General features: G+C 67.8%; 26 protein-coding genes and 2 pseudogenes. 19 read left to right on the forward strand and 9 right to left on the reverse strand.

The features are described 5' to 3' along the window. Positions 1 to 306: acyl-CoA dehydrogenase family protein (locus AB0M88_RS36630; RefSeq protein WP_364110423.1), on the forward strand; the 306-nt coding region annotated here is incomplete at its 5' end. A 72-nt stretch (positions 307 to 378) separates the two neighbouring features. On the opposite strand, the gene AB0M88_RS36635 is transcribed toward AB0M88_RS36630, so the two are convergent. Next, the gene (locus AB0M88_RS36635) at positions 379 to 5394 is read right to left on the reverse strand and encodes a LamG-like jellyroll fold domain-containing protein (protein ID WP_364110424.1); all 5016 of its coding nucleotides are present in this window, start codon (positions 5392 to 5394) and stop codon (positions 379 to 381) included. Positions 5395 to 5799: 405 nt separating this feature from the next. Between AB0M88_RS36635 and AB0M88_RS36640 the strand changes: the two genes are divergently transcribed. Then, the gene (locus AB0M88_RS36640; RefSeq protein ID WP_364110425.1) at positions 5800 to 12582 is read left to right on the forward strand and encodes a polymorphic toxin-type HINT domain-containing protein; all 6783 of its coding nucleotides are present in this window, start codon (positions 5800 to 5802) and stop codon (positions 12580 to 12582) included. Between the two features lie 958 nt (positions 12583 to 13540). Here the strand turns inward: AB0M88_RS36640 and AB0M88_RS36645 are convergent. Beyond that, entirely contained in the window at positions 13541 to 13906 is a 366-nt protein-coding gene (locus tag AB0M88_RS36645; RefSeq protein ID WP_364110426.1) for a DUF2255 family protein, read from the reverse strand. 41 nt (positions 13907 to 13947) lie between these two features. Further along, positions 13948 to 14823: a helix-turn-helix transcriptional regulator gene (locus AB0M88_RS36650; protein ID WP_364110427.1), complete on the reverse strand. Its 876-nt coding sequence runs from the start codon at positions 14821 to 14823 to the stop codon at positions 13948 to 13950. 174 nt (positions 14824 to 14997) lie between these two features. Here AB0M88_RS36650 and AB0M88_RS36655 point away from each other — a divergent pair, with 174 nt between their 5' ends. From AB0M88_RS36655 to AB0M88_RS36695, 9 genes and pseudogenes are all read left to right on the forward strand, one after another. Continuing rightward, entirely contained in the window at positions 14998 to 15252 is a 255-nt protein-coding gene (locus tag AB0M88_RS36655) for a hypothetical protein (RefSeq protein ID WP_364110448.1), read from the forward strand. Next, complete coding sequence (locus tag AB0M88_RS36660) at positions 15231 to 15926, forward strand: MFS transporter (RefSeq protein ID WP_364110447.1); 696 nt, start codon at positions 15231 to 15233, stop codon at positions 15924 to 15926. Before AB0M88_RS36655 ends, AB0M88_RS36660 begins: the two co-directional genes overlap by 22 nt. After that, a complete protein-coding gene (locus tag AB0M88_RS36665) occupies positions 15905 to 16207 on the forward strand; it encodes a hypothetical protein (RefSeq protein ID WP_364110428.1) in 303 nt (100 codons plus the stop codon). Before AB0M88_RS36660 ends, AB0M88_RS36665 begins: the two co-directional genes overlap by 22 nt. 52 nt (positions 16208 to 16259) lie before the next feature. Beyond that, the gene (locus tag AB0M88_RS36670; protein ID WP_364110429.1) at positions 16260 to 16667 is read left to right on the forward strand and encodes a cupin domain-containing protein; all 408 of its coding nucleotides are present in this window, start codon (positions 16260 to 16262) and stop codon (positions 16665 to 16667) included. Between the two features lie 9 nt (positions 16668 to 16676). Then, positions 16677 to 17699: a zinc-dependent alcohol dehydrogenase family protein gene (locus AB0M88_RS36675; protein ID WP_364110430.1), complete on the forward strand. Its 1023-nt coding sequence runs from the start codon at positions 16677 to 16679 to the stop codon at positions 17697 to 17699. 14 nt (positions 17700 to 17713) lie between these two features. Then, positions 17714 to 18247 carry a carboxymuconolactone decarboxylase family protein gene (locus tag AB0M88_RS36680; protein ID WP_364110431.1) on the forward strand — a complete coding sequence of 178 codons (534 nt, stop codon included), beginning with the start codon at positions 17714 to 17716 and terminating at the stop codon, positions 18245 to 18247. A gap of 388 nt (positions 18248 to 18635) precedes the next feature. Continuing rightward, positions 18636 to 19622 carry an aldo/keto reductase gene (locus AB0M88_RS36685; protein WP_364110432.1) on the forward strand — a complete coding sequence of 329 codons (987 nt, stop codon included), beginning with the start codon at positions 18636 to 18638 and terminating at the stop codon, positions 19620 to 19622. Between the two features lie 315 nt (positions 19623 to 19937). Then, the gene (locus AB0M88_RS36690; RefSeq protein ID WP_364110433.1) at positions 19938 to 20156 is read left to right on the forward strand and encodes a MazG-like family protein; all 219 of its coding nucleotides are present in this window, start codon (positions 19938 to 19940) and stop codon (positions 20154 to 20156) included. Positions 20157 to 20535: 379 nt separating this feature from the next. Beyond that, positions 20536 to 20724, forward strand: a pseudogene (locus tag AB0M88_RS36695) (IS30 family transposase); the annotation flags it as partial. A gap of 171 nt (positions 20725 to 20895) precedes the next feature. Here AB0M88_RS36695 and AB0M88_RS36700 read toward each other — a convergent pair. Further along, positions 20896 to 21096 (reverse strand): annotated as a pseudogene (locus AB0M88_RS36700) (DUF4440 domain-containing protein); the annotation flags it as partial. Between the two features lie 296 nt (positions 21097 to 21392). Next, a complete protein-coding gene (locus tag AB0M88_RS36705; protein WP_364110434.1) occupies positions 21393 to 22058 on the reverse strand; it encodes a glycoside hydrolase family 75 protein in 666 nt (221 codons plus the stop codon). 794 nt (positions 22059 to 22852) lie between these two features. Here AB0M88_RS36705 and AB0M88_RS36710 point away from each other — a divergent pair. Next, positions 22853 to 23212: a hypothetical protein gene (locus AB0M88_RS36710; protein ID WP_364110435.1), complete on the forward strand. Its 360-nt coding sequence runs from the start codon at positions 22853 to 22855 to the stop codon at positions 23210 to 23212. Here AB0M88_RS36710 and AB0M88_RS36715 read toward each other — a convergent pair. Together AB0M88_RS36715 and AB0M88_RS36720 are read right to left on the reverse strand one after the other, a co-directional pair. Then, positions 23197 to 23916, reverse strand: coding sequence for a FadR/GntR family transcriptional regulator (locus AB0M88_RS36715; RefSeq protein WP_364110436.1), 720 nt, complete (start codon positions 23914 to 23916; stop codon positions 23197 to 23199). The two genes, AB0M88_RS36710 and AB0M88_RS36715, sit on opposite strands and share 16 nt — an antisense overlap. Positions 23917 to 24029: 113 nt before the next feature. Then, positions 24030 to 25994 carry a glycosyl hydrolase family 28 protein gene (locus AB0M88_RS36720; RefSeq protein WP_364110437.1) on the reverse strand — a complete coding sequence of 655 codons (1965 nt, stop codon included), beginning with the start codon at positions 25992 to 25994 and terminating at the stop codon, positions 24030 to 24032. Between the two features lie 144 nt (positions 25995 to 26138). Between AB0M88_RS36720 and AB0M88_RS36725 the strand changes: the two genes are divergently transcribed. Beyond that, the gene (locus AB0M88_RS36725) at positions 26139 to 27263 is read left to right on the forward strand and encodes a glycoside hydrolase family 88 protein (RefSeq protein ID WP_364110438.1); all 1125 of its coding nucleotides are present in this window, start codon (positions 26139 to 26141) and stop codon (positions 27261 to 27263) included. On the opposite strand, the gene AB0M88_RS36730 is transcribed toward AB0M88_RS36725, so the two are convergent. Together AB0M88_RS36730 and AB0M88_RS36735 are read right to left on the reverse strand one after the other, a co-directional pair. Then, positions 27241 to 29346 (reverse strand): alpha-galactosidase, encoded by a 2106-nt coding sequence (locus AB0M88_RS36730; protein WP_364110439.1) that lies wholly within the window; start codon positions 29344 to 29346, stop codon positions 27241 to 27243. The two genes, AB0M88_RS36725 and AB0M88_RS36730, sit on opposite strands and share 23 nt — an antisense overlap. Positions 29347 to 29358: 12 nt before the next feature. Next, positions 29359 to 30420: a LacI family DNA-binding transcriptional regulator gene (locus AB0M88_RS36735; protein WP_364110440.1), complete on the reverse strand. Its 1062-nt coding sequence runs from the start codon at positions 30418 to 30420 to the stop codon at positions 29359 to 29361. 217 nt (positions 30421 to 30637) lie between these two features. On the opposite strand from AB0M88_RS36735, the gene AB0M88_RS36740 reads away from it, so the two are divergent. The 6 genes from AB0M88_RS36740 to AB0M88_RS36765 are packed head-to-tail and all read left to right on the forward strand — an operon-like array spanning position 30638 to position 39704. Further along, positions 30638 to 31933, forward strand: coding sequence for an extracellular solute-binding protein (locus AB0M88_RS36740; protein ID WP_364110441.1), 1296 nt, complete (start codon positions 30638 to 30640; stop codon positions 31931 to 31933). Positions 31934 to 31936: 3 nt separating this feature from the next. Next, positions 31937 to 32881: a sugar ABC transporter permease gene (locus tag AB0M88_RS36745; protein ID WP_364110442.1), complete on the forward strand. Its 945-nt coding sequence runs from the start codon at positions 31937 to 31939 to the stop codon at positions 32879 to 32881. After that, on the forward strand, positions 32878 to 33705 hold the full coding sequence (locus AB0M88_RS36750; RefSeq protein WP_364110443.1) for a carbohydrate ABC transporter permease: 828 nt from the start codon (positions 32878 to 32880) through the stop codon (positions 33703 to 33705). Before AB0M88_RS36745 ends, AB0M88_RS36750 begins: the two co-directional genes overlap by 4 nt. Positions 33706 to 33713: 8 nt before the next feature. Then, a complete protein-coding gene (locus AB0M88_RS36755) occupies positions 33714 to 35438 on the forward strand; it encodes an alpha-galactosidase (protein ID WP_364110444.1) in 1725 nt (574 codons plus the stop codon). Positions 35439 to 35460: 22 nt separating this feature from the next. After that, entirely contained in the window at positions 35461 to 37608 is a 2148-nt protein-coding gene (locus AB0M88_RS36760) for a discoidin domain-containing protein (RefSeq protein ID WP_364110445.1), read from the forward strand. 11 nt (positions 37609 to 37619) lie between these two features. After that, positions 37620 to 39704, forward strand: coding sequence for a PQQ-dependent sugar dehydrogenase (locus tag AB0M88_RS36765; protein ID WP_364110446.1), 2085 nt, complete (start codon positions 37620 to 37622; stop codon positions 39702 to 39704). Positions 39705 to 40554 lie beyond the last annotated feature (850 nt).

Genomic DNA, 40554 nt, shown 5'->3' on the forward strand with positions numbered 1-40554 from the left:
ATTCAGTTCATGCTGGCCGACATGGGCATGAAGCTCGAGGCGGCCCGCCAGCTGACCTACGCCGCGGCGGCCAAGAGCGAACGCGGCGACGCCGACCTGACCTACTTCGGCGCCGCCGCCAAGTGCTTCGCCTCGGATGCCGCGATGGAGATCACGACCGATGCGGTCCAGCTGCTCGGCGGCTACGGCTACACCCGTGACTACCCGGTCGAGCGCATGATGCGCGACGCCAAGATCACCCAGATCCACGAGGGCACCAACCAGGTGCAGCGCATCGTGATGGCGCGGCAGCTCCTCAAGGACTGAAGTGCCGAAACACATCCCCAGAACGGCACGACGGGGTGACGCCCGAAGCGCCGCCCCGTCGTCGGTGGATTGTCAGTTGAAGAAGGTGTTGCGCAGGGACCACTTCTGCGCGTCCGAAAGGACGTAGGACCAGGCCTGCACGTTGGCGATCGGCCCGTTGAACTGGTTTCCCGTGTCGTCGTAGCCGATGGAGAGCGGCGCGGTCGTTGCGGGCTCTCGTTCCGGCATGGCACAGACGTCGGCCAGTGGGTCGTCGCATCCGTTGACCCAGTCGATGTTGTCGTACCAGAGGATGGTGAAGTTGAAAGCGTCCAGGTTGGCGTTGTATTCGATGACGAAGCCGGTCCACTGGTTGAGCGATTCGGTGGCCGGCTCGGTCATGAAGCGGCCGGGATCGCCGGTGTGGTCGGTGATCAGCAGGTTCCACTCGTTGTCGGTGTGGTTGTACCAGAGGCGGACGCCGCGGCCCGTCCCCGAGTCTTGGGAGAAGACCGTCTGATCTTTGGTCGTGTCGGTCAGCTTGGCCCATAGTGTGTACGTGTAACTCCGCGAGGTGTCGACTGGCGGCCCCTCGGTCTGTACCCCGCCCGTGGTGCCCGGCGATACGGCCGTACCGAAGTGGTCGGCCGTGACCCACGACGCGTCGCCCTCCAGGTCGGCCGGGGTGCCGCCGACGGTCGGATCGCCGCTGAGGGTCGGGTTCACGCTGTCGCTGGCCGTGTCCGAGACGAACGTGGTCTCGGGGTCGTTCGCCCCGTCGTCGAGCGCCCAGGTGTCGTGCGGCCCCTGGTACGCGTTCACCATGCGCGCGAACCCGTCGTCGAAGATGTTGACGTCGTCGAGCGTGTAAACCGGGTTGGTCGTGGTGCGGCCGCTGTCCGGGTCGGTCACGCCGATCGCCGCGTCCGTGTCGACGTAGTACATGGCCGGGTCGGGCGCCTCCTTGAGCCATCCGTTGACCGCGGTGCGATCGTCGTCGGCGGTCGCGTCGCAGGGGTCCGCGTTGGGTGACCCGCCGCCCACGAAACCGGTGCAGGGCTGCATGCCGAAGCTGACGACGTCGGTGTTCTGGCCGTTGTAGAGCCCGGTCTCGGTGTATCGGAGCAGCTGGGAGTAGGCGTTCTCGACCTGGGTCTGGGTGTCCAGGGCGACGCCGTCCTGGGTACCGGTGATCTTGTTGAGGACGTCCTCGAGCCCCTCGTCGAGGACCGAGACAGCCAGGTTCGGTTCGTCGAGGAGGTCCCGGTCGACGCGGGTCAGGGCCGAGGGCATGTAGGTGCCGCGCTGGTTGTCGACGGTCAGGTACTCGCCGTCGATGCCGGAGGTGACCACCGCGTACGGCCGGCCGCTGGTCGGCGCGACCTCGGCGACCTGCTCGCCCACGTCCGAGGCGTCGAATTCGATGGCGGTGTTGGTCTGATCCGGGTCGATCACCGCGTTGCCGTAGACGACCTGGGTCGGCGTGTCGCTCGTCAGGACGTCGACATTGGTCAGGACCGCCGTCATCGCGTCGTCGTAGGCACCGTCATCCTCGAACAACTCGCCGTCGGTGTCGGTCGTGCTGTCTCCCGAATTCTGCGGTGCGACCCAGGTCCAAGCGGTGCCGTTCACGTACGGATTGCTCGCCACGTAGTCTGGCGCATTGCTGATCGCGATGGACACGCTCAGCATCGTCTGGACGCCGACCGTGAACGGCACCGGATCGCTGTAGACCATGCCGCCGATGGGCACGGTCACGCCGGCCTTGCCGCCGAACGTCAGGTTGGCAGGTGGCGCGTCGAGGCCGTACGAGTTCCTGGTCGAGTCGCCGACCGTGGCATGACCGATGACGAGCGGATAGCCGTTCATCGCGTTCTCCAGCTTGACCCGGACGGTGTCGCCGGTGACCGCCGGACGGATCTGGGTACGGATCGTCGTGTTGTGGAAGATGCCGCCGAGCGGTTCCACCTCGGGATTGGCCCACAGACCCGACCAGGTCTTGCCACTCGGTGCCGCGCTCGTGCCGCCGCCCACGGTCGCCGTGCCGACCGTGGTGTTGCGGGTGGCCATCGCGAAGATGTGGAGCCGGCCACCGGGCCCGGCGGCCACGTCACCGATGTCGGGCAGCGTGATCGACTGCACCGTCTTGCCGGCCAGCAGCGGCACCGAGAACGGGAACAGCTTGGGCTGCTCGTGCGCGTTGGTGACCTGCCCGGTCGGGGTGTTCCAGTGGGTCAGGTTGACGGCGGCGAGGTCGGACTGGCCGGTGATCCAGTCGGGCACGGTCAGGAAGTAGGGCCGGATCGTGCCGTCGGTGTAGGTGATGGTTCCCTGCGCCGGGCAGTACGCCGACGGATCGTCGCCGGAGAAGCAGTAGCTGCCGGTCACCGCGGTGCCCCCGGGGACGAACGGTGCCGTGGCGTCGCTGTCGATGACGCCCGGGTCGGCGAACTCGGCATCGGTCGACGTGGCGAGGAACTCCAGCGCCGACAGGCCCTTGCCGGGTACGGCATAGCTGTAGGCGACCGTCTGGTTCGCCGCCAGGACGTTGTCCTTCTGCCCGGCACCGAACGCCGGCAACGTGAAGGTGGCACCATCGACCGTGACATGACCGCCGGACGGCCAGCCCGCGTTCGTCAGGTCGGTCGCGGAGAACGATCGGCCTACCGTGTCGCCGCCGCCGAGCTTCATGTTCGAGTCGGGCGTGATCGAGGTGTTGTTGAGACACGCGGCGAGGCTCGCGCAGGTGGTCGACGGGTCCCCGGCCGCGATGAACCGATAGGCCTGAGTGGCGGAGACGTCACCGGCACCGTCGACCGCCATCGCATAGAGGGTGTGGGGGCCCGGGGCGCGCGGGGTGACCGTGACCTTGGCCGCGTTGCTGGTCGCGGTCACCACCTCGGTGGCCGGCGGGTTGGTCGAGCTCGGCGCGATGTCAAGGTTGTAATAGAACTTCGTGCTGGCGGTTCCGGTGCTCGCCAGGCTGAACTGGCCCGCCGTACCGGATTGCGCCCCGGTGGCACCGCCGCCGTCGATGTTGGGGAAGACGTTGTTGACCGACGTGATGGTCGGCTCGTTGGGCGCCGTCGGCTCGGCGGTGAAGTGGCAGACCGGCGACCAGTCCGAATAAAGGATTCCGTCGAAGACGCGCGCCTGCCAGTCGACCGTCTTGCCGTTGGTGAGGGTCTTGATGAACGTGCTGGGCAGGCTATATTTCGTGGTCGATCCCGACGCCATATTGTCGCCGGACAGCGCGGTCGTCGTCGTGGTGGTGCCGTCGACCCAATACTTGAACGAGGTCTGCACCGAGTCGCCGTCCGGGTCGCTGACCTTGGCCGACAGGGCCGGCGTGTTGGTCGCGAGGGTCTTGCCGATGAACGGATACGGCGCGGTCGTGTCGCATCCCGCGTTGTTGGCGCCGGTGACAGCGTTCAACTGGGTGGTGCCAGGCGTAGCCGGCTTCCGGTCGAACGAGATCTGCAATGTCGGGTTCTTGGTGAACCGCTTGAAACCGTTGCGGCTCTTGCTCTTCTCGGCGGCGTCTTCGGCCAGAGCCACGGTGAGCGTCGGCCAGCTGCCGTTGGCCGCCTGGGTCATCAGCGACGTGACCGTGAACCCCTTGCTGACCGTCCCGTTGTTTGGGCAGTACGTCGGGTTGTAGCTCTCACCAAAGGTGACGCCGGTGTTGAAGCTTCCGGCGTACCCGGGCTGGTTGTTCCAGTCGGTACCCGAGTTGATCGCTCCCGCCCAATGCAGGTTGACCGTGGCATTGGCGGTGTCGCCGCAGGTGGCCGAATACATCTCGGTCGCGTTGACGGTGGCCAGGTTGATCTTCGATCCCCAGATCGCGGTGGGCAGCTTCCACTGGTAATAGGTGCGCATCGTGCCCTCGCAGCCGCTGTTCCACAGCTGCATGCCGACCGCGAGATAGCCGCTGTCACCCGCGTCACCGGAGTTGTTGTACAGCGACACGTGGTTGCACGGGCTGCCCTGCTTGACCTCGTCGAATGCCGGGGCCGCGCTCGGTGCGGCGGGATGCCAGTTGGCGGTCGGATCGATGTAGAGCGGGTAAACCGCGTGCGGGTCGGCGAGGAGCCCGGCGTCCGGCGTGAGACGCAACGAACGGCCGTCGTCCCGCACGCCCACGCCGGCCACCCGAGCGGCCGCGCCGGGGTGATCGACGTCGGACTGGTCGGGAACGGCCTGGTGGGTGACCGTCTTGACCGCAGGGCCATGGCCGGAGTCCCACATGATCGCCGAGGAGGTCTCGAGCACCGCGCCGGAGGCTCCCCCGGACACGGCGAAACCGTTCTCGGCTTGGGCCGTGCGGCGCGTCCCGCCAGTCACCTTGGAGGTCAGGGTGAGGCGGGCGAGCGCGGGATTCCTGGCCGCGGCGGCGTTGTGGACGACGAGGACCTCGTGGAAGCCCCCGGCTTCGGTCGCCGACACGACAAGGTCGACGCCGGGCAGCACTGAGTGGTAGGTGGCGCTGCTGCCCGAGACGCTGGGCGAGGGAAGCCGGCCCGGCCACGACAGGGCGTACGTGGTCGGGCCGGAGGTCGTGGTCAGCAGGGGCCCGCTGCCGCCACCGCTGAACCGGACGGTGCCGTACGCGGTGGCTTTCGGAGACACCGAGCCATCCGCATCGGCGTGCAGCGTCGTGTCGATCTTCACCCACTTGTCGCGCTGCTTCGTGCGTACCGGAACCGGGTTGGCCGTGAGGGTGAGGCCGCCGCCGGGCTGTGCCATCACCTGATCGGTCTCGGTCGTCATGCCCGCCACCGCCACCGGCTTGCCGATGGTGTGCGCCTCGACCGCGGCGGCCTTCATGGCGGCTTCGTCCCGATCGGTCAGTCCCTGGTCGTCGCGGAGCTTGGCGAGTCCGGCCGGCTGCGCGGCCGCGGCGGGCGCTTTGGCCGGCTTGGGCGGCGTTCCCTTCGGCTGCCGCTTCGGCGGTCCGGCGAGACGTCCGCCGACCGTCTTGCCGCCCGGTGATACCGGCGCCGCCTGAGCCGGTGAGGCTGCCCCCAAAGTAGACGCCAGCAGCACCGTTGCGCCGAACACCACGAGGGCCGAAGGCCCGTCGCGACGACTTCTACGTCCGGTCACGTTTTTCCTCTCATTCGTCTACGCCCAGGCATGACGACGACACCCCCGGTTGAGCGCAAGGTAGGTCCCTTACCCGGGTTGCACAAGACCGCTGAATTGACCCTTGCCTAAATACCGAAGTCAGAGGATTGGCGGTCGGCGAAAACGTCCTTTCCCTCGTCCTTTTACATCATCAAACCGCCCAAAGCTTCTAATTCTGGTTCGTCCAAAATTACTTTCCGTGATTCACGCTCGTCCAAGTCTCGGAGCCCCGGAACGGCCTTTCCTGAATAGGCGGACGGTGATACCGTCGCGGCGCTTGCCGAGATTCGGCGGCACGGGGGAGGCATTGTGTCTCAGGCGCTGAACCGCGCGCAAAAATGGCTGTCCAGCATTGCGGGAAAGGCCTCGAGACGACGGCGTGCCGTGCTCGCCGCGATTACGACCGCGGTACTGGTCGCCAACGTCATCACCGTCGCGCAGGCGCCGGCCTTGGCGGCGCCAGGCAAGCCGCCGCCGCTGCCCAGGCAGAAGTCGGTGCCGGTCACCGCGGTGGCCCTGCGCTACCGGGCACCCCGCGTCATGCCGAAGTGGGTCGCCCCCAAGGTCACCCTGCCGGCCGGCAGCGCCGACGTGGCGATCCCCTCCGGCTCGACGTCCGACGCCGAGGCGGGCACCTTGCCGGTCTGGGTCGGTCACTCGCGCACGAAGGCCGGCGGGAACCCGGACACCGTGCACGTTCAGATCGCCCGGCCCGCGGCGGCGTTGGCTGCCGGGGTGCACGGCGTACTGATGTCGCTGGCCGGCGCTTCCGCTGACCGCGGCACTCCCGTACACGTACGCCTCTCGTACGGCACCTATGCCGCCGCTTACGGCGGTGATTGGGCCGGTCGGCTGCGCCTGGTCGCCCTGCCCGCTTGTTCGCTCACGACGCCGGCGACGGCCGCGTGCCGTACGCGTACGCCGGTGAAATTCACGCAGGACCGTAAGTCGCAGACGCTGCAGGCCGACGTCGCGATGGCGCCGACGGCGGTGCTGGCCGCCGAGGCCGGCGCGAGCGGCGACGGCGGGAACTTTGCCGCGACGTCGATGAGCCCGGAGGGTTCCTGGCAGGCCGGTGGCAGCACCGATTCCTTCGCCTACCAGTACCCGTTCACGCTGCCGACCGTGCCCGGCGGTCTGGTGCCGACGCTGAAATTGTCATACAGCTCGGAAGTGCAGGACGGTCTGACGTCCTCGCAGAACTCCCAGGCGTCGGTGGCCGGTGACGGCTGGTCGTTGAGTTCCGGCTTCATGGAACGCTCCTATGCCTCGTGTTCGCAGAACCCGGCCGGCGCGACGAAGAGCGGCGACAGTTGCTGGTCGGACGACAACCAGCTGACGCTGTCGCTGAACGGCCAGAACAGCACGATCATCCTGGACGACAACGGCGGCGGCTACCACGCCGAATCCGATGCCAACGAGAAGATCGAGCGGCTCACTGGTGCCACGAACGGCGCCGACGCCGGCGAGTACTGGCGGGTCACCACCAACGACGGCATCCAGTACTACTTCGGCCTCAATCATTTGCCCGGCTGGACCGGTGACAGCACGCCGGCCACCAACTCGGTGCAGACCGAGCCGGTGTTCTTCACCAAGTCGGTCGCCGACCGGCCGTCCTGCTACGACGCGACGTTCGCAAAGTCGTACTGCCAGGAGGCGTACCGGTGGAACCTCGACTACGTCGTCGACCCGCACAAGGACGTGGTCTCGTACTTCTACGCGACCGAGAGCAACGAGTACTCGCGGGACAACGGCTCCACCGCGAACGCGACCTACTCCAACGGCGCCCGTCTGGTGAAGGTCCAGTACGGGCAGCGCGACCAGCAGGTCTACACCACGACCCCGGCCGGCGAGGTCGATCTCGGGTACAACGGCCGGTGCAGCACCTCGGACAGCGGGTGCGCGGTCAAGACATTGTCCTCCGACACTGCGAGCAAGTGGCCGGACGTGCCGTACGACCAGCACTGCGACGATGGGGCCTCGTGCGCCAACGTGACGCCGTCGTTCTGGACCGAGTACGAGCTGACCAGCGTCCAGACCTCGGCCCTGGTCGGCGCCGGCCTGAGCCCGGTCGACTCGTGGGCGCTAAAGTATTCGTTCCCTTCCACCGGTGAACAGCCCGGCACGCCGCAGACCGCGCCGGCGCTGTGGCTGGACTCGGTCACGCACACTGGTCAGGACGCGAACGGGGGCGGCGATCCCACTCCGGTTACCCTGCCGCCGACCGTCTTCACGGGGCAGGCGATGGCGAACCGGGTTGACCTGACCCGCGGCTACATCCCGTTCACCCGCCACCGGCTGAAGACGGTCACGACCGAGTCCGGGGCGACCATCACGGTCGACTACTCGTCGGCCGTCTGCAGCACCTGCACACCGGCCGATCCGTCGCAGAACGCGACCCTGGCCTATCCGGTCTACTGGACGCCGCCGACCGAGACCGCGCCGATCCTCGACTACTTCAACAAGTACATCGTGGCCGCGGTCACCGAGGACGACCCGACCGGAGGGTCGGCGAACGACGTCGTCGTCACCCACTACACCCCGGTCGGCAGTCCGGCCTGGCACCACAACGACAGCCCGCTCACGCCGGCCGCCTCCCGCACCTGGGACGACTTCCGCGGCTACACCGGCATGACGGTCACCAAGGGCACGGCGCCGGAACCGGTCCAGAAGGTCACCACGAGCTACTTCCGGGGCATGGGCGGGGCCATCAGGAACAGCCGCGACAGCGCGACGTTCGTCGACGCTGACCGCTACGCGGGTATGGAGTACGAGGAGCAGGACTTCAACGGCGGCGACGTGGTGAAGGACACGATCACCATGCCCTGGAGTTCGGGTGTCCTAGCCACGCACCAGTTGTCCGGAGGACTCCCGGCCCAGCAGGCCTTCCACACCGGCACCGCCTCGACCCGCATCTACACCCCGCTCGCCTCGGGCGCGGTGCGAGAGACCGAGTCCGACAACAGGTTCGACGACGCCGGCCGGGTCGTCCAGACCGACGACCAGGCTGACATCGACGTCGGTACGGACGACACGTGCACCACCACGTCGTACGCCTCGGGCGCCGCCGGAATCCTGACCGACGCGTCCGAGGTCAAGACGGTGGCGGTGCGCTGCGGCGCCACACCGGACTACCCGGACGACGCGATCTCCGACGTGCGCACGTACTACGACAACTCGACGACTCTGGGCGCGGAACCGGCGGCCGGCGACGCCACCCGCACCGACGTGGTCACCGCCTACACCGGTTCGACGCCGACGTTCACCACCACCGCGTCAGCGACGTTCGACCAGTACGGCCGGACGCTGACGGCGACCGACGCGGCGAACCTCAAGAGCCGGACCAGCTACACGCCGGCCATCGGTGCGAACCCGACGTCGACGACGACCATCGACCCGATGAACCTGTCCACCAAGATGACGGTGGACCAGGCCCGTGGTCTCACCCTGACCACCACCGACCCGGCCGGATACGTGACCAGCGAGCAGTACGACGCGCTCGGGCGGGCTACGGCGATCTACAAACCGGGATCGACGGCCGGGACGCCCAGCATCAGATTCGAGTATCACGAGCTGAACAACGCTCCCAGCACGATCGACACGTTCACGCTCGCCAGCGACGGACAGACCTACCTCGACTCGAGGGTCCTCTACGACGCGATGTTGCGTTCGCGAGAGACGCAGACGCAGACCGCCGACGGAGGCCGGGTCGTCGCCGACACCGTCTACAACACCGACGGGCTGAAGTCCGAGGACGCCGGGCCGTATTACAACTCAGGCCCGGTCTCGAGCAAACTCGTGCAGGCGCAGGCCGGCGATGCCGGACCGGAGACCGGGTACGCGTACGACCAAGCCGGGCGGCTCGTCAGCGAACAGGCCTACTACGACGGCACACCGACGTGGGAGACGACCCACGCGTACGGCGGGAACTTCGTGACCACCGTTCCCCCGCCCGGCGGCACCCCGACCACGACCGTGACCGACGCACTCGGCAACACCACCGACCAGATCCAGTACCACAGTGGCGTACCGGTCGACTACCTGCACGACCCGGCGTCCGACTACGACGACACGCACTACACGTACTTCCCGAACGGTAAATCGGCGACGATGGCCGACGCCGCCGGCAACAAGTGGTCGTGGAAGTACGACCTTGTCGGTGACGTCGTCGAAGCGGACGATCCGGACAGCGGCCGGAGCACCTACACGTACGACACCGATCGTCGCGTCAGCACGGTGACCGACGCGCGGAAGCGTCAGACGACCACGAACTACGACCACGACGGACGTAAGACCGGAGTCTGGGACACCACCTCCACGACCGCGCTGAGCACGAGCAACCAACTGGCCGCGTGGACGTACGACACCGCCGGGAAGGGCCTCCCGTATTCGTCGACGTCGTACTCAGGCGGTGACGTCTATACCGACACGATCAGCAAGTACAACGGCTTCGGCGGTCCGGACACCGAGGTCGTGAAGCTCACCGGGGCCGACGCCGCGCTCGTCCCGGCGACCGGATACACGACCTACTACCGCTACACCGCCAACGGCGCGCCCAAGGAAATCTGGGACCCGGCCGCCGGCGGCCTGCCACAGGAAACTGTGACCTACGGCTACAAGACCGGCGATCCGACCGGGGTGGTCACCTCGCTGAGCAGTTCGGCGTGGAACTACGTCTCGGCGATCGGCTACTCCGAGTACGGCGAGCCGCTTCGGTTCACGCTGCCCACGGCCGGCGGCACGATCTGGCAGGACCGTAGCTACGACGGCCAGACGCACAACCTGACCGACATCAAGATCACCGACTCCGGTACGTCGGGGACCGTCGACGACCTGGCCTACACGTACGGCAACTCCACCGTGTCCAAGGGCACCGGCCTGGTCACCAGCATCGTCGAACAGCGCGATTCGGGCGCCACCGTCGACACGCAGTGCTACACGTACGACTACGCCGCCCGGCTCGATCAGGCGTGGACGGCGACCGACGGATGCGCGACCACGCCGACCGGCACGGCCCGATCGACGGTGGGCGGGCCGGTCAGCCCGTACTGGCAGTCCTGGACGTACGACAAGGGCGGCAACCGGAGCACCCAGACCGACCACTCCCCGACCGGCGTCGCGGGCGACAAGACCACCACTTACAACTACCCGGCGGCCGGCACGTCCCAGCCGCACACGCTGACCAGCGCGGGTGGTGCCAGCTACGCCTACGACGCCTCGGGCAACACCACGACCGTCGTCGGCGGCCCCAACGGCAACCAGGCGCTCAACTGGACCACCGCGGGCAACCTCGACACCGACACCACCACGGCCGGGACCACCCAGTACGTCTACGACGCCTCCGGCGATCTCGTGGTGCGCCGCGACCCGGCCGCGGCGACGCTCTACCTCGGCGACACCCAGGTCGTGCTCGATCGCAGTGCCAACACGACCAGCGCCACCCGCTACTACTCGGTCGACGGCACGACGATCGCCTCCCGGACATCCAGCAACAAGCTCACCTACCTCGTGTCCGACCGGCAGGGCACCACGCAGACATCACTGGACGCCACCACCCAGGCGGTCACCCGCCGTTCGTTCCTGCCGTTCGGGCAGGTGCGCGGGGCAACACCCACCTTCTGGGCCGGCGACCTCGGCTTCCACTCCGGGACCAACGACACCGTCACCGGTTTCGAAAACCTGGGCGCCCGCGAGTACGACCCGTCGACCGGTCGGTTCCTGTCGGTCGACTCGGTGCTCGACGCGGGGAATCCGCAGCAGATCAACGGCTACGACTACGCCGACAACGACCCGATCACCCTCTCCGACCCGCTCGGCACCGACCCTTGCTGGGCCGGCGGCGACGGCTGCTCCGGAACCGGCCATGACGTCACCGACTCGAGCGGCCGGTACTACCCGACGGTCGAAACCCGCGACGCGGCCCTCGGCAAGGCCGGAGGCAAGAAGGGCCACAGCAACGAAGGCAGCAAGAGTACGGACCGCCCGAACGGCCTCACCACGACGCACAACAGCGACGGCTCCCTCGAGATCGAAAAAGTCCACATCGACCCGAATTACGTCAAGGACCCCGACGAGTACGCGGCGATGGTCACCGAGTTCTACTACGAGGGACTGGCCCGCGGCACCAGCGACAACACGCTGACCCTGCTCAGCTCGATGTACCTGGCCTGCCAGAGTTCAGAGGGCGTCTGCACCCCGTCCTTCTCGGCCGAAATCCACGGAACGATCGCGACCCGGGTCATGAGCGACCAAGGCTGCCACGACGACTGCCTTAAGAGATACGAATTCACGGTCGCCGTCGTCCAGAGCATGATCGGCAGCGCCCAGGAAATCCGATCCGAGGGCGGCCCACGAACGGTAGAGCAAGAATCCGAGGACGAGGCCGAAACCAGCCTGGTGGACGGCGCCGACGGTAAGAGCCTGATGTGTGGCGGCGAAAGCTTCACCGCCGACACACCTGTCCGGATGGCCAACGGCAGCACGAAACGTATCGACCAGGTCAAGGTCGGCGACCGGGTGCTCGCCACCGACCCGGTAACCGGCAAAACGTCGGCACAGACGGTCACGGCCGTCATGGTCCACCACGACACCGACCTGGCCGATCTGGTGGTCATAGATCAAACGGGCCGTACGACATCCGTCCACACGACCATGAACCACCCGGTCTGGGATCAGAGCAAGCGTGCATTCGTCGAGACCGGCCGACTGGCTGCTGGTGACCAGCTCCGAGAGCTGAACGGCCGGGTCACCGTACTCGCCGTGGTCCCGCTGATCGGCGGCGAGGACATGTACGACCTCACCGTCGCGACAGTACACACCTTCTATGTGCTCGCCGGCAACGTGCCGGTCTTGGTGCACAACACGTCGGGCTGGTGTATTCCTGAATCTGAGCGCGTCGGGGAGGCGGATCTAATCGCCGAGGGGCACGCAGGATCAAAGCATGCGGGAGACTTTCCTGGAATGTCCGTCAAAGACCTCGAGGGCCACGTGCGCCGAACGATGGAGGATCCGGCCCGCGTCAAGAATCTTGAAAGAGGACGCAAGGCTTATCAGGGGAAAGACGGGTCGACGATCGTCATTCACGATCCGAATAGCCCAGACGGAGGAACGGTGTTCCGGCGTGATCCGGCTACAATCGATGAGTATTGGGAAGATGATCTAAATTGATTCCAGAAGCGTCGTTTGTTCCGAGTTCTCTACTTACTGCTGGTGAGATAAAACTGCTGCGGAGGGCGCTGGCGGAGTGGGGTGGGCCTGCGCATTGTAGCGATGAAATGGCCTTCGGTATGGGATTCGCGTCAGAGGCTGATTTGTTGGATAAATGCGCATCCTTCAAGGCGTCGCTAGTTAGCGATACATCGATATCTCCGGCGGATTGGGCTCGTATACTGCTCGCAGCGGAGGTAGTCTTCATCAGTGACATTTCCGGTTCTGGCATCGACTGGCAGACGACCACCGGATTCACTGATGTCGCCACCGTCGAAACTCTACGTTTGATTCAGCGTAAGTTGGTGCGGGTCATTCGTGCATATTATGGGAGAAGGCCTTCCGGCTGATGGGATTTCGTTTTCTGTTTTGGGTGCAACGCTCCAGGTTGGCGGGTCATGGGTGGCCGAGATCGGGGCTCATTGCGGAGGGCCAGAGGGCTTCGGGCTACTTTGCCGTGTGTGTTGGCGGGTGCTGAAAGGCCTGGGCATGCTCTTCCGTTGCTGTCGCGGCTGATGTCAGTCGATCATTTTGATCGAGAGTTGTCGATTTATTCAGTTGGGTGTCGGGCACGCCTATTGCTGTGGCCGGTCTATCATGTCGTGCGCGCGTGGCCGTAGGCCGTGGCGCGTGCGCACGGCCCGGCTTCGGCCGGGCCGTTTCTTGATTTTGTATAGCTTTCTTAGCCAGACTTCCCGATCTTAGCCAGACTTCCCGATCGATAGTGGTGCGAATGCTTCCAGGGTGAACTCTTCGGACACTCGTCGCCGCTCGGCTCTCGTGGCGGCAGTCGGTGGCGCGGCGTGCTGGGTGGGCGCCGTAGGATCTGCGCCGGCCAGACGCCAATCCGGCCGCGCGAGTAGTTTCTCTGCGCGGGAACGCGCGACACGGGAGTGAGCGCACGGATCTGTCAGTGCGTTCAGGCCGGGTCGAGCCGTATGGTCGTCGCGGTGGCCGGGGTCCGGGTCATTGCCTGGGTGTAGGAGGAGTTGCCGTACTTGCTGCGGTACGCCTCATCGATCTGCTCGTTGACGGCGGGGTTGTCGTCGGTGGTGAAGCGGACCTGGTGGTGTCGCCCGTGCGCGAGTACGGAGCCGGTGCCGTGGCGGCGGGCCCGTCGGTACCAGATGCCGGCTTCGCCTTTCCAGGACCGTACGTACAGATTGTCGTCGACGGAAACGATCCAGATCGGTGTGCGCACGTCGGGTTTGCCCGGCGCGGGTACGACGATGTCGATCTCTCCGGTGTCGGCGAGCTGCCGGATGGTCGTGGTTTCCCAAGTCATGACGGTCGCCTTCCCAAGATCAAGCTTGTGGGTGCGGATGCTCATTCGGTCGCCGGCGTTGCCGGCTCGGTGGTCGTGGCCGCCCAGCTGGCTAGCAGGCGCAGGGTGTCGTGGGCGGGTGTGCCGGTTTCGGCGCTGTAGGCGGTCAGGGTGAGCCCGGGGTCGGCGGGTAGGGGCATAGCTTCGAAGGCGAGGTCGAGGCGGCCGACGACGGGATGGTGGAAGTGTTTGACGCCGGTGTGGTGCAGGCGCACGTTGTGCGCGGCCCAGCGGGTGCGGAAGTCGTCGCTGCGGGTGGCGAGCTCACCGACGAGGTCGGTGAGGTCTTTGTTGTACGGGTCGCGGCCGGCTTCGGTGCGCAGCAGGTTGACGGTGGTGTCCGCGGCGTCGCCCCAGTCGGGATAGAAAGTTTCGGCGGCCGGGTCGAGGAAGCAGAACCGGGCCAGGCTGACCGGCCGCGCGGTGGTGGTGAACGCCGGTGAGTAGAGCGCCTGCCCGAGCGGGTTGATGGCGAGGATGTCCAGCCGTCCGTTGCGGATAAACGCCGGCGCGTCGGTCATGGCGTCGAGCAGGCTGCGCACCCCGGGCCGGATCTGCGGCCTGGCCGGTCGTCGCGGTCGGGTGCGGGGGCTGGTGTTGGCGGCCCGGGCGAGATCGTGCAGGTGGGAGCGTTCGGCGTCGTCGAGTTGCAGGGCGCGGGCGATGGCGTCGAGCACATTGTCGGAGACACCGGAGAGGTTCCCGCGTTCGAGGCGGGTGTAGTAGTCGGGGCTGACACCGGCGAGCATCGCGACTTCGGCACGACGCAGCCCGGCGACGCGGCGGGTGCCGCCGAAGTTCGGTAGCCCGGCCTGCTCGGGGGTGAGTTTGGCGCGTCGGCTGGCCAGGAATTCGCGGACGTCGCCCTGGGTGTCCATGCCAGCCACCGTACGGGGCTCGGCGTAGGGCAGAGGGGTTCTGTTATTACCTGCTAAGCCAAGCCCTCCCACCCGCCGCGTTCGGCGCGTTGCATGGGGGAGGTAAACCCCGTCGTCGGCGAACGTTTCCGCTGGCCGAAGGCGGTCTCGAGGATCAGGGAGCACGTGTTTCTCATGGCGGCAACTTCGGAGCACCGGGCGGCAGGGCGCACGCTGGCGATCGCGGCGGCCGGCAGCTTGCTGGTGCTGGTCGCCTTTACGACCCCCTTGGCGACGCTGCCGGCCACCGCCGCGGGTGTGCACGCCGGCCCGGGAGCGCAGGCGTGGATCTTGAGTGGGATGAGTGTGGGCTGCGCGGCCGGGCTGCTGTCCAGCGGTGCGCTCGGGACGACTACGGGCGCCGGCGCATGTTCTTGGCTGGCGCCGTGATTCTCGCGGCGGGCTCGCTGCTGGCTGCGGCTGCTCCTGATGCGTTGCTGCTGGTCCTGGCCCGTATCGTGCAGGGCCTGGGTGGTGCCGCGGTCGTGGCCTGCAGTCTGGGCTTGATCGGCAACGCCTACCCGGAGGGCCGTGAGCGGGCCCGGGCGACGGGGATCTGGGGTGCCGCGCTCGGTGCCGGCGTGGCGATCGGCCCGTTCCTCGCCCTCGGCCTGCAGGCCACCGCCGGCTGGCGCTCGGCTTACACCCTCACGGCCGCGCTTGCCGTGGCGTTGGCCGCGTGCGGCCGGTCGGTGCTGGCTGAATCGCGCGCCGTCCGGACCCGGCCGGTCGACGTACTCGGAGCGGCGCTGCTCGCATTCGGGTTGTCGGCGTTGCCGGCCGGGCTGGTCGAGGGCCGCGGCGGTTGGGCACGGCCGGCCACTGGGTCTGCTGCTGCTCGGCGCGGCGTTGATCGCCGGGTTCGTGGCGGCGGAGCACCGGGGACGGCATCCGATGCTGGACCTTTCGCTGTTACGGCGGCCGGACTTCACCGGCGCGCTGGTCGCCGCCGCGGCCACCGGGGGTCCTGTCGATCACTTCGTACACACCGATCATCGTCGAGCAGGGCCTGGCCGGGTCCGCGCTGGCCGGAGCGTCGGCGATGCTGGCCTGGTCGGGTCTGAGCGCGCTCACCCCGCTGACGGCCCGGTGGCTGTCGGCCCGCATGACACCGCGGACGCAGCTGCTCGCGGGCCTGCGTTACGTGGGCTCGGCGATTGACCTCGCCGTGGTCTCGATCACCGTCACCCGCGGCGGCCACGACCCAGCGGCCGTACTGCACGGCTGGAGCGTCGCGGTGCTCCTCACCAGCGCGTTCTCGCTGCTCGGCGCGCTAGTCGTGCTGCTCACCCGGCAGCGGGCCACTGCCGCTGAACCCGTCCACGCCCGCGTCTGGGCCGCGTAGCCGCCCAGCGGCGGGGGACGCGCCTACTCCTACACACCGAAAAGAGGCATTCATGGAACTGCTACCGGTACGCCCGACCGTCAAGACGCCCGCGGAAACGTTCACCGGCGACGTCTACCTGACGCCCATCTACACCGGGACCGGTCCCTCACGGATGACCGTCTCGCTGGTCCGGTTCACGCCGGGCGCCCACACCAACTGGCATCGCCACGCCGTCGGGCAGACGTTGCACGTCACCGACGGTGTCGGTCTGGTCGGCACCCGCGACGGATCCGTACTGCGTATCCACGCCGGTGAGACCGTTGTCTGCCCGCCGGACGAGGACCACTGGCACGGCGCCGCCGCCGACATGTTCATGAGCCACTTGGCGATGCTCGAGGCCCAGCCCGACGGCGGTGACCCCACCACCTGGCTCGAACCGGTCACCGACGAGCAATACCAGCAAGCCAACAAGCACTGAAGGAGCATCATGCGTGGAGTTGTCCTGCACGCCCCCGGCGACGTCCGGGTCGAGAACCGTGAAGACCCGCGGATGGAGCAGCCGAGCGACGCGATCATCCGCGTCGCCGCCGCCTGCGTCTGCGGCTCGGACCTGTGGCCCTACCGCGGCATCGAAGCGGTCAACCAGCCGACGCCGATGGGTCACGAGTACGTCGGCGTGGTCGAAGAAGTCGGCGCCGAGGTGACCACCATCAAACCGGGTCAGTTCGTCGTCGGCTCGTTCTTCGCCTCTGACAACACCTGCGAGATCTGCCAGGCCGGATATCAGTCCCGCTGCGTACACGCCGAACCGGTCGGCGCGATCGGCACCCAGGCCCAGTACGCGCGGATCCCCCTCGCGGACGGCACCCTGGTCGCCACGCCCGACCAGCCGACCGACGATCTCATCCCGAGCCTGCTCGCGGCCTCCGACGTGCTGGGCACCGGCTGGTTCGGTGCCGTCGCCGCCGAGGCCGGACCCGGCAAGACCGTCGTGGTCGTCGGCGACGGCGCGGTCGGCCTGCACGCCGTGCTCGCCGCCAAGTACCTCGGCGCCGAACGGATCATCGCGATGAGCCGGCACGCCGACCGGCAAAAACTCGCCCTGGAATACGGGGCGACCGACATCGTCACCGAACGCGGCGACGACGGCGTCGCCAAGATCAAAGAACTGACGAACGGGCTCGGCGCGCACTCCGTCGTCGAGGCCGTCGGCACCCAGGAATCGATGATGCAGGCCATCCGGACCACCCGCCCCGGCGGACACATCGGCTACGTCGGTGTCGCCCACGACGTTCAACTGCCCGGCGACGAGCTGTTCTTCGCCGAGGTCCACCTGCTCGGCGGCCCCGCACCGGTACGCCGGTTCCTGCCCGAACTCGTCGACCTGATCGTCCGGCGAGAGCTCGACCCCGGCAAAGTGTTCGACTTGACCCTGCCGCTGGAGCAGGCCGCCGAGGGCTACCAGGCGATGGACCAGCGCCGCGCCATCAAGACTCTCCTTCGCCCGTGACAAGGACCGACCCTATGACTACGACTCCTGACCGGCCATCTTCGGACCAGCTGAGCCCGCAACACCAGGCCACCGCCGCCATCGGAGCGTTCGCCGCCACCGGCCGACTACCGCACCTGCGCGACGCGCTCACCGAAGGCCTAGACGCCGGGCTCACCGTCAACCAGATCAAAGAGATCCTCGTCCAGATGTACGCCTACGCGGGCTTCCCGCGCAGCCTCAACGCCCTCGGCGAGTTCATGTCCCTGCTCGAACAACGCCGCGCCGACGGAATCACCGACCTGGCCGGCGAGCAGCCGAAGCCGCTGCCCGTCGGCACCGACATTCTCGAGCGCGGCACAGCCAACCAGACCCAGCTCTCCGGCGCTCCCGTGACCGGCCCGCTGTTCGACTTCGCCCCCGCCATCGACCGGTACCTCAAAACGCATCTGTTCGGTGACATCTTCAGCCGCGACAACCTCGACTGGCAAGCCGCGAGATCGCCACCGTCGCCGCGCTCGCCAGCCTCGACGGCGTCGACAGTCAACTGCGGTCCCACCTCGGCATAGCACTCAACACCGGCCTTGCCCCAGCCCAGCTACGCGCCTTTACCGCCGTGCTCGGCAATCGCCTCGGACCAGAGTCCGGCGAGCGCGCAGCACGCATCCTCGACGACGTCCTGGCGCAACGGGCCTGACCCCGTGCACCGGCCGGGTCGAACCGGCCACGGCACCGCGGCATCCCGCCGTCCCGACCGGCACGACGACGCCCACCGACAGGAGCAGAAATGAAATCGCCGTCATCGGTACCGGCATGGTCGGGCGCGGTCTCGCCGCCGCCCTGACCGACGCCGGTCACGACGTCGTCATCGGGTGACTTCAACATCGCTGTCATCCGCGCGAAGTAGTGGCGCACGCCGCGGCTCCGACCCCGCTCGTACACCTTGAAGGAGGCACCATGCAGACACGAACCCTCGGCCAGGGCCTGCGCGTCTCGGCCATCGGCCTGGGCGCCATGGGCATGTCCCAGAGCTACGGACCCAACCCCGGCGACCGCGACGCCATGATCGCCGTACTACGCGGCGCAGTCGAACGCGGCGTCACCTTCTTCGACACCGCCGAGGTCTACGGCCCGTACGTCAACGAAGAGCTCGTCGGCGACGCCCTCGCCGCGCTACGCGACCAGACCGTCATCGCCACCAAGTTCGGCTGGCGCATCGAGGACGGCAAGTCCGTAGGACTCGACAGCCGCCCCGAACAGATCAGACGAGTCGCCGACGCGTCGCTGCGACGGCTGCAGGTTGACCGAATTGATCTGTTCTACCAGCACCGCGTCGACCCGAACGTACCGATCGAGGACGTCGCAGGTGCGGTCGGAGACCTCGTTCGGGCGGGCAAAGTGGCCCACTTCGGACTCTCCGAAGCCGCCGCGGACACCATCCGCCGCGCCCACGCCGTACACCCCGTGACCGCGGTGCAAAGCGAATACTCCCTATGGACCCGCGACCCCGAACCCCAAGTCCTACCCACCTGCGCCGAACTAGGCATCGGATTTGTGCCGTTCAGCCCACTCGGCAAAGGCTTCCTCACCGGCACCGTCAGCACCGCCACCGAGTTCACCACCGGCGACATCCGCGCCACCATCCCACGGTTCGACACCGACAACCGCGCCGCCAACCAAGCCCTGGTCGACCACATCACCGGCCTGGCAAACGCGAAGGACGCCACACCGGGCCAGATCGCCCTCGCCTGGCTCCTCGCCCAGCAGCCGTGGATCGTCCCCATCCCCGGCACCCGGCGACTCGAACGCGTCGAGGAGAACGCCACCGCCACGCGGGTACCGCTGTCCGCCGACGAGCTCGCCGACCTCAACGAGCTGGCCGCCCGCATTGGAGTCCAGGGCAACCGCTACAACGAGCAGCACCTGGGCCTCGTCGGCAGGTAGACATCTACACATTGCCTCGCACGGGCCAGGGGCGTGGCGAGGCCCGTGCCGTGGCCAGCCATGCCGAGCAGACCGCCCGCTCCATTGCCGATCCGGACCGGCAGGTAAAGGCATTAACCGACCTGGTTCGAGTGGTTGCGGCCGCAGGCAGGCACGAACAGGGGCCAGCCCGATAAGCTGCTGCGGCCACAGCCATCGAGACCCGGAGGCCGCCTTGGAGATCAGGTCCGCCCAGAAGCTGACCTGGGAAAACAAGCTCGCCAAGGGGTTCAACACCAGCGAAGTCCCCTGGAATTCTGCCTGCTGCAAGGCGAGGTGGCCGAAGCCTTCGACGCCTGGCGACGCACACACGACAACCTCGGCGAAGAGCTGGCGGACGTCGCGATTTACGTTATGTCCCTCGCGGAGATGACCGGCGTCGACCTTCAGGAAGCCGTCGAGCAGAAGCTTGCGAAGAACGCCAAGCGCACGTACGTCAAGGATGAGGCATCCGGAACCTTGGTCAAAGCGGGCCTTCCAGACGCCAACAGGTAGCCAAAGGAAGAGCTCGCCTTTCCGCGGCCCAGAAGCCCGGCCGCCAGAAGGTAAGCGGCCGAAATCCTGATCGCCGATGACCTCAAGCCGTGTGCCGTCGGAGACCGGACGACGGCACAGCCACATTGACCACGCGATCTGCCCCCGCGATGCCACATGAAGCTGAGATGAGAAGCTCTCACCTGGACTTGCGGCGACAGTAGGTGCTTCAGGTCCGTCCACTGCCGGTACGACAGGGACGTAGGTTGGGTGCTTGTGTTCGACGAACCGGATTTTGAACTGACGTGGCCGACGCAACTTGTCGGTGTGCGGCCTCATCTCACCGAGCGGGATGCCGAGCAGGGCGAGCAGGTTGCGCCGGTGGGGTCGAAGGGGAAGGCATTTCGCCGACCCGCACAACCCTTGGCAGCGCGGCACGAACGAGATCACCAATGGACTGCTACGCCAATATTTTCCCAAAGGCACCGACATAGCCCGCTGGAGCCGCGACGACCTCGACGCCGTCGCCGCCACCCTCAGCAACAGACCGCGCAAGTCGCTCGGCTGGAAACGCCGGCCGAAGCCATGAACGAACTGCTACCTCCGTCAAGGTAGTGACGTTGCGACGACCAGTTGAAAACTGGAACGACCTCGAACTCTCCCTCGCAACCCTGCGCGCACTGCGCGGAGCCAGGTGGGGCCACGTCAGACCGTCAGAACCAAACTGGACCCTCGGCCTACTCTGCGGCCTCACATGATCTCGGCCTGTCGATGTCATGCGGTCGTGCCGTAGCCGACCGGAGGTAATCCAGGTGATGATGTCCGACTTGGGGGTCACGCCGTCGGGGTCGACGTAGACCCAGTCGTCGATCATGAACGAGGCCACCCGTTCCGGGTCGTTGGCGACAAGCGCCTGGTCCCACGCCGCCGACAGCGCGCGAACGTCAGGCTCTGAGCCCATCGTGCGATCGTATCGACTTGGGCGCGCCGCGTGGCGCGCCGGCTCGTATTGGCAGCCCGCGGCCAGGATCGCTCCAGGTTGATGACTGGCATCGACGGTCAGCAGCGCGTGAGTCCCGGTGCAGTGTTCGGCCGCGACGAGCGCGCGGGCGTCCGACGCGCCGTCACGGTGCGGACAACGAACTTGCCGAAGACGCCTCCCGGGCCGGGCCGCTCACACCCGTACTTTCCTCGGCCTGACCCGGGTGCCGATCTTCTGCCTGACCGGCACCCGTACGTCATCGGGCCCGATGGGCGTCAGCCGTTGACGAAGGCGTTCGCGGCGGAGATGCCCTTGCTGTCGATCGCGCTGTTCGACTCGACCGGGCTGGGCACTTTGCCCGGGAAGACGATGTAGGTTACGCCCGAGTCGACGCCGCCGGTCTCCGGGTTCGAGTCGATGCCGAGCGCCTTCGCGGTCGCGTACGACGCCTCACCGATGATGTTGCTGGGCCCTTCGTCGGCGAAAACGGCGTACACGACCTTGTTGTTGTAGATGATGGCAGCGACGCTGCCCGGCTTGATGCCGTTGCTGCTGTAGCTGAACCGTGAGCTCGGCAGCGGGATGACGAAATAGTGCGTGCTGTCGGCCTGGAACGGCTTGCCCTTCGACGTCTCGAACGAGGTCTCGTCTTGATACCAGGGGTCGGTGTCCTCGTTGCAGTTCGCCGTGCTCACGCCGTCGCAGTCGATGTCCATGTCGGCCTTCCAGAAGAACGCCGAGCCCTGCTTGCAGATGTTGACGGTCGACGACTCGCCGTCGTCGGTGGCGTACTTGCCTTTGGAGACCACGTTGCAGGTCTTCACCTTGGCGAGCAGAGCGGCGGCGCTCGGGCCGCTCGCCGCCAGCGCTGGCGTAGTGGCGGTGAAGGTTCCGGTCAGTACGGCGAGTCCGACGAGTCCTGCCTTGAGCGTGCGGTTCATGTGCTCCTCCGAGAGCTGGCAGCCGGTGCCAGGACTGTTAGGTAACCTGCCTGACAATTAGGTGCTGCCGACCGTATCGACCACGGACGATGCGCACAAGGATTGATCCCGGCCTATTTCTTTCACGATCTGTCTACGTAGCTGGATGGACTCCGGTAGCTGCATTGACGGACATGATGGTGAGAGTTAGCTTGGCCTTGCTTAGCTTCCACCACTACGAACGCCGTCTATATATGTGGACACAAATGGAGCCGCAAATGCGTACGCAAGCGGTGGCGGCGTCGTTTGCCGCCCTGGTCGCCGCGGCGGGCGCCGCCCCGCCCCGCCGCCCCGCCTCCGCCCCGGTCATGACGCCGGCGACCGCGGGCGGCAGGCCGGTGTCGATCCACGGTTCGGCCCGGGTCAGTGCGGGCGCGCCGGACCAGGTGCTGTTCGGACAGTACGAGGCGGTCAGATTGCGCAGGGCGGAGCTTGGCCGGCGCCGCGACGGCGACCAACGACCGAACAATCCGTTGCATGTCTCCGACCCCCAGGGGAAGGCGCAGTCGTCGAGGGTGCGGACCGCGGACGGACCCGGCGTGGCGGCCTCGGTGTCCGCCACCGCCGTCGATCAGGCCGGCCGCCCCGGCCGCCCGCCATCAGTAAGGAGACGACCATGTCCACCGATCCGATTCCCCGCGGTCCCCGCCGCCGGGCCGTCCTCGCCACCTTCGCGCTCGCCGCCGTCGGCGCGCCGCTCGCCCTGAGCCAGCCGTGGGCGAGTGCGGCCACCGCGCCCGGGCGGCGGTCCGTGGGTGACGCTCTCGCTGCACCGCAGTGGCAGCAAGGAGACGTTGCAGCTGCAGGCGGACAGCACCAGCGGCGCCCCGGCTATCGGTACGACCGACCTGTCTCCGCTGCGCAACAAGTGGATCACCGTCGAGCTGACCTTCAAGATCGGGCCGAGCGGCACCGGGCGGTTCCTGGTCCGCAACGGCACCGGCTCCAGCGCCCCGGTCGTGGTCGACGCCAGCCGCTCCGGCCTGAAGATTCCCGACCAGGACGACTACGTGCGGCCGAAGTGGGGGATCTACCGCTCGGTCGAGAGCGCCAAGTCCGACATCATCGACACCCACCTGTTCATTCGGAACTTCAAGGCCTACCGCGGTACGTGAGCTTCGCCGGACGGTCCGAGGGCCTGCCGCAGCCACTCCTCGACGTCGGCGATGTGCACCGTGGCCCGCGCCCGGGCCAGCTCCGGCTCGCGTGCGGCGAGCGCCTGACGGATCGCCTGATGCTGCTCGATCGTGCGCAGCACCGCGTTTTCCTGGGTCAGGCCGCGCCACACGCGGGCGCGCAGCGTCGGCGCGGACAGGCTCTCGATCAGTGAGGCGAGCACCGCGTTGCCCGAGCCGGTCGCGATCCGCCGGTGGAACTCGAGGTCGGCGGCTATCAAGTCGTTGAGACCGTCGACGTCGTCGTGACCGGGGGCGTCCCCGGTCACCGCGATCAGCGCTCCGAGCGACTCGATCTCGCTGTCGCTCATCGCCCGGGCGGCCATCGCGGTGGCCGCGGGCTCCAGGATCCGGCGCACCGCCAGCAGATCGAGCACGCTGTCGTCGCCGTGGAAGTCGAGCAGGAAACCAACCGTCTCCAGCAGTGCCTCGGGCCGCAGGCTGGTCACATAGGTGCCGTCGCCGTGGCGTACGTCGAGCACCCGGATCAGGGAGAGCGCCCGCACCGCCTCGCGCAGCGAACTGCGGGACAGGCCGAGACGTGTCGCCAGGTCGGCCTCCTTGGGGAGCCGATCGCCCGGACGCAGCTCACCGGAGACGATCATGCTCTTGATCCGCTCGATCGCCTCGTCCGTCAACGCCACGACGCCAAGGATAGGGCGGCCTCGGTCGGCGGGCGTCGACGGTTCGGAAGCCCGTCACCGACGGGGAGGGCGCCCCTGTCCGGACGCCCTCCCCTGCGGTGCCGGGCGGCCCCTCAGTCCGTCGGCACCAGGGTGAGGTCGTCGGTGATGAGGACGCGGTCGAGCTTGGCACCGTCCTCGCGGTAGGCGAAGCTGATCGTGTGGGCGCCGGCGGTCAGGCCGGCCAGCACCGTCGCGTCGCTGTCGGTGTCGTCGGTGACGTTCGCCCAGTGCCAGGAGCTCCCGGCCGCGATGTCGTTCCAGTCGGTCCAGGCGCCGTTGTCGAGGCGAACCCAGAACGAGTCGTCCTCGTCGGTCGGTGCGATAACCCGGCCCCAGAGCTTGTACGTGCCGGCGCTGCCGACGGTGAACGGGATGACCGTCGATCCGTTGGAGGGCGCCGACGTCTTGCTGTTGTTGCCGGCGGCGACCGTGACGTAGTGGCCGCCGGACGCGGCCGCGTCGGACTGGACCTGCATCGGCGAGGTCAACATGCCGCTCTCAGCCTCCGCGGTGACCGTCACCGTCGTCGGCGGCGGGGTCGTGCCGCACGAAGCGGTCGAGTTCGACGAGTTGACGGTGGCCGCGGCCCCGGTCGTGGTCTTCGCGTTGGTGACGCAGTAGCCGGTCACCGACTGGAATCCCAGGTCGTACGGGCTCTTGCTGCCCTTCTCGACGGTGAGCCCGTTGAACGTGAGATTGCTGCCCGCGTTGGCGATCACGGCCGGCCGGCCGTCGTCCTTGGCGAAGTCGACCGAGCTGTTCGTGAAGGTGATGTTGTTGGCGTTGTGGATGTACCAGCCGTACGCCGGGCGCGTGCCGAGGCTGTTCGGGTTGTAGTCGCCGTTGTCGCTGGGTACCGAAGTGGACATGGTCCCGTTACCGCCCGGGACGGTGATGTGCACGTTGTTGAAGGTGACGCCGCTGATCCGGTTGCTGCCGGACTGGCCCCACAGGGTCGGACTGAACGACGGGCCGGCGCCGGTGGCGGTGATGTTGTCGTACGTGACGTTGCTGATGTGCCCGACTCCGGGACTGTTGCCGCAGCGTTTACGCGTACCTATCTTTTCCATGATCGGTGAGCGCACGCCCGTCAGGGTGATGTCGCGGTAGTGCACGTCGGAGATGTTCGCGCCGTCCATCGACACCATGCCCAGGCCGGACTTCTGGGCGCCGGTGATCGTGATGTTCTGGAAGTTGTAGTCGCTGAAGTCGCCGCACGTCTCGGAGCCGAACATGAGCGCGTTGCAGCATTGCGCGGACAGATGCGAGCCGGTGACGGTGACGTGTCCGTTGGGAAGCTTCGTGCCGAGGGCGTAGTCGCTCTTGAACACCAGCGCGTCGTCGTTGGCCGCGATGGTGGCGTTGGTGACGGTCACGTCGGAAGCGCTGATGACGTTCCATCCGTCCCGGTCACTCGCGGTGTCGATCCGCAGGCCGTCCGACGTGATGTTGTTGCAGTTGTTGGTGAGGATCGCGAAGTGGCCGCCGCGGCGGAACTGCACGCCGTTGAGCGTCAGCCCGGTGCACCGGGTGAGCGAGAGGATCTTGTCGGCCTCGCCCTTGTCCGGGTTGCCGGTGATGAGGTGGCCGCCGCCGTCGATCGTGCCCGATCCGACGAACCCGATGCCGGTGAGGCGGTCGCCGGAGAACATCGCGTCGTGGAAGTGGCTGTGCCCGTAGTCCTGGTATTGGTCATATGAGTTGGACTCGGCGGCGTCGTAGCCGGTCCCGGACGCACCGCTGATCGTCGAGCCGGAGTCCAGCTGGAAGACGACGTTGCTCTTCAGGTGGATCGTGTTCGCCGACTTGTAGGTGCCGGACGGCACCCGGACGGTGCCGCCGCCGGCGGCCGACGCGGCGTCGACCGCCTTCTGGATCGCCGCGCTGTCGTTGCTGGAGCCGTTTCCGGTGGCTCCGTAGTCGCGGATGTTGAAGGTGCCGGCCGCCGACGCGCTGTTCGCGGCGACGAGGGAGGCACCGAAGGCCAGCGCCGAGACGGCGGCCAGCAACCCTATGAAGCGCCTTCTTCTGGACATGCCCTTCCTTTCCGTGGGGACGGCGTAGCAGAGACATCCGATGTTTTGACGAAATTGACGGTACACATCAGGATGTTTCGATGGAATACTCCAAGAGAGATCCGATGTCTCGAATGGAGGAAGGAACTACAGATGAAGCGACAAATGAGGGCCGTGATCGCGGCGGGCGCGTTGCTGTGCACTCTTGCGGCCGCGACGCCGGCGCACGCGGCGAACCGCGACTGGTCGGTGGAGGTCGTGAGATCCACGGTGGAACGGTTCAAGCCGTCGACCATCGGCGGCTGGAGCTACCCGGTCGGGCTCTATCTGCTCGGCCAGTACGAGGTGTACGAGCGCACCGGCAACCCGGCGTACCTGGCGTTCATCAAGAGCTGGGTCGACCGGTTCGTCGACAGCAAGGGCAACATCGGCCAGAAGTTCGACAACCTGGACAGCATGCTTGCCGGCCGGCTCCTGCTGATCATGTACAGCGAGACCGGGCAGGCGAAGTACAAGACGGCCGCCACGAAGATCCGCAAGCGGCTCGACACCTATCCGCGGACCAGCGACGGCGGCTTCTGGCACGCAGATACCGACAGCCGGGCCTGGCAGCTCTGGTCCGACGGCACGTTCATGCTGCTGCCGTTCCTCGCCGAATACGGCAGGACCGTCGGCGACAGCACGTACGCCTGGGACGAGGCGACCAAGCAACTGGTCATCTACGCCGGCCATCTGCAGCAGCCGAACGGGCTGTTGAAGCACGCGTACGACGAGAAGCACGCGCAGAGCTGGGCCGACCCGAAGACCGGGCTGGCGCCGGAGTATTGGTGCCGCGCGATCGGCTGGTTCGGCATGGCCGCCGAGCAGGTCCTCGACGTCATCCCGGCCGACCACCCGCGCCGGGCCGCCATCGTCGCCATCCTGGCGAACCTGGTGCGCGGCGAGGCGGCCTACCAGGATCCTAAGACCGGGCGCTGGTTCCAGGTGGTCGACAAGGGCAGCCGCCCGGACAACTGGACCGAGACGTCGTGCTCCAGCATGTTCACCTACACCATCGACGTCGCGGTCGCCCGGGGCTACGTGCCGGCCGGCTATCAGGCCAACGCCGACCGCGGCTACCAGGGCGTTCTGGCCGAGCTGTCGATCGGCTCGGACGGGCGCACCAACCTCGCGAACATCTCGATCGGGACCAACGTCGGCTCGTACAGCTACTACATCGGCCGGACCAGGGCGACGAACGATTTCCATGGCCTGGGCGCCTTCCTCCTCATGAACGAGCAGTACGCCTGACCTCGAACACGACTGCCTGCGCGGGGTCCAGGAAGGGTGCGGTGAGCCCGACCGTCGCCAGCACGGAACCGGTTACCTCGATCGGCCCGGCGAGCCATGGCGCCCGCCGGGCCAGATCGGGCCGCGGCAAGCTCAGCTCCGGGCAGACGGCGACGGCATAGAGGGCGTCCGGGTCGAGGCCGGGCAGCCGCAGCCGCGGCGGCGCGGCCGCGACGCTCACTCCCATCTGGGCGTACGCGAAGACGCCGTGCCGCCGATTGTGCGCCACCACGCCGTGCAGCCAGGCGTGCGGATCCGGGTGGTCCGCGGTGACCCGGCGCCCGGTGTGCAGGAGCGGCCGGAGTCGTTTGTAGAGCGCGATCCACGCGGCCAGGGCGTCCAGCTCGGCCGGCGAGCAGGTGGTGATGTCCCACTCGATCCCGGCGTGCGCGAACAGCGCGGTGGCCAGCCGGAACGGCAGGTCGGCGGTGCGGCCGGTGACGTGCGCGCGGGGGGCGCCCACATGGCTGCCCATCAGCTCCGGCGGCAGCAGCAGCCCGGTCCACCGCTGGATGGCCTGCCGCTGCAGCGCGTCGTTGGTGTCCGAGGTCCACACCCGGTCGGCGCGCTCGAGGATGCCGTAGTCGACCCGGCCGCCACCGCCGGCGCACGACTCGATCTCCAGCGCCGGATGCCGCGCCCTCAGCTCGTCGAGCAGCCGATAGACGGCGCGGGTCTGCTCGTGCACCCCGGCGTGTCCATCGTGGACGGCCTCGAGCAGGTCCCGGTTGTGATCCCACTTCAGATAGGCCAGGTCGTACTCGTCGACGAGCCGGTCGAGATGGTGCAGCAGATAGGCGTACGCCTCCGGATGCGCGAGGTCGAGCACCAGCTGTTCGCGTTCCAGCGGGGGCAGCCGGCCCGGGGCGGCCAGGATCCAGTCGGGGTGCTCGCGGGCCAGGTCGGAATCCGGGCTCACCATTTCCGGCTCGACCCACAACCCCATCGCCAGGCCGAGGTCCCGGACCTGCTTGACCAGCGGGTGCAGACCGTCCGGCCAGACGTCGCGGTCGACGGTCCAGTCGCCGAGGCCCTTCATGTCGTCGCGCCGCCCCCGGAACCAGCCGTCGTCGAGGACGAACAGCTCGGCCCCGATCGACCCGGCCCGCTCCGCGAGCTCGCCCAGCTTGGCGAGGTCGTGGTCGAAGTAGACGGCCTCCCAGGTGTTCAGGATGACCCGCCGGGGCGTACGCGGATGGATGTCCCGGGCCCGAAGCCGCTCGTGCAGGCGCGCCGCGAGCCCGTCCAGCCCCTGGTCGGACCAGGCGAAGAAGACCCACGGGCTGCGGTAGGCCTCGCCCGGGGCGAGCCGGACCTCGCCCGGCGCGAGCAGCTCCCCGCCGGCCAGGACCGGTGCCGCCTCGGGCAGGTTCTCCAGCCAGTGCGCGTGGTCGCCGCTCCAACCGGTGTGCGCGGCCCACACCTCGCCGTCGCCGAAGCCGAACCCGGTGGTGCCGACGATGAGCAGCCCGGTCGCGTCGTGACCGGTCTTGCCGCGCCGCGACTCGCGCAGCGTGAGGCCGTGGCGCAGCGGGCCGCGCTGCGGGCTGCGCTCGGCGGCCCACCGGCCGGTGAAATCGAGCAGCTCGGTGATCGGGCCGCCGACCGGCAGCTGGCAGGAGACCGCGTCCACGGTGTAGACGTCGGCGCCCTCGTTGCGGACCTTGGTCGCCATCCGCACCACGCCCGTGGACTCCATGACGATGTGGACGGTCACCGCGACACCGGCCGCCTCGTCGTGCGCCTGGATCCGCAACGCACCGTCGGTCAGCGACCGCTCGTCGACCTCGAAGCGCAGGTGCGGCCAGGTGCCGGCCCGGTGCCCGAGGAGCGCGGGCCGGCCGTGCCAGCCCTGGGCCTGGGCCTGGAGGATCGTGCAGAGGACGCGCGACTCGAGCGACGGGGCGACGGCGTCGCTCAGCCCGGTCAGGGGCCCCGGATCGGCGCCCCAGTGCACGACCCGCGGCAGTCCCGGCCCGCCGACGTCCAGGATCAGCGCGCATCCCGCGGCGGACAGGACGAGCATACGGGGCGCTTCGGCCATGAGGAATCCTGTCTAGAGAGCGGTGGCGCGCGGTGGCGCCGTCGAGTTGCGCACGACCAGTTCGGTGGGCAGCCGCAACGGTTCCGGCGCGCGGCCGGTCTTGCCGGGACCGCCGCCGACGAACTCCAGCAGCGCCTTCACCGCACCGCCGCCCATCGCGTCGGTGTCCTGCCGCACGGTGGTCAGCGACGGCAGCGCGTACGCCGCCAGGTCGATGTCGTCGAATCCGGTGACCGAGACGTCCTGCGGGACGCGCAGACCGTGCTCGTGCAGGGCACGGAGCACGCCGATGGCCATCATGTCGCTCTCGGCGACGACGGCGGTCAGATCGGGCCGGGCGTCGAGCAGGTCGTTGGCCGCCTGATAGGCCCCCTCGGTGGACCAGTCCGAGCGGCGGTGCAGCCCCGGGTCCTCGGAGATCTCGGCCGCGGCGAGGGCGGCGCGGATGCCGCGGAGCCGCTCACCGCCGGACGGGTCGGTCTCGGTGCCGGTGATGCGGGCGATCCGCCGGTGCCCGAGCTCGATCAGGTGTCGCGTCACCGCCTGGGCGCCCTCGTGGTTCTCGGAGGTGACCCAGGTGGCGCACGGACCGGCCGCCACCGCGTCGATGAACACGGTCGGCAGCCGCGCCTCGAGCAGCGCCAGGATGCGTACGTCGTCGGGCGGGCAGGCCACCATGATGGTGCCCGCCACCCGGCGCGCCCGCAGCCTGCGCACGTAGTCCTGGCTGCCGGTCTCGGCCTCGTGCGGCCGGGTCGGCAGCAGCAGGTCGTAGCCCGCGGCCGCGGCGCCGGCCTCGATGCTGCGCAGCACGTTCAGATAGAAGTAGTGCTTCGGCTTGGTCAACTGGGACAGCGCCCACATGTCGTCGGCGAAGAAGCTGATCGCGATCGTCCGCGACGGTCCACCGGACAGCGACTGCGCGGCCACGTCGGGCACGTAGCCCAGGACGGCCGCGGCCGCCTCGACCCGCCGCCGGGTCTCGTCTTTGACCTTCGCGTTGCCCGACAGGGTGCGCGACACCGTGGCGCGTGAGACGCCGGCCAGACGTGCCACCTCATCGCTCGTTGCCAAGATCCACCTTCTCATCAAGCTCACTATGAACGCGCGTACAAGAACCGAGAGCCATCATTCAGGTTCGGCCCTCCGCCTGTCAACGAGGCTAATAGGAAGGCTTTCTGTCGATCTCTTGACCGTGGTTCGGCGACGGGAGTACGTTCGCCAGCACACCGAATGTACGCGCGTTCACGATCTCGAGAAATCCACGCCAATCGATCAGAGGGCGCCTCTTATGACCACGCTTTCCAGACGCGGCCTGCTCGCCGCCGGCGGCGCTGTCGTCGTCGCGGCGGCGACCAGCGCGTGCAGCGTCAAAGAACCGTCCAGCTCGTCCGGCCAGAAGGCGATCACGTTTCTCACGTTCGAGACCCCGAACCTGACGCCCGCCTATTGGGACGCGGCGATCAAACGGGTCACCGGCAAGAACCCGGACATCAAGGTTCAGAAGCTGGTGTCGCCCACCGCCGACGGCCGCACCGACTATGCCAAGCAGCTGCTCACCTCGGGCCAGTTCCCGGATGTGATGATCGCGGTCTCGCCGGCCGGGTTCGCCGAGGCCGGCGCGCTTTACGCGTGGTCGCCCGCCGAGCTCAAGGACTTCGTCTACCCGACCGCCAACCCGATCAAGGGCAAGTACTACCAGCTGCCGGCGAACACGCAGACGATCCCGCCGGTCTACTACAACAAGCCGATGTTCGCCGAGGCGGGCATCACCACCACACCGACCACCTGGGCCCAGCTGCTGACCGCCGCCGCGGCGCTGAAAGCCAAGGGCCGCACGCCGTTCGTGGTCGGCGGGGGCAAGGACGCGTTCGCCTCCGCGATGATCCTCGACGGCATCGTCAGCGTCGACATCTACGGCACCACGCCCGACTGGATGACCAGGCGGCGGGCCGGGACGGTGAAGTTCTCCGACGCCGACTTCACCGCGGCGCTGGCCAAGTTCGCCGATCTCGCGGCCAAGGGCTACCTCAAGGCCTCCGACGTGTCCCGCGACTATGCCGCGACCGAGCAGGCGTTCCTGGACGGCAAGGGCGCCATGTACCCGATGGGCAACTGGTTCGCCGCCAACGCCGACGGGAAGTCGCATTCGTTCGAGATCGGCGTGTTCAACCTGCCCAGTGCCGACGGCCGCACCGTGGTCCCGGCGTACACCGGCGGAGGCATGATCGTCAGCGCCAAGGCGGCCAATCTGGACACGGCGAAGCGGTTCGCGCTGGCGTTCCAGGTCGACAAGACCCAGCTGGACGCGTCGGTGAAGGCCGACGGCCTGATCCCGGCCATCAAGGGCTACACGCCGCCGTCCACGGTCGGCCCGGTCTATCGGGCCGGCTACGACCTCTATCAGCAGGCGGTGACGAAGAACGAGGTCGTCCACGCGTTCCGCTGGGAGACGGCCGACGACGGGCTGCTGCCGGGGATGACCGACAAGGTCGACGCCGCCGCGCAGGACCTCATCACCGGCCGCAAGAACCCGGCGCAGGCCGGCGCATATCTGGACGCCGAGTGGGCGAAGGCGGGCGGCTGAGCGATGTCGGCCGTTCGCACCCCCGAGGCGCGTCCGCTCCGCGTACGGACGCCGGCGGCGCCACGCCGCCGGCAGCGCCGGGGCAGGCTCCGGCATTTCGGCCTGTTCGCGGCGCCCGGCGTGACGGTCTACCTCTGTTTTGTGGTGGCGCCGATCGCGGTGAGCTTCGGTTACAGCCTGACCAACGCCAATCCGTTCAACCCGCCCACCCGATTCACCGGCCTGCACAACTATGACCAACTGCTGCACGACCCGGAGTTCTGGACGGCCCTGCGCGTCACGACGGTCCTGACCCTGATCGTGACCATCGTGCCCAACGTGGCCGGGCTCGGGATCGCGCTGCTCCTCGACCGGCGCGGCAAGTTCTACAACGCGCTTCGCAGCGTCTTCTTCACCCCGGTGATCCTCAGTTCGGTGGTGGTCAGCATCGTCTGGTCGCGCCTGCTCGACGCGGGCGGGCCGGTGAACGAGGCGCTGCGCGCGCTTGGCCGGCACGATCCGCCCGGCTGGCTGTCCGACCCGGCGTACGCGCTGTATGCGGTGGCGTCGATCATCTCCTGGCAGATGCTCGGGTTCTGCGTCGTCGTCTATCTCGCCGGCCTGCAGGGCATCCCGCAGGAGCTGATGGAGGCGGCGGAGCTCGACCGGGCGGGCCCGGTACGCCGGTTCCGGCACGTGGTCTGGCCGCTGCTCGCCCCGGCGCTGACGGTGAACACGGTGGTGCTGCTCATCTCGGCGTTCAAGACTTACGACTACATCAAGGTGATCACGAACGGCGGGCCCGGCGCCGGCACGACCGCCACGATCGCGTTCGACGTGCTGCAGACCGGATTCGACGCCAACCACGTCGGCTACGCCTCGGCGATGGCGATGGCGATGCTGGTCATCGTCGCGGCCGCGACCGCCGTGGCGCTGCGGATCCTGCGGGCGCGGGAGGTGAACCTGTGACCGGCCGATTCGCCTGGGTCCGCCCCCTCGTCGCCACCTGCCTGTGCGCGGTGTTCTTCGTCCCGCTCTATCTGGTGCTGACCAACACCTTCAAACCGGGTGACCGGATCTCCGGTTCGCCGGCATCGCTGCCCTGGCCGCCGACGCTGCACAACATCGAGGCGGTGCTGACCCGTCCGGACCGGTTGTTCTGGGTCTCGCTCGCCAACAGCGTGCTCATCACCTCGGTCTCCGTCGTGGCGCTGACCGTGCTGTCGGCGATGCTCGGACACTATCTGGCCCGTTCGCGGTCGCAGTGGGCCCGGGTGCTGACGCTGGTCCTGCTCGCCGGCTTGATGATTCCCCCGCAGGTGATCCTCATCCCGATCTCCGATGTGCTGCGCGCCGGCCACCTGATGGGCACGATCCAGGGCCTGGTGTTGTTCAACGTCGGTTACTACGTGCCGTTCGGCGTGTTCGTGTTCTCCGGTTTCATCCGAACCGTGCCGCTGGAGCTGGAAGAAGCGGCCACCGTGGACGGAGCGAGCCCGGCCAAGGTCTTCTGGCGGATCGTCTTCCCGTTGCTGCGACCGGCCAGCGCCAGCGTCATGATCTTCCTTGGGGTCTGGATCTGGAACGACTTCATCGACCCCCTGATCATCCTGGGCCCGGGCCGCGGCACGACGGTCACCACCGGTGTCTACCGGGCGGTCGGGCAATACCAGTCGGACTTCGGTTCCGTGTTCGCGCTCATGTTCCTCGCAACGCTGCCCGTGCTCGCCTTCTATCTCGCATTGCAGCGGCATTTCGTCAAAGGACTCACCGGCGGCGCCACCAAAGGCTAGGAGAAGCCATGAAACGTTTACCTTGGATCAGGGCTGCCCAGACGGTGACGCTGACGGCGACGACCGTTCTCGCCGTCGGACAAGCGAACCCGGCAACCGCCTCGGACAACGGACTGTCGATCCGGCCGGCGATGGGGTGGAGCAGCTGGAGCTTCGTCCGGCGTACCCCGACCGAGGCCGCCATCAAGGCGCAGGCCGACGCCCTGAGAAGTAGCGGCATCGCCGCACACGGCTTCGTCTACGTGAACCTCGACGACTTCTGGATGAAGTGCGACAGCAACGGCCCGGTCGTCGACGGCAACGGCCGGTGGGTGGTGGACACCGCCAAGTTCCCCGACGGGATGAAGGCACTCGCCGACTACGTGCACGCCGACGGCCTGAAGTTCGGCCTCTATGTCACCCCCGGCATCGCCCAGAACGCGGTCACCAAGAACACGCCGATCGCGGGCACCTCGCACCACGCGACCGACATCGCGGTCACCTCGACAAGCGAGAAGAACTACAACTGCAAGCACATGTACGGCATCGACTACAGCAAGGCGGGCGCGCAGGAGTTCGTCGACTCGTGGGCCGCGCAGTTCGCCTCCTGGGGCGTCGACTATCTCAAGATCGACGGTGTGGGCAGCTCGGACATCCCCGACGTGAAGGCCTGGGCGAGCGCCCTGCGCGCCTCCGGCCGGCCGATCAACTACGCGCTGTCCAACAACCTCGCGATCGCCGACGCGGCCACCTGGAAGCAGTACGCGAACAGCTGGCGCACCCAGGGCGATGTCGAGTGCTACTGCGGCCCTGGCGCCAACGGCAGCGGCTACCCGATCACGGACTGGCCACACGTCAGCGCGCGGTTCGCCACGGCGGCGTCCTGGCAGCCGTACGCGGGCCCGGGCGGCTGGAACGACCTCGACTCCCTCGAGGTCGGCAACGGCGACCAGATCGGGCTCACCGCCGACCAGCGCCGCAGCCAGTTCACCCTCTGGTCGATGGCCGCCTCGCCGCTGCTGCTCGGTACCGACCTGACCCATCTGGACAGCACCGACAAGGCCATGCTGACCAACGACCGGCTGATCGGCGTGGACCAGGACGGCGTCGCCGCCAAGCGGATCGTCAACAGCGGCAACAACCAGGTGTTCAGCAAGCGCGAGGCCGACGGCTCCTACGTCGTGGCCCTGTTCAACACTGCGACCACCGGCTCGTCGACCGTCTCGGTGAGCTGGTCGCAGGTCGGCTTCACCGGTTCGGCCGCCGTCACCGACCTCTGGTCCGGATCGAGCCAGGGCACGGTCAGCGGCTCCTACAGCGCCACCTTGCGCCCGGGTGAGACCCGGCTGATCCGCGCGGTGCCGGCCGGCGGCGGCGGGGTCACCGTCGAGGCCGAGGCGTCCGGCAACACGCTCGCCGGTGCGGCCGCGACCGCAGCCTGCTCGACCTGCTCCGGCGGGGCGAAGGTGCGGTTCATCGGCAACGGCGCCGCCAACTACGAAACCATCAACAACGTCACGGCCGGCGCCGCCGGCAACCACCAGCTCACCATCACGTACGAGGTGGACGGCACTCGCACCTTCTACGTCAGCGTCAACGGCGGCACCCCTGTCCAGGTGCCGGTGACGGGCACGAGCTGGTCCGCGCCCGCTCACGCCACGGTGACCGTGGCCCTGGCCGCCGGCACCAACAGCCTGACCTTCTCCAACCCCTCCGCGTACGCACCGGATCTGGACCAGATCTCGGTCAGCTAGTGCTCTCGAAAGGGGTACCCCCGTGCCATTCTCCAAGCCCGTCCGCCGGTGGCCCGGCGTGGCCTTCCTGGCGCTGGTCGCGCTGCTCGCGACGATGTTCGTCGCCACCCGCCCCGCTCGCGCCGATCTGACCAATCCGCGGCAGGATTTCCTGCGCGCGTCCACCAGCGGCCTGTTCCTGCACTGGGGCATGCTCACCTCGCCCGGCTACACCAGCTGCTCGGCCTGGGAAAGTGCGATCACCAGCGGCGGCTGGAACGCCGGCTACTGGGTGAGCGAGGCCCAGAAGCTGCACGCCAGTTACATCACGCTGGCCACCTTCCACAGCAAGCTCGGTTATGGCCGGGCCTGGCCGTCGAGCATCCCCGGAACGTGCAGCACCAAGCGCGATTTCCTGGGGGAGCTGATCACCGCGGCGCACGCGGCCGGCCTCCGGGTGATCCTCTACATGACCAACGACGCGCAGTGGCACGACCTGAACGACCACGAGTGGATGGATTCCGCCGCCTACTCCGCCTACAAAGGACATACGGTCGACCTGGACACCCCGGATGGCTTCGGCGAATACAGCTACGACAACTTCTTCGACGTGATGGAGAGCCACCCGTCGCTCGACGGATTCTGGGTCGACAACGACAACCAGTACTGGCTCGACCACAACCTCTACGCGCAGATCTACCAGCTGCACCCGAACATGACGATCAGCAACAACAATGAAGACACGCCCATCATGGACATGATCAGCAACGAGCAGAAGACCGGCATGACACCGGCGTACGACATGCCGCAGGCCTATTACACTGCTCAGCCGCGGCTGACCGAGGCGGACTACAAGCTGCCGTCCTCCGGCGCGTGGTGGTACGACGGCTCGAACTCTTCGGTCGACTATGCCCTGAACATCGGGCGGTACATCGCCAACGCCGGTTCGTCGGTGAAGTCGCTGATGGCCGAGACCGCTCAAGTGAACGGCAAGTTCCCGTCCAACCAGGTCGACTTCAACAACTTCATGAAGTCGTATCTGCCCCCGATCTGGGAGTCCATCGGCGGCGACGAGGGCGGCGGCTTCATGTACGGCGGCCTGCCGGGTGGCAACTTCGGAAACGGCGCCTACGGCTACACGACCATCAACAAGACCAATCCGAACCTGCAGTACGTGCACGTCGTCACCAAGCCCACCTCGGGCAGCTCGGTGAAGCTGCGCGACAGCGGTTACGTGGTGTCCCAGGTGACGAACCTGCGCACCGGCGCGCCGGTCAGCTTCAGCCAGGGCAGCGGATTGCTCACGATCAGCGGCGTCTCGAGCTGGGACCAGTACGACACCGTGTTCAAGGTGACCATGTCCGGTCGGACCGGAATCGCCACCGGGGTGAAGGCGACCGCGACATCGTCGGCGAGCGGGCACGCGGCGGCCAACCTGGTCGACGGGTCCTACCTGAACTACTGGGACAGCGACAAGACGACCCCGGTGTCGATCACGCTCGACCAGGGCTCGGCGCGCGACGTCGCCTACCTGGCCGTGAACCAGCGCGAGGACACGATCACGCAGACCGCGAGCTCGTCCGCCCGGATCCAGAACTACAAGGTCCTGACGAGCAGCGACAACAAGACATTCACCAGCGTCAAGTCCGGCACGCTGCCCAACGCTCGCGGCGCCCAGTTCATCGGCGTGGGCAAGTCGGCCCGGTACATCCGGCTGGAGGTGGACAGCACCTACGCGTCGTCCAAGCAGTTGCGCATCGACGAGATGTGGCTCGGCTCGGCGTATGCGGGCGGCGGCAGCACCACACCGCCGGCCGCCACCGTCGAGGCCGAGGCGTCCGGCAACACCCTCTCCGGCGCGGCCGCCGTCACCTCGTGCCCGACCTGTTCGGGGGGCGCCAAGGTGCGGTTCATCGGCAACAACGGCAGCAACTACGCGATCGTCAACAACCTCGCTGCCGGCTCGGCCGGCAACCACCAGCTGACCATCACGTACGAGGTGAGCGGCACCCGTACGTTCGATCTGAGCGTCAACGGGGCCGCCGCCATCGCGGTCAACTGCACCGGCACCGACTTCAATACCCCGGCCACGACCACCGTCACGGTGCCGCTGGTCGCCGGCAGCAACAGCATCAAGTTCTCCAACACCAGCGCGTACGCCCCCGACCTGGACGCCGTCACGGTCCGGTGAGAGGAGACACGATGAGACTCAAAACGCTGCTGACCGGCGCCACAGCGGCCGTCCTCATGGTGCTCGCCGGTGCCGTCGCCGAGGCCGCCGTCAGCGATACGTTGCTGTCGCTGAACAAACCCGCCACCGCGTCGTCGTCGGGTGGCTGTTGCGGACCCGCGAACGTGGACGACGGCGACACCTCGACCCGGTGGGCCAGCGGCTCGAACATCGACCCGTCCTGGATCTATCTCGACCTCGGCGCCACCTACGCCGTGCACCGCGTGCAGCTGACCTGGGACGCGTCCTGCGCAACCGCCTACCAGGTGCAGACGTCGCCCGACCACCTCACCTGGACCACGATCTACGCCACGACGGCGGGCAACGGCGGCGTGGAGAACCACACCGGCCTCTCCGGCACCGGCCGCTACGTGCGGATGAACGGCACGAAACGCTGCCGCTCGGACTCCTCACATGGCTACTCGCTGCAGGAGTTCGCCGTCTACGGCGTGGGCGGCGACACCAGCCCACCCGGCGTGCCCGGCACCCCCACGCTGGTCAGCGACACGGCCACCAGCGCCACCGTCGCCTGGACGGCCGCTACCGACAATGTCGGCGTCGCCGGCTACGACATCTACCACGACGGTCAGTTGTGTGCGAGCGTCGACGAGGCCACCCTCACCGGCACCTGCACCGGGCTCGGCCCCAAAACTACGTACGGGTTCTACATCAACGCCCGCGACGCCGCCGGCAACGTGTCCCAGCCGAGCGGCACGCTGTCGGTGACGACGCCCGGCTCCGACGACCACACCGCGCCGAGCGTGCCCGGCAGCGTGCATACGACGTCGGTCACCAGCACCAGCATCGCGCTCGCGTGGACCGCGTCGACCGACGACACCGGCGTGACCGGCTACACCGTCTACGACGTCTCGACCTCGCCGCGTACGAAGATCGGCTCGTCCAGCGGCAGCGCGCCCAACGCCTCGCTCGGCGCGCTTACCCCCAACCACACCTACAAGCTGGTCGTCACCGCGTCCGACGCCAACAAGAACGAGAGTGGCCCGAGCACCGAACTGGACGTCACCACCCCCGGCGGTGGCTGCACCCAGCCGATCTGCACGGTGACCCAGGTCGGCACCGACGACGACGTGGTGTGGGGCCTGGTGACCCTCCCGGACGGCACGATCCTGTTCAACGAGCGGGATTCGCATTCGATCGTCCACCTCAACCCCAAGACCGGGGCCAAGAAGACCATCGGCTCGGTGCCGAACACCCAAAGCACCGACGGCGAGGGCGGCCTCACCGGGCTGGAGGTCAACCCGGTCAGCTACTCCAGCGACCACTGGCTCTACGTCATGCACACCTCGCCGACCGACAACCGGATCGTACGGATCAAGTACGACGCGGCGGCCGACTCGCTGACCACGAGCACCGAGCAGGTGCTGCTGACCGGCATCGCGCGCAACAAATACCACAACGGCGGCCGGCTGCGGTTCAGCCCGGACGGCAAGTATCTCTTCGCCGGCACCGGCGACGCCCAGAACGGAGACAACGCACAGAACACGAAGAGCCTCAACGGCAAGGTGCTGCGCATCAACCCGGACGGCACCATCCCGTCGGACAACCCGTTCGGCAACGCGGTCTGGAGCTATGGGCACCGCAACGTGCAGGGGCTAGCGTTCGACTCCCAGGGCCGGCTGTGGGAGCAGGAGTTCGGCAACAGCGTCATGGACGAGACCAACCTGATCACCAAGGGCGGCAATTACGGCTGGCCGTCCTGCGAGGGCACCAGCGGCACGTGCGGCACCAGCGGGTTCATCGCGCCCAAGCACACGTATCCGGTGGCGCAGGGCTCGTGCAGCGGCATTGCCGTGATCCGAGACCTGCTCTACGTCGCCTGCCAGCGCGGCACCCGCCTCTACCGAGAAGTGATCAGCGGCAGCAGTTTGAGCAACGTGCAGATCTTCTTCAACGGCACGTACGGCCGGCTCCGCACCGCCGAACCGTCCCCGGACGGCGGCATGTGGCTGGCCACCTCCAACGACGGCGACAAGGACAGCACGCCGCACAACAGCAACAACGTCATCCTCCACGTGAGCCTGGGCTCAGGCTCGTAGATCGCCGGCCGCCCCGTGCCGCAAGGGCGCAGGGCGGCCCGCCGTCGGCGGAGATTCGGCGCAGCAGTGCCAGGAGGAGCCGCTGGCGGGCCGGTCCCGGGTCGACCCCGAGCCGCTCGGCCAGCCTGTACCGTGCCAGAACTCGTCGCACACAGGGTGAGCTGGGATTTCCCAGTCTGGTAACGCTCATGCGGCCAGCGACCGGCCGTGTATCGCGATGTTTGGGTCGTACCGCGTTCCGTCACCCGGGCGCCGATCTAGGTTTTGTGCCAGTTTCGGATGTCGACATAAACCTGGATGCGCTCGCGACGCACGCGAGATCAGCCAGTTGGCGGCGAGTCGACGCCACCCGACACGCGGTAGGCGCTGCCGTCGGGTTCTGCGACGCGACATGACGCTGGTGCAGGCGGCCTCTCCCGCGCTTGTGCCCCAGAGCGGACGTCCGGCTCGGATGATCACCGCTGTGCCGGGGGAACTGTCTCGTTCGCGCGGAACCAGCGCTTTCCTCGTTAAAAGGTCCCGGAGGCTTGGACCAAGCCGGTGGGCGACTTTTGCCGCTGCAGATCTACCGCAGCGAGGTGAAGTCGATCCCGTCATCGGTCTGTACTCGAAGCGGATTCCGTTTAGACAGTTCGGGCAGCCCGAAGTCGGGTGGGCAGATCTCGTTGCTGCCGTGGTGCTTGCGGGGTCACTCTCCGGAAGGCCGGCCACGGCTGCGGCAGGTGGGGTAGGTCCGGACAGAAGGCACCAGCACTCAGGCAGCTGTTTCGGCGCCGTGCCGTCTCGGCGACACCGACACCGACGTCGCCGTGACCGCCAGCATCGGCATCGCGCTGGGCGCCGACGGCTA

This window comes from Actinoplanes sp. NPDC051411, assembly GCF_040682075.1.
Taxonomy (GTDB): domain Bacteria; phylum Actinomycetota; class Actinomycetes; order Mycobacteriales; family Micromonosporaceae; genus Actinoplanes.

Bases quoted from the DNA above. Each gene is read 5' to 3' on its own strand.
- AB0M88_RS36655 (WP_364110448.1), top strand. From the start codon at position 14,998: ATGGCGGCAACTTCGGAGCACCGGGCGGCAGGGCGCACGCTGGCGATC.
- AB0M88_RS36745 (WP_364110442.1), top strand. From the start codon at position 31,937: ATGTCGGCCGTTCGCACCCCCGAGGCGCGTCCGCTCCGCGTACGGACG.
- AB0M88_RS36685 (WP_364110432.1), top strand. From the start codon at position 18,636: ATGCAGACACGAACCCTCGGCCAGGGCCTGCGCGTCTCGGCCATCGGC.
- AB0M88_RS36740 (WP_364110441.1), top strand. From the start codon at position 30,638: ATGACCACGCTTTCCAGACGCGGCCTGCTCGCCGCCGGCGGCGCTGTC.
- AB0M88_RS36645 (WP_364110426.1), bottom strand. From the start codon at position 13,906: ATGACTTGGGAAACCACGACCATCCGGCAGCTCGCCGACACCGGAGAG.
- AB0M88_RS36675 (WP_364110430.1), top strand. From the start codon at position 16,677: ATGCGTGGAGTTGTCCTGCACGCCCCCGGCGACGTCCGGGTCGAGAAC.
- AB0M88_RS36660 (WP_364110447.1), top strand. From the start codon at position 15,231: ATGTTCTTGGCTGGCGCCGTGATTCTCGCGGCGGGCTCGCTGCTGGCT.
- AB0M88_RS36705 (WP_364110434.1), bottom strand. From the start codon at position 22,058: ATGAACCGCACGCTCAAGGCAGGACTCGTCGGACTCGCCGTACTGACC.
- AB0M88_RS36730 (WP_364110439.1), bottom strand. From the start codon at position 29,346: ATGGCCGAAGCGCCCCGTATGCTCGTCCTGTCCGCCGCGGGATGCGCG.
- AB0M88_RS36665 (WP_364110428.1), top strand. From the start codon at position 15,905: ATGCTGGCCTGGTCGGGTCTGAGCGCGCTCACCCCGCTGACGGCCCGG.
- AB0M88_RS36720 (WP_364110437.1), bottom strand. From the start codon at position 25,994: ATGTCCAGAAGAAGGCGCTTCATAGGGTTGCTGGCCGCCGTCTCGGCG.
- AB0M88_RS36725 (WP_364110438.1), top strand. From the start codon at position 26,139: ATGAGGGCCGTGATCGCGGCGGGCGCGTTGCTGTGCACTCTTGCGGCC.
- AB0M88_RS36680 (WP_364110431.1), top strand. From the start codon at position 17,714: ATGACTACGACTCCTGACCGGCCATCTTCGGACCAGCTGAGCCCGCAA.
- AB0M88_RS36765 (WP_364110446.1), top strand. From the start codon at position 37,620: ATGAGACTCAAAACGCTGCTGACCGGCGCCACAGCGGCCGTCCTCATG.
- AB0M88_RS36650 (WP_364110427.1), bottom strand. From the start codon at position 14,823: ATGGACACCCAGGGCGACGTCCGCGAATTCCTGGCCAGCCGACGCGCC.
- AB0M88_RS36755 (WP_364110444.1), top strand. From the start codon at position 33,714: ATGAAACGTTTACCTTGGATCAGGGCTGCCCAGACGGTGACGCTGACG.
- AB0M88_RS36670 (WP_364110429.1), top strand. From the start codon at position 16,260: ATGGAACTGCTACCGGTACGCCCGACCGTCAAGACGCCCGCGGAAACG.